Below are 57,671 nucleotides of genomic sequence, written 5' to 3' on the forward strand. Positions count from 1 at the left end.
GTAACGTGCTTTTGGCGGTGACCAGACGCAGAATATAAAACATTACGATGGCTGCATACAGGAAGAGCCAGACGTTCAGGATGCCATGGATAATTGCCATACCAAGGAATCCGGCTGCCAGTACGTAATAGGACATCGGCAATATCGCTTTCCGGATGAGCGACCCTTCCCTTCCCGCCAATCCTACAGTGGCAGAAGCGGCAACGATGTTGTGGACGCAAATCATATTGCCGGCAGCCCCGCCCACTGCCTGCAGGGCGACAACTGTTCCTGCCTGGTGGATATCCAGACCGATATTGCCTGCGGCTCCGAATTGGAACAGGGAAAACATCATATTGCTGAATGTGTTGCTGCCTGCAATGAAGGCTCCCAATGCCCCCACAGTCGGTGCAGCGATCGGCCATAGACTTCCGGTGAGCATAGCAACGGATTCTGCAAGTATGAGCGGCATATTTTGTCCGGCAAGTGATTCCGTGGCAGCGTTCACTTTGTCAGCGCCTAATGAGGTATGAAGGAAAATCTTTATCATCGGTACGGCGAACAGCAGTGCGATCCCGGCGCTGGCGGCTGTTTTAAACGAATCCTTCCAGGCATTCCTGTATGCATCCAACTTCATTCGATGCAAGAAGAACGTCATGACAGAGACAACGATGAATAAGAACCCAGGTAAATATAGCGGAGTGGAGGTGGTTGTTATTCCCGATCCGAAAGTGTCCGTGAAAACGATCTTCCACGATTCCAGTAACTGCTTGAACGGATCGAAAGAACGGGATAATACAAGTATACCAGCGACCAAAACATACGGAAGCCAGGACATCCACATAGGGATGGTGCGTACAGGTCTTTCCTCTGTCCGGACTAGATTGAGTTTGCCGATCCATTCGTCTTCCCATTGATTTTGCTCCGGGAAATCGAAGGTTTGATCCTTTGGCATAAACCAGCCTTGGCGTGCTGCAGGTATAACGATCAGTAAGGCGATGAGCGCACCAAGCAAGGAAGGAAATTCTGGTCCGAGCAGTATACCGATCAAATAATACGGGATGGTAAAAGCAAAACCGGCAAACAAAGCGAACTTCCACGCTCGCAGTCCTTCCAAAAAGGACTTGTTGGGACCGAAGAAACGCGTAAGGCAGGCGGAGACGAAAAGCGGAATGATCGATCCGACTATAGCATGGACCAGCACCACATTTGATGTTATGTAAAGCAAATATTCAAAGTAGCTCATATCGGTTTGCTGCAAGCCGGACAGGACTGTTTGCTGATCAGTCAGTCCTGTATTGACTCCGATAAGAATCGGTGTTCCGACAGCGCCGAATGATACTGGTGTGCTTTGTATGATCAAGGAAACAAGAACGGCTGCCATGGCAGGAAATCCTACAGCGACAAGCAGCGGCGCGGCAATGGCAGCAGCTGTCCCATAGCCAGCTGCCCCTTCGATGAAGCATCCGAACAGCCATGCAATAAGGATGGCCTGGATACGCCGGTCAGGCGAAATGGTCATGAAGCCGCGGCGGATTGTGTGGATGGCACCGGATTCCTTCACCGTATTCAGCAGCAGAACAGCACCGAATACGATAAAGATGACTTCAAGAGCAGTGATCAGGCCATTGAAAGCGGCACCTGCCACCACGTTGGTTTTGGTCCCCCAAACGAAAACGGCAATCATTGCTGTTACGGCAAGTGCAACCGGCATAGCCCGGCTGGCAGGCCAGTTTAAGATAACGAGAAATAATAAGATCGTCATGATTGGCACTAAAGCGATCAATGATAATGTTAATAAACTCATCGTCCTTTCCATCCCCTTTTAGTAAGCGTTTTCAAAATAATGCAAAAGCATGGTCATCTGATGACCTGTTTACATTATAAAGCGGAATTTTTTGAAAATGCAATGAAAATTTGGGAAATTTCCGTTTATAATGAGGGGGAGGTGGGAACCCAATGAAATACAAACAAATCAAACCCAAAAAAATATATGAACAAGTAGCCGATGAGCTGCTTTCGATGATACGGAATGGCAATCTTAAGCCGGGGGAGAAATTGGCAAGCGTCACGCAGCTTGCTGAGAACTTTCAAGTCGGCCGCTCCGCAATCAGGGAAGCACTGGCAACCCTGCGGGCAATGGGCTTGGTCGAAATGAAGCAGGGCGAAGGCACTTACGTGAAAGCATTCGAACCAGAGGGAATCGTTTACCCGCTTCAGCATGCACTGCTTATGAGCGGAGAAGACCGGGCAGAACTTATGGAAGTGCGGCATATACTGGAAACAGGTATTGCCGCTTCAGCAGCACTGACCCGTTCAGATGAAGATTTGGCACAGATGGAACAAGCGCTCGCAGAGATGAAGGAATTCGCAGGTGATCCGGAAAAAGGAGAGAAAGCAGACCTTGCTTTCCATATGACGATTGCCCATGCGGCCAAAAATAAACTGCTTCTGCGTCTCATGCACCATGTATCGGATTTGACAGGGGAATCCATGCGGGAAACGAGACAGATTTGCCTGTTTGGTGAAAAAGCAGCTCCCGAGGAATTGAACAAGCAGCATGAAGCGATACTGCACGCTATCCGTTTGCAGCAGCCTGAACAAGCAAGACTGGAAATGATGAGACATTTGGAATATGTAGAAGGAGTGATCCGTGCCTATATGGATTAGGATAAGCCGCCGACCGAGGCGGCTTTTTCCTTATATGCAGGTATTGGAAAATGAAAGCGGTTGTAGTATGATGGAATCAGATATCATTCAGGTCATCTGATGACCTTACTTGTGAGGTGGCAGCATGAAGGTTACATTATTTGCGACATGTATTGTGGATATGTTCCAATCCGATGTCGGGAAGGCGACGGTGGAGCTTTTGGAAAGGCTGGGCTGTGAGATTGTATTTCCGACAGGACAGGTGTGCTGCGGGCAGCCGGCATACAACTCCGGTTATGTGGAAGATGCCAAGAAAGCGATGAAAAAGATGATTGCGACATTTGAGGATGCCGAGGTCATTGTCACACCATCAGGCTCCTGTGCCACGATGTTCAAGGATTACCAGCATGTTTTCCGGGATGATCCCAAATGGCGCCCCCGGGCAGAACGGCTGGCCGAAAAGACATACGAACTGACAGAATTCATCGTGGATGTCCTGAAAATAGAGGATGTCGGGGCGAAGCTTGAAGGGGTGGCTACTTACCATCCATCCTGTCATATGACAAGGCTGCTTGGAGTGAAGGATGCACCGATGAAGCTTCTTTCGCATGTAGAGGGCTTGGAAATGCAACCGCTTCCCAATGCGCAGAATTGCTGCGGATTCGGCGGGACGTTTTCCGTTAAGATGGGGAATATTTCTGAACAAATGGTCGATGAGAAAGTGGATTCCGTGACGGAGACGAAGGCAAGCTATCTGATTGGGGCGGATGGCGGCTGTCTGCTGAATATTGGAGGCAGGATGCAGCGCCGCGGCAAGCCTGTCAAGGTGATGCATATCGCTGAAGTGCTAAACAGTCGGTGAGGGGGAACAACCATGGCGATGAAGATTGGGAATGAAAAATTCAAGGAAAATGTGAACAAGCAAATGGAAGATACATTCATGCGCGGAGCAGTCGCCGGAGCGCAGGAACGTCTTCGGACGAGAAGGCTGGATGCAGCAGAGGAGCTGGGGAACTGGGAAGAATGGCGTTCCCACGGGGAAGAGATACGTCAGCATACCCTCGATCATCTGGACTACTACTTGCAGGAGCTTGCTGAAAATCTGCAGAAGCGCGGCGGGCATGTTTTTTTTGCCGCTACTGCGGAAGAAGCGAATGACTATGTGAAAGGTATCGTGAAAGAAAAAAGGGCCCAAAAGATCTTGAAGGCGAAGTCGATGGTCACGGAGGAGATCGGATTGAATGCTGTCTTGGAACAGGAAGGCTGCGATGTCATCGAAACAGATCTGGGCGAATACATCCTGCAGCTGGACGACCATGATCCGCCTTCGCATATCGTCACACCGGCACTCCATAAAAACAAAGAGCAGATCAAGGATGTCTTTACCGAGAAGCTGGAGTACAAACTGACTTCCAAGCCGGAGGAGCTGGCTCTGCATGCCAGGGAAAAATTGCGTCAGGAATTCCTGCAGGCAGACATCGGCATTACAGGATGCAATTTTGCCATAGCCGAATCTGGTTCGGTTGGTTTGGTCACGAATGAAGGGAACGCTGGCATGGTTTCCGACTTACCGGATACGCAAATCTGTGTCATGGGGATGGAGCGCATCGTACCGACCTTTGAAGAATTTGAAGTGCTCGTGGGACTGCTTACAAGGAGTGCCGTCGGGCAAAAGCTGACCAGTTATATCACCGCTTTGACAGGTCCGCGGACAGCGGGGGAAGCCGATGGCCCATCCGAGTTCCACCTGGTCATCGTTGATAATGGGCGTTCCGGTATCCTAGGGACCGAATTCCAGTCTGTCCTGCAATGTATCCGATGTGCAGCATGTATCAATGTCTGTCCGGTGTACCGCCACATCGGCGGACACTCCTATAACTCGATATACCCTGGTCCGATCGGGGCAGTGCTGACACCGCTGCTGGGCGGATATGATGATTTCAAGGAACTGCCGTATGCATCGACACTCTGTGCAGCCTGTACGGATGCTTGTCCGGTCAAGATCCCATTGCATCAGCTGCTCCATCGCCATCGGCAAGTGATTGTCGAAAGGGAAGGGCGTGCACCGATTTCCGAGAAGATGGCCATGAAGGCATTTGGTATAGGAGCTTCCTCCAATCCGCTTTATGCAGCTGGATCAAAAATGGCAAGCTCGGTCATGAAGCCTTTTACAAAGGATGAGACCATTTCGAAAGGGCCGGGACCGCTGAAGGCTTGGACCGAAATTCGTGATTTGCCGGCTCCGAACAAAGAGCGTTTCCGTGATTGGTTCAAGGAGCACGAAAAGGAGCGTGACAAAGCATGATACAGAATCAGGACAGCTTTCTTGCGAATGTGGCCAGCCGTCTGGGCCGAACAAAGGTGCTGATGGAAAAGCCGGCGCGGAATTGGAATTATCGCCCGCAGGATAAGACATTGACTGATAAAACCCCGGATGAGCTAGTGGAGATACTTCGCGATCAATGCCGGCTTATCCATACCGAATTTATCGAGACTGATTCGGCTGCCTTGCCGAATGTGCTGGCAGATACTATAGCAGCCTATGGCGGGGGCCCGTTGGCCATTTGGCAAGACCCACGCTATGAAGCATTTGGTTTGCGTGAACAGCTCCGATCGTGGCCCGAACAAGGAATCGATGTGCATGAATGGGATCCTGCCATTGGATATGACAACATCGGTATTGTGGAGAAAGCCAATATCGGTATTACATTCAGTGATATCACGCTGGCTGAGTCCGGAACGGTCGTGCTGTTTTCGGGGGAAGGCAAAGGCCGCACGGTGAGCTTGCTGCCGCATAAATATATCGCCCTCGTACCGAAAAGCACCATCGTTCCCCGGATGACCCAGGCAGCGCAGCAAATATCCAAGCAAGTACAAAAAGGAGAGACCATTGCATCCTGTATTAACTTCATCACCGGACCAAGCAACTCGGCTGATATCGAAATGAATCTGGTTGTCGGGGTGCATGGCCCTGTGAAGGCTGCTTATATCGTGATAGAAGATAAATAGATGGCTCGGGGAAAAACACCAGGATCAATGTATATCTTAACTGTTGCTTCAAACCGCCAGTTGTAAAAATGTTTCGTTTAAAGAAATTCCAAAAGAGAATGATTATTTAAAAAAATGGATTGACATTCAATTGGAAAACCCATAACATGGTAATCAAATCTAACAACTACATACTTGATTTATTCTTATCCAGAGAGATCGAGGGATCAGGCCCTATGACGTCTCGGCAACGGGTTTATCGTAAATACCGTGCCAATTCCTGCAAACACAGCTGTGTTTGGAAGATGAGAATGAGGAAGTTTCATAATGAAGCCCTCTTTTTCTGGATAAGAAAAAGAGGGCTTTTTGTGTAGCGAGGGGGAATAGAGTTGATTACGTTCAAGAATGTATCAAAGACCTTCACAATCGGAAAACGGGAAGTGCACGCCGTACGCAATGTGAACCTGACGATAGAGCAAGGGGAGATTTTCGGCATCATCGGCTTCAGCGGAGCCGGTAAGAGCACATTGCTGAGATTGGTCAATGTGCTGGAAAATCCTACTGCTGGTGCTGTAGAGGTGCAGGGGGTAGATTTAGCCAAATTGCCCCCTAGGGAAGTCCGGAAGGTGCGCAGGAGAATCGGGATGATCTTTCAGAATTTCAATCTGCTAACCTCGCGTACTGTTGCTGGTAATATTGCATATCCTCTGAAACTGGCCAAAATGCCGCGAGCAAAAATAAAAGAACGGGTGGATGAACTGTTGCGCTTCGTCGGCCTTTCGGATAAAGCGAAGAATTATCCAGAGCAGCTCTCTGGAGGGCAGAAGCAGCGGGTTGGAATTGCCAGGGCGCTGGCTACTTCCCCGGATATCCTGATATGTGATGAAGCGACTTCGGCTCTGGATCCGGATACGACAGGAGAGATTCTGCGTCTGTTGAAGAAAGTGAACAAGGAATTGGGCATTACGATTCTGCTGATAACACACGAAATGCACGTGATTCAGGCAATCTGTGACAAGGTTGCTGTCATGGAGGAAGGGGAGGTCATCGAAACGGGCGGAGTATTCGATACATTCACAGATCCTATTCACCAGACAACGAAACGTTTTATCCGTTCCATACAGCAGGATCTCCCGTCTCCTTCCCTATTGGATGAATGGCGTCAAAAAGGCGGGAAGAAGCTGTATCGGATCATTTTCAAGGGAGAGGTGGCGAGTGACCCGGTATTATCCAGGGTAACGAGGAAGCATGATATCGATGTGAATATTGTGTATGGTTCCGTACAGGAGATACAAGAGAAATTCTATGGGAATCTGCTTGTGAGCTTCCAAGGAGACGAAGAAAGAACGGTCAGCGCAGTAAAGGAACTGGATGATATCGTTCAGATCGAGGAGGTAGAAGTGGCATGGGGGTAGATTGGCAGACATTCTGGCCGCGCATTGTCGAAGCGACCGGCCAGACAATCTTGATGGTGGCTGTCACGTTGGTGATAGGTTCTGTATTCGGCATCATTATCGGACTTTTACTTTTTGTCACACGAAAAGGGAATATACTGGAAAATGCGATTTTGTTTCAAATCATCAATTTCTTAATCAATATCATTCGGCCGATTCCATTCATCATCTTTTTAGTGGCTATCAGTCCGCTGACCAGAGAAGTGGTAGGGACGACAATCGGCACATGGGCAGCAATCTTCCCGATGAGTATAGCAGCAGCCTTCAGCATCGCACGAGTTGTTGAAAATAACTTCATCAGCATCGATCCGGGTGTCATTGAGGCCGCAAAAGCGATGGGCGCCAGTCCGCTCCAGATTATTTATACCATCTTGATCCCGGAAGCGCTTGGTCCGCTGGTTCTTGGATTGACGTTCATTACCATCAGCTTGATTGATTTCTCTGCGATGGCAGGAACAGTTGGAGGGGGCGGTCTCGGGCATGTGGCAATGACCTATGGATATCAGCGGTTCGATACAAGCGTCATGGTTGTTACCGTCGTTATATTGATTGTACTTGTCCAGCTGGCCCAGTGGATCGGCAATACACTTTCAAGAAGGATATTAAGGAGATGAAGAAAATGAAAAAAACATTACTTGGCATTATTTCCTTCGCTTTTGTGTTTGTTCTAGCGGCTTGCGGCAGCAGTTCAGCTGACGGCAGCCAGACCGTTAAAATTGGTGTTACAGGATCGGATGGAGATCAATGGCCAATCCTGAAGGAGAAGGCAAAGGAAGAGGGAATCAATATCGAGCTAGTCGAATTCTCGGACTATACGTTGCCGAACCAAGCATTGGCCAATGGCGAGATAGACATGAACTCCTTCCAGCACATTGCTTTCCTGAGTCAATATGCCAAAGAACATGGCGATACGATTGTCCCGATAGGCTCAACAGTAATAGCCCCGATCGGAGCTTACTCAGAGAAAATCGATAGCCTGGATGAGTTAAAGGAAGGCGATAAAGTAGCCATTCCGGATGACCCATCCAATCAGGCTAGATCGCTTCGGGCTTTGGAAGCTGCGGGTGTCATCAAACTGGCAGACGATTTCGGCCAGTTCGGTGATCCTTCCAAGATTGCAGAGAATCCGAAAAACATTGAAATTGTACCTGTTGTTGCACAGCAGACCCCCCGTGTATTGCCGGATGTAGCTGCATCCTTCATCAATAATGGTGTTGCAGGCCAAGCAGGCTTGAATCCAAAAGAAGATCCGATTTATCTGGAAAATGCCAACGATGACAGCATTACACCATTTGTGAATGTATTTGCGGTAAGGAAAGAAGACGAGAACAATGAGATATATCAGAAAATCGCTGCATTGTATCAGGATGAAGAAGTGAAAAAAGCTGTAGAGAATGATACGAATGGCGGTTCCATAGTTGTGGATGTACCAAAAGAAGAACTGCAGGAGCATTTGAAACGTCTTCAGGAGGAGGAATGAGCGATGGGAAAAGCTGTGACGGCTATGAGCCGAATTTCATGGCATCTTGAGGAGAATGGAGAAAAGTATATCCAAACAAGCCAGGCAATCCATGCAAAGCCGGAGCTTGGCAATCAGGAATTTTTCGCCAGTGAAACGCTCGCTTGTTTGCTGGAAGAGGCGGGATTTCAAGTGGATAAGGGGGTGGCAGGGCACGAAACTGCATTTTATGCGCTGAAAGATAGCGGGAAACCAGGACCACGGATCGCTTTTCTTGCCGAGTATGATGCGCTGCCTGGGATCGGGCATGCTTGCGGTCATAATATCATTGGTACTGCCAGTACAGCAGCTGGTATTGCCCTGGCGGAAACATTGGATCAAATAGGCGGAAGTGTAGCCGTCCTCGGTACCCCGGCTGAGGAAGGCGGTCCCAATGGAAGTGCCAAAGGCAGCTTTGTCAAGCATGGTCTGCTGAAGGGAATCGATGCTGCCTTGATCATACATCCTTCTGTACGAACAAGTGTCACTGGGGAGTTCCTTGCCGTAGATCCGCTTGATTTCCATTTCTACGGAAAATCAGCTCATGCCTCCGGTTCCCCTGAAAAAGGAGTCAATGCTTTGGATGCTGTCATTCAGCTTTTTAATGGTATCAATGCATTGCGGCAGCATCTCCCGCAGGATGTACGCGTGCATGGAATCATCCCGAACGGCGGGGATGCGCCGAATATCGTTCCGGAATATGCGTCGGCACGCTTTTTCATCCGGGCAGAAACATGGAGTAAAGCACAAGCAGTTTCACAAAAAGTGAAAAATATTGCCCAGGGGGCTGCATTAGCCACCGGAGCCACTGTCAAGAGAGAAAGATTTCAAAATGAAGTGAAGGATTTTGTTTTGAATCCAGTGTTGGATCAATTGCTGAAGGAAGAGCTGGAAAATGCCGGCGAATATGTACATGTGAAAAAAGGTAAGGGACGCGGCTCAACGGATACAGGTAATATTAGCTATGAGGTCCCGGCGGCGCATCCTTATATCCAAATCGGACCGGAAGATCTAATTGGTCATACGGAAGAATTCCGTGAAGCAGCTCGCTCAGCGCGCGGTGATGCAGCAGTATTGAAAGGGGCCAAAGTCTTGGCGCATGCAGGTTACCGATTATTGACAGACAAGGAGCTGCTGCAGCAAGCCAAGACAGTATTCGAAAAGAGTAAGGCTGAAAAAGTGATGGGGTAAGTGGTCTATGACGCAAAAGTGTTTCAGTTAGATGAAAAACCCGAACTGTTACGTGAATCTTCAGCCGCAGATTTGCGTGAGTTCGGGTTTTTGACGATACGATTCCATTTCCAATCGATTTCATTCATTTCATCAACTCCTGCTTTTCGTTATATGATTGGTTGGGTGAATTACCAACCAATTGGATGAGGACATGCGATTCAATGTCCTATATGCTAAGTTAGGGAGGAGAGAGATGATGGAGCCGATCATACATGGAATCATTCTTGCTTTCGGGCTTATTTTGCCCCTTGGAGCTCAAAATGTGTTCTTATTCAATCAAGGTATCATTCAAAAAAGGATGATTCATACGCTTCCGGCAGTAATTACAGCTGGAATGGCCGATACAATCATGATTTCCATGGCAGTCGCTGGTGTTTCGGTGCTTGTGTGGACAATACCTTGGATCCAGACAGTGCTTTATGGAATTGGGTTCTGCTTTTTGACTTATATAGGATGGGGACTTTGGAAATCAGTTCCGGATACCGTACAAGCGGGTGAAGAAAGCTTCCCCCCACGAAAGCAAATCATTTTCGCTGCATCTGTATCCTTGCTGAATCCTCATGCCATATTGGATATTGTCGGAGTTATCGGGACAAGCTCCCTGGCGTATTCGGGTCCGGAGAAATGGAGCTTTTCGATGGCATGCATAGCCGTTTCCTGGATTTGGTTCTTCGGCTTGGCAGCTGCGGGGAGACTTATCGGAAGTTTGGTTGCACAAGGGAAACTGCTGCTGATTCTGAATCGTATCTCAGCACTGTTGATATGGTCCATGGCGGTGTTTATGCTAATCCGTCTGAGCAGATTGTTATAGCAATACCTCTGCCGCTAGGCAGGGGATTTTTTTATGTGAAATCCTGCTTTTCCTTTCGATATGCTTTCCATGCCGTCTTTGCGGCAGCATAGCCATAAAAGTACCTCCCTGAAAAAACAGCAATCAAATCATGCATGAGGATGACTGTGAAAACCAAGAGATTGCAGGATACTGCCTTGGTAGGCAGGAGCGGTTTAAGGATAAGTGTTGCGGGAATGCCATCATTGAATCCCAGAATTTTGATTGGATAGTAGATTCTTTTCTCCTTAGTTAATTGAAATGACATTGGTGAATTATGGCTGAGTGGTTGCGGTGTGCAAGCACTGAATAATTTTGTCATACATATATTTACAGAACATTCCTAATAAAAACTTCTTGAATGTTGCACAATTCAGTATTATACTAACCAGTATTGTGTCAGAAAATCTGACGGAAATGTATATTAAACTCAATATTTTGCTATTTATCAGACTATTCCAATAGTTAGTGGAGGTTTTTTTGTGTCAAAGAAAGTACCAGGTTCATTTACGATCATCCTTGGTTTGATGCTCTTTGCTTTGTTTTTCGGAGCGGGGAATTTGATCTTCCCGCCGATGCTTGGGCAGCAAGCTGGTGAAAATATATGGATTGCCAATGCAGGGTTCCTTGTGACAGGCGTCGGCTTCCCGCTGATTGCAATCATCGCCTTCGTTTTTTCAGGCGAGAAGGATCTTATGTCCTTATCCAGCAGGGTGCACCCGGTATTCGGAATGGTTTATACGGTTATTCTGTATCTTGCAATCGGACCGTTTTTCGCGATACCGCGAGCAGGGAATGTATCATATGAAATAGGTTTGAAACCATTCTTGCCTTCTGAACCGGGACCGCTGCCACTCATCTTGTTCTCGCTCCTGTTCTTTGTGATCACTTGTCTATTGTCGCTGAATCCTTCCAAAATCATCGATGTCATCGGTAAGTTCCTGACACCGATCAAGCTGGCTTTTATCGGCTTGCTGGTGATCGTGGCGATTGCGTTCCCGATCGGGAAATTCCAGGCACCTCAAAGTGACTATACGGCACATGCTTTCTTTAAGGGTTTCCAGGAGGGCTATTTGACATTGGACGCGCTGGTTGCCTGTGTATTCGGGATCATCATCGTCAATGCCTTAAAGGATAAAGGAATCACAAACAAAGGCTCTGTCATGAAAGTTTGTTTGATGGCAACAGCGATTGCCGCAGTGGTACTGGCAGTGATTTATACAGCACTGTCCTTCATGGGAGCTTCAAGTGTGAGTGAGCTAGGCTATTTAAGCAATGGCGCCGAGATACTTGCCGAGGTTTCCGATCATTATTTTGGCTCATGGGGTATGATATTCCTGGGTTTGATGATTACAGTTGCCTGTCTTACTACAAGTGTCGGTCTGATTACATCTTGTTCGACATTCTTCCATGGACTGATGCCGCGTATTTCTTATAAAACCTTCGCGATTATATTGTCCATCTTCAGCGCTGTAGTTACCAACATAGGGCTTACTGAATTGATTTCCATTTCGGTTCCGGTTTTAATGGCTATTTATCCTATTACAATCAGTCTCATTTTCCTTACCTTCCTGCATCCGTTATTTGGCGGAAAACGGGAAGTGTATATCGGCAGTCTTGTACTGACTTTTTGTGTGAGTATCTTCGATGGCTTCAATGAGGCAGGTTTGGAAATAACGGCTGTAAACGATTTGTTCCATACAATCCTGCCTTTCTATGAAGTCGGTCTGGGTTGGATAGTTCCGTCAGTAGTTGGCGGTTTGCTTGGATTGCTTTTAGCCAAATCAAGAAGTAAAGAAATACCCTCCTGATTTAGGAGGGTATTTCTTTATGCAGCGCGTTTTCTCATCATGCTGCCTGCAATGAATAGGAGCACTGGGACAATAATAGTTGCAAGCGATAGAATCGCTGCGCTGTATAATGTCAGTGCTGCACTTCCTGGTCTTTTCGGAATGATCAGCAGGCTGATGAAAACGATGATGGCGATGATCCCGATATATGCAGTGGGAATGACAAAGAGTACTTGCAGGGAGGACATCGTTCCGGCAGCCATTTCTTCCAGGGATGAGGAAGGAGTTTCGCCGTCAGCAAGTGTTTTTTGATATTTGGGGTCATCTTCAAGAAATGCAGTCACAGCCTGTATCATGGATTGATTTTGCGGCAATGTGAGAGTGAACAGCAAACTGCCGAAAAACATGATGATCAATAAAAATAAGGACAGTATTGTTAAGATTTTAGGTGTTTTCATGGAATATCACCTCCTTTTTCCAGTGTAGGTTTAATGAACATGTCAGGGAATAGGACCGAAGGCGTATCTGTCATGTTATTGTCAAAAATAAGGAAGAAGAAGCCGGGGATATGTGGTATCATTAGCACGATTTAATTCGAATCGAGGCGAAAAGATTTGTCATGGGTATTCATAGTCTTATTGATAGTTGCCAGCCTGATTAAAATCATAGCTGCATCTGCACCAAGCGCAGTTGTTGAAAAAATTGGGAAAAGATTTCAGCTTCATCCGACATTATCTTATGATGTCACAGTGAAGCAGAATGGAAAAGTATTGTCTGAGGAAAAGCAGAGGGATATTGTGGACGAATTCAATCAAGCGAACTTCCTCGAAAAATATTACTATCCGCCAGCAGCTGAGGGGATACCTTTTGAGATTGACGTGAAAAACGAAAAATATCTCATCTATCCATACCCAGATCGGGTAGACGTTTTCAAACATACCAAAAAGAAGGTCTTCTCCTATAGTTTGCGCTCGCAGCCATTGCAAGACCAGGCTGTACACTGATGCGGTTTCCTTTATAATGGATAGAAACAGCAGACGGGAGAGTGAGCAGGATGAAGATCCGGGAATTGGCAGGGGATGCGGCGCTGATTGAAGCAGCGGCAATCTTTTATCAAGAAGCTTGGCAAGTAAGTGATGGCGATATTGCTCCCAGATTCGTTCGTCATAGTACATATCCTGGCTATCAGGGTCTTGTACAGCTGGACGAAAAAGGTCAATTGGTTGGTCTGGTATATGGTTATATTTCACGACCGGGACAATATTATCATGATCTGCTGCGGCCGGCACTGCAAGATATCAACAAGTTGAAATGGCTGGATGATTGCTTTGAAATCGTGGAGTTAGTCATCTCACCCTCCATGCGCGGAGTGGGGATCGGTGCGGCTCTGCTAGATCGGCTGCTGGATGGCGTCCCAAACCAAACAGCGGTCTTGACTGCCCGTGAAAATAATGGCGGAGCCATTCGCTTTTATGAACGAAACGGATGGGTATTGCTGGGAGATTCTTTTTATCCAAATGAAAAAGCATACCGTATATATGGGAAGAAGCTGAAATGAGTACGATTCACCACTGGTGGATCTATTTTTCTTTTTATCCTTCTAAACAATGCTGTAAAATTAACCGATGATTCTCATAAGAAGAGAAAGAGGGTGAGCCGATGTACCAGACAGATCAGAAGGACACAGTCATGTTTACCGAGCAGCTGGAGAAGTTATACGATAACATCAAAGCGGAGCAAATACGTGCTGCTGGAAAAATCCGCAATGAAATAGCTGAATTGGAAGCTTTTATCCGGGATGAAAAGCTGCTGGCAAGAAGTATGCTGTATGATGCACGTTTGGAGATGCTGAAGGGTGATCTGGATAAGGGCGAGAAGCTGCTTGAAGGGGCGGCGGAAGCATTTGTGCTCACCGACGGAAATCTATACTATTACCATTTCTTTAAGGGGCTGCTCCTGTACAGGCAGGGCAATCTTCAGGAAGCGATCGTCGAATATGAACGTGCAGAACCGTTTTTGACGGTACAAATCGATCAGCGGGAAGTGTCCGACTTCTATTATAAACTGGCCAATACGTATTATTATATGGGAATGACTGTTTTTTCCGTCTTGAATGCGGATAAAGCAATCGAAGCAGCTATGCGCCATAATCAGGAATTGCAGCTTGCAAAGTGCCGCCAGCTCCAAGGGCTGAATTATTTGGAAATGACAGATTTTCGCAAAGCGGAGGAATTATTCCTTTCTGCCCTGGAACACGGTGCCCCGGATTCTGAGTTGCGGCTTCCTTTGTATATCCATCATAATCTTGGTGTGCTGTATTTTAAGCAAAATCGGCTTGAAAAAGCGCTGGGGCATTTCGACCGCTCCATGCAGTATAAACATCCGGAATATTATTTGAAAAGCCTGTATCATGTTACGGAATGCCACTTCCTGTTAGGGAACAGGGAACAGGCGATGGAATATTTTGCGGAAGGCTTTGCACGAAGTAAAGAGCGTGATGAGGATACCTATAAGTGGATGTTTGCGATGCTGCATAAGCAATATATCGATAGATACAGCTTTGAAGGAGTCTGGCAGGAAGGAATCAAATACTTTCAATCCATTGAGGATGATTCCAATGTACGTTATTTTTCAGAGCAGCTTGCGAAGTATTATAAGGAAAACCAAGACTTCGAAAATGCATCAAAGTATTATCTTCTGACTTTAAAATAATGGATGCGGCCCTCAGGGTGCAGACAAAGGAGGTTGCTTCCAGCAAGCTCCTTTGGTTTTTCAGGATAGCTTCCAGGCTGGAATCAAACTATGAAACTGGAAGAAATAACTCATTGGTATGTGCAACAAGACGTAAAACGCCAATGTTGTGACATAAGTGAGGAACCATGTCGGAATGGGCACTTGCAGGAACAAATACAAAAGAAGCATCCCGACTGGAAATGGAACGAGCACAATCAGCCAAATCGGTGCACCAAGTGCCTCTGTCAATGCGCCGAGGGCAACGACGGAGACTCCGATGATCAATGCTTGCCAGATCGGCAGGCCATGCCGGAATAATAGGCCGCCGACGTAATAGGAAAGACCGGTTAATAGGACTGCTAAAATGAAATCCAGTAGATATTTCACGATGGATACCCCCTATCCATTACAATTATACGATTATATGACGGGAGCAGTATGAATATTTCGTAAAAAAAGACTGCCTGATAGGCAGTCTTGATCAGCTTGCATATTCTTCGATTCCTTCAGCGATCGAATTGGCAACTTTATTCTGATAGTCAGAGTCGTTCAGCAGTACAGCATCCTCTGGGTTGGAGATAAACCCTGTTTCTACCAGGACAGCTGGCATGGAGGTGTGACGCAGCACATAGAAATCCGCGCTGTGTGTGCCCCTGTTTTCATTATTTGTATTGGATACGAGTGCAGTCTGGATGCTGGAAGCCAGTTCTTTCCCGCTGCTGCTTGCACCATAGTAATAAGATTCCAAGCCCTTCGCCGAAGACGTTGCTGCGCTGTTGGCATGGACGCTTACAAATAAATCCGCCTTCCAACTATTTGATATGGTCGTGCGCTCCGATAAAGGAATAAAAATATCATCGCTGCGCGTCATCTTTACTTCGTATCCATGCTGGAGCAATCTTTGCTGCAGCTTCTCTGAAATGGACAGGGAAACCAATTTTTCCGTTGTATCATTGGCAGCTGCACCGGGATCCTTGCCGCCATGTCCGGGATCGATGACGATCCTGTGCACTTGCTGACTGCCGGCTGATTTGGATGGAGCGGCTTTTTCTTCATTTGCTGGTGTTACATAATCCAAGCTCAAGTATCCTGTCTGGCCTTGAATGGTAATCTGTCCCCAACCATCCCCCCTGTCGATGTACTCGAACTGGGTGCCCGCTTGGAATTTTCCGAGAATGGCAGCATCCGTCGATGGGGCAGCCCTGATATTCAGATTTGCAGTAGTCTGTCCTGTTTTCGAAACGCTTGCGTCTGCTTGGGTGGGAACAATCAATAGAATTGCAACGAGTATGAATAATAGAGGCAGTGCAACTTTAAGGCCGGTACGCATTGTGATTCTCCTTTGCGATATAATAGGATCAGTATGGTCAGCAATCAAGAGTTTTATAACAATAGATACAGAATGTAATAGATTCCCAGGAAGGATTGGAGGGAAGATGATGAAGTCGGAAAGGGAAAAGATGGTGGCAGGGAAGCTTTATCGCCCAGCAGATAAGGAATTGACGGATAGGCGGATGGAGATTCGGGAGTTGATCAGACAGTACAACGATACGACAAGCTATGAGCATGCGAAGCGCTCTGATTTATTACAGCTAATAGTAGGCTCTGCTGAAGGCAATGTCTACATCGAGCCGACTTTCCGTTGTGATTATGGCTACAATATTCATCTAGGGGAAAACTTTTATGCAAATTTTGATTGTGTCATGCTGGATATATGTGAAATTCGTATCGGAGATAATTGCATGCTTGCTCCAGGTGTACATATTTACACTGCGACACATCCGCTTCATCCGGCAGAGCGTAATTCGGGGTATGAATTTGGCAAACCGGTGACGATCGGGGATAATGTCTGGATTGGCGGACGGGCAGTCATCAATCCTGGTGTTACGATCGGCGATAACGCGGTCATTGGCTCGGGTGCAGTGGTCACAAAAGATGTCCCGGCAAATACAGTTGTCGGCGGCAACCCGGCAAAGGTCATCAAACAAATCGAGATATAGGGAGACCGGCTGGCTTGTCCGTGGTTATCGACTTTTATTGAATCATGATATAGTGAAAAAATTATTGATAGTGGAGCGGTTCTTATGCAGCGTGGTACATTTCAATTGATGAAAACGGTGAACAGGTCATTGATCCTTAATAAAATTCGCGTATCGGCACCGATATCGCGTGCTGATATCGCAAAAGAGACCGGTTTGACACCTCCGACCGTCAGTGTCATCGTCAAGGAATTGATCGAGCAGGGTCTGGTGGAGGAAAGGAAGCTCGGAACCTCCAGCGGCGGCCGGAAACCTACGATGCTTCATATCCGTACCGACGGATTATTCGTCATTGGCGTCGATGCGGGCCCCGGTACAGTCGACTGTATTTTGACAACTCTTACTGGAGAGATATTAGGGTATATATCTCATCCGCTTCATGTCCGGAAGAATAAGGATTTTTTGTATCAAGTGGAACAAACTATTCAACAATTGCTCGATGATCATGCCATGCAAAGAGAGCGAATCATCGGTATCGGGGTAGCGATGCATGGGGTTGTCGATGCAGGGAATGGCATTTCGCAAATTGCGCCTCTCCTGGGGCTGCGCCATATTCCGATCAAGCAGGAGCTCGAAGATAGATTCGGTATTCCGGTAAAGGTGGATAATGATGCACGGGCAATGGCACTTGGTGAAGCGTGGTTCGGCGGCTGCAATATGGAGGATAGCATCGTTGCTGTCAATGTGGGACGAGGGATCGGTGCAGGAATCATCATTCAAGGGAAGCTTTTCCATGGGGCTGCCGGATTGGCTGGGGAGCTGGGACATATGTCCATCGACCCAAACGGAGAGAAGTGTGCGTGCGGAAATCGCGGCTGCCTGCAGACCCTTGCGAGTGGACCATCGATTGCACGGATTGCAGGGCTGCCGGATGGAGAAGCGGTCTACAAGGCTGCACAGGCAGGTGAAGAAGCGGCCCGGATCGTTTTGGAGCAAGCGGGCCGGATGCTCGGAATCGGTCTGGTCAACCTTATACACCTATTGAATCCCGACCGGATCATTCTTGGGGGAGGAGTGATGGGAAGCGAGGCTTTTTTACTCCCGCCGCTTAAGGAGGAAATCATCAGTCGTGCCTTGACGGAAGAAGCGGCCCAGACTGAGATAATGGTAAGTAAACACGGAGTGTATGCGACGGCTTTAGGTGCAGCAGCATTACAATTGGCAGATCTTTTTATTCCAGTTTAAAAGGCACAGCTTGGGCTGTGCCTTTTACTTAGGCTTTGCATAAATGAGGTAGCGCTCAGTAGGAGAGCCCCAACCTGTGAAAGGATAACAGGTCATCAGGACCAGTGTTTCACTATCGCCGGGTGTGATGACATCCGTTTCGGATTCGTGGACGATATCATGTTTGTACATGTAATAAGTGAAAGTCCCCTGTCTGGTTTCGATGACTAATGCATCACCTTTTTTCAGCTCTCCTGCACGCCGGAAGGTGGAATCATTATGTCCGGCCAGAAATACTTGTCTGCCTTCTCCAGGTAAGCTGGAGCCTGGCTCATGACCGACTCCTGATTTTAGTTCTTGGGGATTTGTCCCCTCTGCAATAGAGACTTCGAGATCGATTGCCGGTATCCGGAGAACGCCGATGAGTTTACCTTCCGTAATTGGTTCCTCGTGGATTGCATCACCATTGGTATTTGCTTCCTCGGAAGAATCGGTAATCTCTGCAGGGTTCCCGCCCTCGCCATAATCGTTTTTCGCCTCGGCGAGCATAGTCTTGACCTCTTCCAGAAGTTCGTCGCTCTGTATGTTCATCCGATAGAATTGGAAGCCAGTCAAAATAAGTGCAATAGCCCCGGTCAATATAAAGGTATAGCCGATAAACTTCAGCAACCAACACACCTCCTAAGAGGGAATAAGCGACTGCTCTTGCCAATCAGTCAGATAGTATTGAGCATAAAGGCAATAAGCACTGATATTATGCTGCAGGTCATCGATGCGTACACGATAGCCATGTTGGCGATTGAAGAAACTGCCGACCACCGATCCGGGTTTTTCCATATACATGGCTATCTCGGGATAGAAGAAGCCAGCCCGATGCTGATCAGCGCGAGAGTGGATTGTATCCTCTAAATTCTTCAGATCAAACCCGCGTAAAAGATGATCCATATGTAATTGCTGCATGCGATCGATTAGCTGTCTCGCGCATATCAGGTCTTGCAAGTAGGTTGGTGATGGGAATGATTTCCCTTTCATGGCATCCAGCCGTTTCTGGATGCCATCCAGCTCGATATCGAAATATCGTCGATCAGGAATGATACCGGTCATTTCATAAACAGCATAGCTGAGCCAATGATTCAGGGCTGGCTGCGCTTTGCGATTGATGAAATGCTCAAATGCAAGCTTGCTCCCATCCAGCCATTTGGGCATATGATCTAATTGGAATAGGCGCAGCAAGGCGTAGGCAGCCTTGGCATCGTATCCAGCTGGGTGCTGCTTGGCAGTGATGTTCAGAAAGCTGCCGCTTTTGTTTTGTAACATCAGCAGGCCATTAGCCATCCTTTCTGCGAGTTCAAGATACTGCTCATCTCCAGTCAATGATTGGTAGTCGGCGATGGCTGTAATAGCTGCAGCTGTTGCACCGAGGGAAAACAGTTGATTTTGCGGATTCTTTTCGATAAGGACCGTTTCATGATCCTTCTCTGCTTTGAATGTCAACAGATAGTGCAAAGCAGCCTTCATCTTTAACAGCAGCTGGTAATCATATTGATGCAATGTACTTTTCCACCGATATCCCTCGGCAAGGGAGTGGATAGCATCGGCATGCCTAATGAGATTGTAAGATGTAATCGGCTTGGAGCCGACAGCATACATTCCATAGTCAAACTTCCCGTCGGGCTGTACCCGATTCTTAAGATGATTGGTGCTGCATTGAATCAGTGTATCGATATGACGATCAAGATGGCGGATGGGGCGTATGCTGCTTTTATGATGATTTTTCTGTAAACGGATGATTGTATTTGGTTCTATAAAAGCCGACACTGTGTCAAACAGGTAGACTGTTCTACCTTTATATTCTTTTAACTGAAAGGGACTGAGCGGACGGTTCCAGACTCGTTTAAAAAGATAAGTGTTCACCGCTATTTCATCCCAAAAATTGGAATTACTTTCTTCTTGTATGAATGAATTTCCGTTTATTTCCTGTTCAAGGAAGGCGAAAAGCTGATCCAGGTTCGGCAGTTCCGGAGACAGTTGTATCATCGCTGTCCACGGGGTTGATCACCGGTGCAGCAGGAGACTCGGTATCTGCGTTAGTAACTGTGATGGTTCCAGCTGCACTTCTGTTACCGGCAGCATCCGTAGCTGTAGCCGAAATGGTGCCGCCGGGCCGCTGCGGGGAAATGGCGGCAGACCAATTACCGTTGGCATCAGCTGTGGCAGTGACAGTGGAGCCATCTGGCAGTGTGATATTGATGCGGCTATTTGCTTCGGCAGTTCCGGAGACAGTTCTATCTTCACTATTGACAGCGTGGATAACTGGTGCTGCCGGCGGCTGTGTGTCGGATATTCCTGTTGTAATGGAGGCAAGGGCACCTCGGCTATTAAGCAAATCGATGGTTGTGATAAGGGAGTCTGTAGCCACAGCCCGAAAGTCCAAAGTACCATCTGGGGCATTCGGTAATTTTGTGATCCCTAAGTTTGCTAGATTGATACGGGCTGTGAAGGTAGTGGGGCTGGAGACAGAAAGCCCAAGTGTATGCCGAATACTTGTACCAATGGAATTGGTTGTCGTATTGACACTTATACGATCGCCCGTAACAGATCCGGTATTGTTCAAGGCGATGCCTCCTATACCGGCATAGGGTATGCTATAGCTGATGGTCGTTTGGTTTCGTATATTCGGGTTTTGCAGAATGCTCGCAAGTTCTTCGGGTAATTGGAAATTTGGAGAGTAGGTGCTTAATGCACCTATATTAGCCAGCTGATTTCCGCGAATCCTGAGGGTCAGAATACCGCCTTCATAACTTGCGCTTAGTGTCTGGTTGCCTAGTACAGCGATATTCGCTGCTTCAGCCGTATATTTACTGAGAGTCTTTTGCTCGGAATCATAGACATAGGGGGTCACCATAATCGCCGTTGCAGCAAGCAGGGCGGAGGAGCGCTTTGCCATTCGCAGCTTGTTTTTTCGCTGCATATTCTTTTTGTGATCATAGTTTCTTCTTTTTCTCATCCTTTGAAAACCTCTTTTCACAGGGAATTGGCTAAAGCAGAAAGGCTGACAACAAATTCTGAGTTTATATTTGGTCTCAAAACACGTCTTGCTATGTACGGAAGCAGCAGAATTTGTTATAAAATGTAACTTTTCTGTAATATTAAACGATACAATAAGCCTCCCTGGCTAAAATTTCAAAGGATACAACCTTGTTTTCCATAATTTGATAGATTAGTACTTAATGTGAAATACTTTATCTAGGATTTTTTTACTTTTATGGGATGGAGGCCAATGATTTTATGCTTATAAAGTTACGGGTATATTCACATAAAAAAACAGCCGGTCATATGACTGGCTGTCAGTTAGCTGATCAATCGGCGGAAAAGGAAAAGGAGGTTTCTTTCCTATATGTTTCGCCGGGCTTTAATTTGATACTTGGAAATCCGGTATGCTGCAAAGCAGCAGGGAAAGCTTGTGTTTCAAAACAAATCCCCAGATACTTTTCCGACTTGCGTTCCTTTAATTCAAGCTTATCGTCCAGGCCGTTTCCCGTATATAGAACAAGACCCGGCTGGTTCGAGTCGATGGTCATAAGTCTTCCGCTTTCCGGATCGTAAAGACCTGCCTTTGGCTTTTCCCCATCGGAGAATAAGAAATAATGATCGATACCTTCCCCGGCAATGCGAATCTGTTCATGTGGTGCGCTGAATACATCCTCCAATGGCTTGAAAGATTGTAAGTCGAAAGGCGTACCAGCAGTTTCAAGCCATCTGCCGGTAGCGATCAGTTCACTGTCCAACTCCGTAAACTTGTCGCTGTCGAGCCTTACTTGCTGCTTGGCAATGTTTCTTTTCAAGTTGCCGCTCAGATTGAAATACGTATGATTAGTCAGCGTGACTGGTGTTGTTTCATCACTTGTTGCTTCATAAAGGATCATCAGCCTGTCATCATCTGTAAGGGTATAAGTGACTGTCACCTGCAAATTCCCGGGATAGCCGCCTTCACCATCCGCACTCGTGTAAGAGAGCTGCAGACCGCTCGCTTGATTTTTTTCGAAGGGCTCCACCTTCCAAAGGACTTGATGAAAGCCGCTGGGCCCGCCATGAAGATGATGCTTGCCTTCGTTTGCGTCCAGCTGATATGTCTTGCCGTTCCATTCAAATCGGGAATTCTGTATCCGTCCTGCCACCCGGCCGATGATAGCCCCGAAGTAATTGGGATTATCTTCATAATTCCCCAGATCACGATATCCGAGCACGATATTTTCCAGCTTCCCATCCTTGTCGGGGACTTCCAAGGAAGTGATGATGCCCCCGAAATTCAGCACTTCCATTTTCATGCCATTTTTGTTGGTCACCGAAAATAATTCCCATCCATTCTGCAGCGAATTCTTTTTTATCATGAAGGCACCACTTTCTGATTTAGTTTTGTAATAAAGCGCTGGAAGGCGGCATCATCCTTGAAGACACCGGCATCTTCCAATACACGGACAAATTTTCTGCCGAGCTCTTTTTGGACGACTTCTTCCGCATATTGTTTATTATGCAAAATTCCGTGTGTCTTACGCAGCTCTTGGGCCCATTGCTCGTGTGCGGGATCTACCTCATCTGCTTCTCCCGCAAGGTATTTGCCGATCGCCTCCAGCTCCGCTTTAAGGCGCGGCGGAAGCACTGCCAGCCCCATTACTTCGATCAGTCCGATGTTCTCTTTCTTGATATGATGCACATCTGCATGCGGGTGGAAAATACCTAATGGATGAGTGGCTGATGTCCGGTTATTGCGGAGGACCAAATCCATCTCATATTGTTGATCTCGCATCCTGGCAATCGGAGTGATTGTATTATGGGGCGTATCCTCTGTATGCGATAAAATAAGCGCATCCTCATCATCGTAATCACGCCAAAATGCCAGGATACTGTCCGCAGCGTCGATCAATTTCTGTTTGTCGCTTGACTGGAGCCGAATGACTGCCATCGGCCATTTGAGTACGGCAGCTCTCACATCAGGGTGTGCTTGAATAGGGAAAGTGTACCGTTCCTTGGCATTCGTCATGGCAAAGGTATAACGCCCTGCTTGATAATGATCGTGGGAGAGGATGGAGCCGCCTACAATCGGTAAATCGGCATTCGATCCGATAAAGTAGTGGGGGAACTTATCCACGAATTCAAGCAGCCGGCAGAAAGTATCCGTATTTATTTTCATTTCCCTATGTTCTTCCGAGAGAACGATGCTGTGTTCATCGTAATAAACATAAGGCGAGTATTGGAACAGCCATTTTTCATCTCCCAGCGACATCTCGATGACGCGGTGATTCGATCGAGCTGGGTAGCCGATCCTGCCGGCATAGCCCTCATTTTCTTTGCAGAGTACACATGCGGGATAGGAAGCATCCTGCTTGGATAAACGCTCCCGCTTGATTTGTTCCGGATCCTTCTCGGGTTTGGACAAGTTGATGGTGATGTCCATCTCGCCATATTCCGTATGTGTCTTGTATGATATGTTCTTTTTGATCCGATTCAATTGAATATAGTTGCTGTTCTTGCTCAGGCTGTAGAAGTAGTCCGTCGCCTGCTCAGGTGATTGCCTATAGTAGCTGTCGAATAAGGTTTGGACAGTGGAAGGGCGCGGCATGAAGCAATCCATGATGGAAGCTGCAAGCATCTCCTTCTCATCCAGGATATGGTCGATGATCCCTTCCTTCACTGCATAATCGATGATCCTCTCCAACAGATCCGGTACCGAACCGGAGCTCGTCAAAATCTTATGTTGCGGATACGTTGTCATCTTCAGCAAATGCATCACTTGATTGCGCACATAGATGATGTCGCGCTCTTTGATTAAACCTTCCTTGCATGTCAATTCCAATAAAGCTTCGATATCCGAATAAATCATATGAACACTTCCTTTATGCTAATTCCTTTGCGCCATCGCCGATGGTTGCGGTATAGAAGGTTGCCTCATATCCGATTTCATTTTTATAATGCTCCTGGATGCTTTTCTTCACATCATCCACTCTATCCTTTTCCACAAGGGCAATGGCACATCCGCCGAATCCTGCTCCTGTCATCCGCGCCCCGAGGACTGCCTCATGCGCCCAGGCCGACTCCACGATAGTATCGAGTTCCTTTCCGGTTACTTCATAATCATCCCGCAATGATCGATGCGAATCATTCATCAATTCCCCGAATGCAGCCAAGTCATGCTTTTGAAGACTTTTCAAGGCTTCCATCGTCCGGCTGTTCTCGTACACAGCATGACGTGCGCGTTTGAGATGGATGGGATCCTTGATTAATCTGCAGTACTGTTCGAAGGCATGCGGTGTGAGTTCCCCAAGGCTGTCAATCTGCAATTCTTGCTGCAGATCCCTCAGGGCTGCTTCACATTCCGAACGGCGTTCATTATATTTGGAGCCGGCCAATGTACGCTGCTTATTCGTATTGGCAATCAAGATGACATGCTCGGACAGATCGATGGGAGCATGCTCATAATGCAATGTGCTGCAGTCCAGCAGGATGGCGTGTCCTTGCTTGCTCATCCCCACGGAAAATTGATCCATGATACCGCTGTTGACGCCGATATATTCGTTTTCCACACGTTGCCCCAGGTGAACGAGCCGAACCCTATCCATCCCAAGATCATACATTCGATCTGCTAATACACCGGTGACCAGCTCGATGGAAGCGGAAGAGGAAAGACCGGCGCCGTTCGGTATATCACCATAGAAAAGGATATCCATTCCGGAAGTTATTTTCCCGGCGGCCTGCTGCAGATAAAGCAGTACACCTTTCGGATAATTCGCCCAATCATCTTCCGCCCGGTAGATGAGATCATCTAAAGATCGTTCTATGATACCGCTTTCAGAGAAGTTCATGCTATAAAATCTAAGTAAGTTATCCGTACGTTTTGCCGCTAAAGCATAGGTGCCGTAGGAGATGGCTGCTGGAAATACATGGCCGCCGTTATAATCGGTGTGCTCGCCTATCAGATTGATCCTGCCAGGTGCAAAGAATTGCCGCGGTGTTTTGGTGGTTTGAAAGATTTCTTGGAATGAAGCCGTCAAATTCGGGACAGTCGTCATCATGAAGCCTCCTCGTCATACTTTATTAATTTAATTAACTAAGTTACGGATAGTTTACTATATGCGTGCAAGAGGTGCAAGGAATACTTGTTTCGGGGCAGGAGAATGTATCGAGATGGCGTACTAATAGATTGGAAGCGCTTACCTTAATTTGGAAGGGGTACAGACATGACGCAAATAAAACCAGTACTGAGAGCACCATTCTTATTGCATGGCGGTGACTATAACCCAGATCAGTGGCTGAAATATCCCGATGTCCTGAAAGAGGATATGGAGCTGATGCAATTGGCACACACAAATACTTTCTCGGTTGGTATCTTTGCTTGGAGTGCATTGGAACCGGAGGAAGGTGTGTACGAGTTCAAATGGCTGGATAAGATCTTCGATGATATCCACTCTTTCGGAGGGAAAGTGATTTTAGCTACACCAAGCGGTGCACGTCCTGCCTGGATGTCCAAAAAATATCCGGATGTCCTGCGGGTGAATGCCGCGAGGATCAAGCAGCTGCACGGGGGCAGGCATAACCATTGTTTCAGTTCGCCGACATACTTGGAGAAGACCCGGAACATCAATCGCAAACTGGCGGAAAGATATGGGGAGCATCCAGCTTTGCTGCTGTGGCATATATCCAATGAATACAGCGGCGATTGTCATTGCGAACGCTGCCAGACTGCTTTTCGGAAATGGCTTGAAGAGCGCTATGACGGAGATCTGGAAGCCTTGAATGATGCGTGGTGGGGACCATTTTGGAGTCATACGCTCACGGACTGGGAGCAGGTGGAATCCCCTTCTCCATATGGGGAGGATGGCGTCCATGGGCTGCGCTTGGATTGGCGGCGGTTCGTGACGGATCAGACTGTCAGGTTCTTGGAAAATGAATTGCTCCCCATCCGGGAAATCACGCCGGATATTCCTGTAACAACGAATTTCATGGCTGATACACCAGATTTGATACCATTCCGGGGATTGAATTACAATCGACTAGCCAAAAAAATCGATATCATCAGCTGGGATGCTTATCCAACTTGGCATAATGACTGGGAAACAACAGCGGAGCTGGCTATGAAGGTGGGCTTCATAGATGATCTATATCGGACGATGAAGGATCAGCCATTCCTCCTGATGGAAAATACGCCCAGTATGGTCAATTGGCATTCTGTGAATAAAGCGAAGCGTCCTGGCATGCATATACTGGCATCCATGCAAATGCTGGCCCATGGATCGGATAGTATCCTCTATTTCCAATGGCGTAAATCCCGAGGTTCCACAGAAAAGTTTCATGGGGCTGTCGTCGATCATGACCGATCACCGGAGAATCGCGTATTCAAAGAAGTGGCTGCATTGGGAAGGAAAATGGAAAAATTAGCTGCCCTGAAGGGAGCGCATCGAAAAGCGGAAACAGCATTGCTTTATGATTGGGAAAATGATTGGGCGTTAGAGGATGCTCAAGGATACGGCCTGGATACCAAGCAGTACATTCAGACAATGCATGCTCATTATCGGCCGTTTTGGAAGCGTGATATACCAGTGGATGTCATCATGAAAGATCATGACTTCTCCCGATATAAGCTGCTGGTCGTCCCGATGCTTTATATGATGGATGATCAGACAGCAGAAAAGCTTGAAGTATTTGTGAAAAATGGCGGTAAGCTCGTCATGACGTATATCAGCGGTGTTGTAAATGAGCACGATTTGGTGCATAAGGGAGCCTGGCATGAAAAACTTGCAGATGTTTTTGGCATACATCCATTGGAAACGGACACCCTTTATCCACGTGACCGCAATGAAGTGACGTATGAAGGGAAGCATTATGAATTGAAGGATTACGCCACGATCCTCGAACTTTCCGGAGCCGCAGCAATCGGTACCTATGCAGAAGATTTCTATGCAGGAACCCCGGCTGTCACGGAGCATGCATATGGAAAAGGCGTCGCTTATTACATCGGCGGAAGATTGGAGGATGCTTTCCAAGAGGACTTTTATGGACGATTGCTGAGTGAGGGACGCATCTTTCCGCCAGTCGGTATTGCAAAGCAGGACGGGGTTTCCATCCAGGTGCGGTCCAATGCGGAATCCTTGTTTGTGTTTGTTTTGAATTTCAATGAAGGAGAAAAAGACATAGAGCTGGATCAGGTGTATGAGGATGTATTGGATGGAGGACACCTTTCAGGGGGAATCCGGTTGAATCCTTATGAGGTGAAGGTGCTTCGTCTCCATAAGCGATAGCGTTTGCGGAGGGAGCGCGGCTTTCGGTTCACGTTTCATCACATTGCCGATGTGGAAAGGTACTGTATCAATCATAATGCAAAGGAGACATTTTCATGGAACCGAAAGATATGATGAACGGAAAGACCAGTAAACACCAGCAGGATCGCCAGCCGGGTATGGAAGCCGAGATGGAGCCGCTGCCGCATCAGCCGCTTGACTATAAAGGTGTTGGCAGGCTGGAAGGGAAAGCTGCGCTTATTACAGGCGGGGACTCTGGTATCGGCCGTGCTGTCGCGATCCTTTATGCCAAGGAAGGCGCAGATGTCGCGATTTCCTATCTGGATGAAACGGAGGATGCCGAAGAAACCAAACGCCTTGTGGAAGCGGAAGGCAAACGCTGCTTGCTGCTTCCAGGCGATATCAAGGATGAGGAGCATTGCATCAGCTTGGTCGAGAAAACAGTGGAGGAGTTCGGCAAAATCAACATCCTTGTCAATAACGCAGCCATCCAATATGTACGGGAAGATGTTCTGGAGATTTCGTCCGAACAGTTCGAGGAAGTATTCCGTGTCAACTTCTTCTCCCAATTCTATCTGACGAAAGCAGCTGTGCGTCACATGAAAGCCGGAGATTCGATCATCAGCACGTCTTCCATCAATGCTTACCGAGGCAACCCGATGTTCATGGATTATTCCGCGACAAAAGGCGCCATCACGGCTTGGACGCGCAGTATCGCCCAAAGTCTTATCAAAAAAGGAATCCGTGCCAATTCCGTCGCTCCAGGCCCGGTCTGGACGCCGCTCATCCCGGCCACCATCGGCGAGGATAAAATTGAACAGTTCGGTCAGGACAGCCTGATGGGACGCCCGGGGCAGCCTTCCGAGCATGCTTGGCCATATGTGATGCTTGCATCGGATGAAGCCTCTTATATGACCGGTCAAGCCATCCATATCAATGGAGGATCCTATACTTCCTCCTGATGGATGAAGCCCCGTCCGCTGGATGGGGTCTTCGTTTTGTCTTCCAAGGGGCATATCCATGACCAATTCGATAAAAGGATTACGGGATCGATTGCCAGCTTTCATCCGGAATGAAGAGATATATTGCAGCAAACAGGCTAGCCATGCTTCAGCTTGAGGGCTGTCCTGTAAGGTTATGGCCTGAAAAAATCTTGGCGTGAAATTTCATATAAGCGGTATGCTTTGTTTAAAAAGAGCCCAGGGCTCTTTTTTTATTCTGACAATTAAATTGGATGTTGGAGAAGGGAAGATCACTAGGGATAAGGTCCCTTTTTTTATGCTGTATTTTATTGTAAGACTGACAGCGTTCAGTTTGGTTCATTACTTGTCTTTTATCACTATTTTTTCGGTCATTTCCGATACATAAAAAGATATTTGAACTTTTGTCTATTTGTAATACAATTAAACAAACGGAATTGATAACGCTTACTTGAGGAGGTACGCAATGGGACAATCAAAAGGAATAGCTAAAGGCATTCTCGGTTTTCCAGTAGCACCATTCACCGACAATGGAAGACTCGATGAGCAAGCATTATTCGAGAATGTACATTTTCTCGTGGAGGAAGGTCTGGATGCCATTTATATTGCTTGCGGATCAGGTGAGTTCCAATCCTTGGAGAAAGCCGAGTACGAACTGATGCTGGATACGGCTATGGAAGCGGCAGCAGGCAAAGTGCCGATTTATACAGGAGTTGGCGGGAATCTGCGGACGGCTATCGATCTTGCTTCTGTATCTGCCGAGAAAGGTGCAGCGGGTTATTTGCTGCTGCCGCCTTATCTGATTCATGGAGAGCAGGAAGGGCTTTATGAATATGCGAAAGAAATATTTGACAGTGCCCCGACATTGGATGCGATTCTTTATCAAAGGGATAATGCAGTTTATTCCATCGACACTGTAAGGCGGCTGACGGGCTACCCTCAATTGAAGGGCATAAAGGATGGAGTAGGGGATATGGACTTGAATATTTGCCTGACGCAGGAATTCAAAGGGAGATTGGATTTCCTGAATGGTATGCCGATGGCGGAAGTGACAATGCCTGCGTATCTGCCGCTCGGAATCAAGACATATTCCTCGGCCATCTCGAATTACATCCCGCATATCTCCCGTATGTATTATGAGGCGCTGCTGGCTGGGGACCAGGATACGTTGGATGATTTATATGCCGATGTCATCTTGCCGATCAACAGCATACGCAAACAGCGCAAAGGCTATGCAGTTTCTTTGATCAAGGCAGGCATGGAGATCATCGGCTTGCAGACAAGAGGATATGTGCGCCCTCCAGTCGTACCTGTTACAAAGGAACATTACAACGAAATGGAAAAGATTCTGATGAAAGCGTTGGAAAAATATCCGCGCAAGGAGAAAATCACAGAGATGAAGGAGAGCTAATACATGGCGACAAATATAACAACGAATGTATATCGTAACTTTATCAATGGTGAATGGCAGGAATCGGCATCAGCAGAACAGATCACCGTCATCAATCCCGCAGATACAAGCAATCCTGTCGGCCGTATTCAGAGCTCCGCAAAAGCTGATTTGGAAGCAGCGGTGGAAGCGGCGGATGCAGCAAGGAAGGAATGGAGAAGCCTGTCAGGCGCAGCAAGAGGCGATTTTCTTTATCGGGCGGCGGCAGTATTGGAAGAACGAGCTGAAGAAATTGCAGAAACGGCAACAAAAGAGATGGGAAAGACATTGCCGGAAGCTCGCGGTGAAACGCAGCGGGGAATTGCCATCCTGAAATATTATGCAGGGGAAGGGATGCGGAAGACTGGTGATGTCATTCCATCGACAGATTCGAGTGCCTTCATGTATACGACTCGAGTTCCTTTGGGGGTCGTCGGTGTCATTGCGCCTTGGAACTTCCCGGTTGCAATTCCGATTTGGAAGATGGCTCCTGCGCTTGTTTATGGTAATACGGTTGTATTCAAGCCGGCATCCGAGACAGCGATCACGGCCATCAAAATAATCGAATGCTTTGAAGCAGCCGGTTTCCCGAAAGGCGTCATCAATCTGGTTACCGGTGCGGGATCTGTCATCGGGAAAGGATTGGCTGAGCATCCGAAGGTACATGGCATTACATTTACTGGTTCAAATCATGTCGGTAAAGGTATCGGGTTGACAGCGTTGGGGCGAGGTGCCAAGTATCAGCTCGAGATGGGCGGGAAAAACCCAGTCATCATTGCTGCCGATGCAGATATCGAGCAGGCGGTGGATGCCACGATCAGCGGTGCTTTCCGTTCCACAGGGCAAAAATGTACGGCAACAAGCAGGGTCATCGTTGAAGCGCCGATATATGATGCATTCCGGGATAGGCTGCTTGAGAAGACAAAGGAAATCACCATCGGGAACAGCCTCGAGCAGGATGTGTGGCTCGGACCGATCGCAAGCGAAGCCCAGCTGCAAAACTGCCTTCATTATATTCAAAAAGGGATGGACGAAGGTGCGAAGCTTATCCTTGGCGGAGAACGGCTGACAGATGGGGATTACGCAAAAGGCTATTACGTCCAGCCGACCATTTTTGAAGACGTAACCAATGATATGGTGATTGCCCAGGAGGAAATTTTCGGCCCTGTCATCGCCTTGATCAAAGTGGATTCCGAGGAACAGGCGATAGCTATAGCGAATGATGTCAAGTTTGGGCTGAGTGCCTCCATTTTCACAAAGAATATCGGGCGTTTCCTGCAGTTTGCAGAGGATATCGAAGCGGGTCTTGTCCGTGTGAATGCCGAAAGTGCGGGCGTGGAGCTGCAAGCTCCATTTGGCGGGATGAAGCAGTCCAGCTCTCATTCCAGGGAACAGGGAGAGGCAGCAAAGGAATTCTTTACGAGCATCAAGACTGTTTTTGTCAAAGGCTAAAGGGCTGCATGCTGCCCTTTTCCTGTACCCACTATTGACAACGCTTACAATAAAGCGGCGGAGGAATGAACGATATGGATAAAATCAGAGATAACCTGCACGATGTTCAGATGAAAAGAACGAAGGTTCGTTGGTTTGTCGTTTTAATGTTGTTCCTGGTCACGTCTGTCAACTACGCTGACCGAGCTACGATAAGCATTGCAGGCGATGCCCTGCAGTCGGATCTTGGCCTGGATGCAGTCAGTATGGGATATGTATTCTCCGCATTCGGCTGGGCTTATGTAATCGGGCAGATACCTGGAGGGATATTGCTCGATAAGTTCGGATCCAAGCTTATTATCGGAATGAGTATATTGTTCTGGTCGATATTCACATTGCTGCAGGGTACAATCGGATTCTTTGCGGGCGGAACGGCAATCATCATCCTGTTTGCACTCCGTTTCCTGGTCGGGTTCTCCGAAGCGCCATCTTTTCCGGGAAACAGCCGGGTAGTGGCAGCATGGTTCCCGAGCAAGGAGCGCGGGACGGCATCGGCCATCTTCAACTCCGCGCAGTATTTTGCCTTGGTCATCTTCTCCCCATTGATGGGCTGGCTGACATATAGATTCGGCTGGGAATCCGTCTTTTACGTAATGGGAGCCATCGGGATTGCCTTGGCAATTGTCTGGCTGAAGGTCATCCGAAATCCACGCGAGCACCCAAGGGCCAATCAGGCGGAAATAGACTATATCGAAGCTGGCGGCGGCGTAATCGATATGGATCAAAAGAAGGAAGATACAGATTCGAAGGAGAAACAATCCCAGTGGCCATTCATTAAACAATTGCTGCAGAAACGGATGCTGATCGGCATTTACATTGCGCAATATTGTATAACGACACTGACTTATTTCTTTTTGACTTGGTTCCCTGTCTATCTGGTCCAAGGGCGCGGCATGTCCATACTGGAGGCTGGGTTCATTGCATCCCTGCCGGCGATATGCGGTTTTCTGGGAGGTATCCTTGGCGGGATGTTCTCGGATTTCCTTCTCCGTAAGAAGTTTTCCCTGACCATCGCACGCAAAACACCGATCATCATTGGAATGCTGCTTTCCTGCAGCATGATCATCTGTAACTATGTGGATGCTGAATGGCTTGTCGTCGTCATCATGTCGCTTGCTTTCTTCGGCAAAGGCTTTGGGGCATTGGGCTGGGCAGTCGTATCCGATACATCCCCGAAGCAGACTGCAGGTGTCAGTGGCGGGTTATTCAATACATTTGGAAACATCGCTTCGATCACGACGCCGATCATCATCGGCTACATCGTCAATGCGACAGGTTCTTTCAACGGTGCACTTGTCTTTGTCGGTGCCAATGCGCTTATTGCCATACTGAGTTATTTATTCATCGTTGGAAAGATCGAACGCGTGGAGTTGAAAGCGCCAACAAAATAAATCGGAAGGGGATTGCAAGATGAATCAAATGACAGCGAATATAAGTGCTGAAAGGTCCCATAATGTACCATCCGTTACGGAGATGCAAGTGATTCCGGTTGCCGGCCGTGACAGCATGCTGCTCAATCTGAGCGGTGCGCATGGTCCGTACTTTACACGTAATATCGTCATCCTTAAGGATACAATGGGTGCTGTCGGGGCCGGGGAGGTACCAGGAGGGGAAAAGATCCGACAGACGCTTGAACAAGCGAAATCATTGGTTATAGGCGAGTCGATTGCCTCTTATCAAGCCATCCTTAATCAAGTGAGACAGCAATTCGGCCATCAGGATGCAGGCGGCCGGGGTGAGCAGACCTTCGATTTGCGTACAACGATCCATGCTGTGACAGCACTGGAGGCGGCACTTCTTGACTTGCTCGGCAAGTTCCTGCAAGTTCCGGTGGCTGCGCTGTTAGGGGAAGGACAGCAGCGAAGTGAAGTGGATGTGCTCGGCTATTTGTTCTACATCGGCGATCGCAAGCAGACGGACTTGGCTTACAAGGAAGAGCCGGATGCCAAATGGGATTGGTTCCGTTTGCGGAATGAAGAAGCGCTGACGCCGGAAGCGGTTGTGCGTCTGGCTGAGGCAGCATATGAGAAGTATGGATTCCGGGACTTCAAGCTAAAGGGCGGCGTCTTGGCTGGTGAAGAAGAAATCCAGGCAATCGAGGCGCTGGCAAAAAGATTCCCGGAAGCCCGGATCACGCTCGATCCCAATGGTGCGTGGTCCCTGGATGAAGCCATTGGTCTTTGCAAAGGTAAGCATGGCATCCTGGCATATGCAGAGGATCCGTGCGGAGCAGAGAATGGTTATTCCTCCAGGGAAATCATGGCGGAGTTCCGGAGAGCCACCGGGCTCCCGACGGCGACGAATATGATTGCGACGGACTGGCGCCAGATGGGGCATGCCATCCAGGCGCAGGCAATTGATATTCCGCTTGCCGATCCGCACTTCTGGACGATGCAGGGCTCTGTGCGAGTTGCGCAAATATGTCATGAATGGGGACTCACTTGGGGATCGCATTCCAATAACCATTTTGACATTTCGCTGGCTATGTTCACCCATGTTGCAGCAGCAGCCCCAGGAAATATCACCGCTATCGATACGCATTGGATTTGGCAGGATGGACAGAGACTGACGAAGGAACCATACGAGATAGCCGAAGGGAAGCTGGGCGTGCCGGATAAGCCTGGACTTGGTATCGAGATCGATATGCCAGAAGTGGAAAAGGCGCATGAGCTCTATAAATCGATGGGGCTTGGTGCTCGGGACGATGCTATCGCAATGCAATATTTGATCCGGAATTGGAAATTCGATAATAAGAAGCCTTGCCTTGTACGATGAAGGAGCATGGAGCCGTCTTTTTAGCTGGGCGGCTCTTTTGCATGCGTTTGTAATTTCGTTCCATTCCCAGTATCATAGGTTTATAACATATTAAAGGTGTTGGACATGATGGAGAGAGACCCATTGCAAATGAATCTGGAGCACGTTAACAGAAAAACATTATCCAAGCAAGTGGTGGAACGGATTCTGCATCTGCTATCAAGCGGTCAGCTGAAGCCAGGGGATAAGCTGCCTACAGAAGCGGAATTCATCACGATCCTCGGGGTCAGCAGGACTGTTTTGCGTGAAGCCTTGAGTGCATTGGAAACACTCGGCATCATTACGCGCAAGACACGGGAAGGCACCTACTTCAACCTGAAAGTCGGTGCGGCACCTTTTTCTGATATGCTTAACCTGGCAAGCGACAATATCCAGGCGATCATCGAAGCGAGAATCGTCTTGGAACTTGGACTGGTCACAATCGCAACGGAAAAGATCACGGATGAACAGCTGGAAGAACTGTATGAAACGATTGTGGAAATCGAAGAATCAGAGGACGATAATTATGGTCAAGCTGATAAACGATTCCACCGGATCATAGCCTTGAGTGCCAATAATTTGATACTTGATGGCATGATTCATTCCTTGCTTCTTTATCATGCGAAAATCAATAACCATATCATTGTCAGGGAAAAAGATAAGACGGTAGCATATCATAAACGCATTTATGAGGCACTGAAGGAAAGGGATGCCTATAAAGCGTACACAGCAATGTATGATCATCTGCGCTTTGTCCAGAAGAAGATCCTGGAGGGACAGCAGGAAAAACAAGGTGAATGAAGAAGCAGCGGTTCCGCAGCCGCTGCTTCTTTATTTATTCGTCATCGGATTCTTCCTCATTCAATTCAAACAGGTGATCTAAGTATGGCTCCAGCTCGAAGGAATCTTCCTCGGCATATGTGGTGAAAATGTCTCTTGTGAGTGAACTCATGATTGGGATCCTCCTTGTGATTGAGTTGGTAGTTATAAGATACCCAGCCTGACAATCTGTCAATCATGCAAATTTTGGAGTGGCGGAATTTTGACGCTGAGGAACTAGACAGCATATCGCTCCAAGAATGACCGGACTGAATGAATTTTTGCCATGCACGGGAGAGGAACATTTTGCTGATTCAGCTGCCGGATAGAGGACTTTGATGCATGAAACAGCGGGTTTGCACTGGCCGCATTCATATCAAATCAGATTGAATGATCTCAATCAGTGCAGGGAAGTTTAAATTGCAGTAAAATAGTGGAACAATGAATGGGAATGGAAAAGGGGGATGGAAAATGGGGTTGAATCCCAAAATACAAGCATTTTTAAAAGAAGTGAATGCGAATCCGATACCAATTGAATCGGTTTCGCCGGAACAGTTTCGAAGCCAAGCCAGGATGCAGGAGGATGGGCCTAAACAGGAAGTGGCTGAAGTGGAAGATAGCAAAATCGAGTTGAGCGATCGGACATTGCCGATCCGTATCTATCGTTCTGATGATAAGAAGCAGCCTGCACTTGTCTTTTATCATGGCGGCGGCTGGGTTGTCGGAAGCATCGAGTCGCATGATGCCACTTGTCGTGAGATTGCCAATCTGGCAGATTGTACGGTCATCTCGGTAGATTACCGGCTGGCACCTGAATATAAATTCCCGGCTGCGGTAGAGGATGCCTATGATGCCTTTCAATGGGTCAGGGCCAATGCAGAGGATTTAAGAATCGAACAGGATAAAATTGCTGTGGGAGGAGATAGTGCCGGAGGAAATCTTGCTACGGTCGTATGTCTGCTGGCAGAAGAACGAAGCGGCCATAAACCTATATTCCAATTGCTCTTATATCCATCTACGGGTTATATCGGGGAGGAGCCGGCTTCTTTGCGAGAAAACGCGGAAGGCTATTTATTGACCAAACGTTTGATGAATTGGTTCCGCAGCCATTATTACCGGACAGAAGAAGATCGTCTAAACCCGCATGCATCGCCGATTCGTTCCGGGCTGCTAAAAACATTGCCGCCTGCAGCGATTTTGACAGCGGAATATGATCCGCTGCGGGATGAAGCGCAGCATTATGCTGCCAAACTGCAGCAGGAAGGTGTCGATGTGTTTGCAAAGAATTATGATGGATTGATCCATGGCTTTGCTGGCTTTACCGCTTATGTGGAGGAAGCGCATCAAGCCCTGGCTGAGGGGGCAGCTCAGCTGAAGCAAGCTTTGTATAAATGATTGCCCACTTCGATGCAGGGAGTGTTCTTGAGTTATCACCGTCAGCTTGATTGCTGACGGTTTATCTTTTAAGTGAGTCTGGCTATACCGACATTCACAAGTTGCAGTCAGGAAAAAGAGGATAGGGGATGGAATATGAAAAAGACCATATTGATTGTAATCGCCATCCTGGTGCTCATACCTTCTGGAATTTGGAGTTACATAACAATCAGGAAACAAAGTGCCAAAGAGGCAGTCCATGAATATCTGCTGGAAAAGGGGACGGAAGAAAGCGACATTGTCAGTCTGGAACCTTTCATCGCGAATTTGAGAGGTAACGGGAATTATATGGTTGCCGTCAGATTGAAAGATGATAGGAAAGTCTATTACTATTACAAAAACGGGGATGAGGTGAAATTTGAATCATCAACCATCAGTCAACTGAATTAAAACAGCAGGTTTAAGAAGTGCCGATTCAAACGGCTGCGCATTCCATCTGCTACATAAGCCAGCAGTAAGCATATCCATCACATTTTGATGAATATGCATTGAAAGCGTTGACAATAATCCGCTTACATGATAAATTGAGTTTGTAAGATAACAAAACAGCATACAACTATCCTTTAGGATTGTTACTGATAAGCAGGCAAAACCTAAATTATATTCCGTGAGCAGAGACGACTCTGTGTCCGGGGTGTAGTTTGGGTTTTTTTGTGTATCAAAAACCCGCAGCTTATCAAAAAAAGGATAAAGGCGGCACCCTTTATCCTCATCATAATATCCCCGAATGGAGGGTCTATCATGAACCATCGTAAAACAGCAGAAGAGATTTTGCAATTGGTAGGCGGAGAATCAAATGTACAAAGTGTCATCCATTGCATGACACGGCTTCGCTTCAACCTGTATGACAACAGCAAAGCCGATCGGAAAAGCTTGGAGCAGGTGGATGGTGTACTTGGTTCCAACATAAGCGGCAGCCAGTTCCAGCTGATCATCGGCAATGAGGTCCCGAAGGTTTATAAGGAGATCATCGCCAATAGCAGTTTAAGTGAAGCGAAGAGTGGAGAAGGCGAATCGAAGCAAAAGAAAAATGTGATCAGCTCGATTTTTGATGTCATTTCCGGCGTGTTCACACCGATCCTGCCAGCCATCGCTGGTGCGGGTATGATCAAGGGTATCACGGCCCTGCTGCTGACCATGGGTGTACTGCAGGAGTCTTCCCAAACGTATCAAATCCTGACGGTCATCGGAGACGGTGCATTCTACTTCCTGCCGATCTTGCTTGCTATCAGTGCAGCACGTAAGTTTGGGTCCAATCCTTATGTGGCTGCTGCCATAGGAGCGGCAATCCTGCACCCGACGCTGACTGCCATGTTCGCAGAGGGTGGGGGCATCTCCTTTGTCGGATTGCCTGTAACGATAGCAACCTATTCATCTACGGTTATCCCGATCCTGCTGGCTATCTGGATTGCGTCTTATGTAGAGAAATGGGTTGACCGTATCACACATGCTTCCTTGAAGCTGATCGTTGTTCCGACAGTAACCTTATTGGTTGTCGTTCCGGTCACTTTGATTACGGTAGGACCTCTTGGTGCAATCATTGGTAACTATTTATCCTCAGGTATGAATTTCATGTTTGAGAATGCAGGCATCGTTGCTACCATTCTGCTTGCAGGTACGTTCTCACTTATTATCATTACCGGGATGCATTATGCTTTTACACCAGTCGTCATCAATAGTATTGCAGTGAATGGTTTTGACTACATCATCCCTGCGATGTTCCTTGCCAATTTCGGTCAAGCTGGTGCGGCTTTTGCGGTTGCCCTGAAATCGAAAAATAAGAAATTTAAATCATTGTCTTTTACAACGGCATTGACTGCAGTGATGGGTGTTACCGAACCAGCCATGTATGGGGTCAATATGAAGCTGAAGAAACCATTCGTCGCTGCACTGATAGGGGCTGCAATAGGCGGAGTCCTTTATGGTATTGCGGATGTCAAAGCTTATATAGTAGCGGGAATCGTTGGAATTCCGGGTATTCCAGTTTTGATTGGTCCTGAAATCGTGTTTGCCTTGCTTGGGCTCTTGCTGGCATTCGTTGCAGCTGCTGCGGTTACATGGATCATGGGATTTGAAGATGTGCTGGAAGCAACGGAAGAAAACACAATAGAAAAAGCATCCGAAGATACTGCTGAAGAAACAGAATCAGAGAAAGCATCGGAAGTCATTTCCAGCCCTCTGACAGGAGAGGTTCGACCGCTTGCAGAAGTAAGTGATCCGACATTTGCGCAGGAGATCATGGGTAAAGGGGCGGCCATCTTCCCGACGAAAGGCGAGGTTGTATCTCCGGTAGATGGTGAAGTAGTTACACTCTTTGCAACAAAACATGCCATTGGTTTGAAAAGTGCAAGTGGTGCCGAAGTACTGATCCATGTCGGGGTCGATACAGTGAAATTGAATGGGGAACATTTCACAGCTCATATTGCTTCAGGTGAACAGGTCAAAAAAGGCCAGAAGCTTGTTTCCTTTGATATGGAGGCCATCCAGGCTGCAGGCTTCGACTTGATCACGCCCGTCATTATCACGAACACTGCTGAGTATGAGGATATTTCTTCCCTGGCAGACGGCCCCGTCGGAGCAGGACAAGCACTGCTGGATTTGGCAGCGCCTGCGGCCACTTCAAAAGAAGCATCTTAAATTATAAAAGGAGAGATAAACATGACAAAGCAAACAGCATTTCCACAAGGATTCCTATGGGGCGGCGCAACAGCTGCCAACCAGATGGAGGGCGGATTCCATGAAGGCAATAAAGGACTGAATATTGCGGATGTACTTCCAGGCGGAAAAGAGCGTCTGCGCATCTTGGCAGAGCCAGGATTTGATTTCGAAATCGATACGGAGAAATACACCTATCCGAACCACGAAGCAATCGACTTCTATCATCGTTATAAAGAAGATATTGCACTATTTGCAGAGATGGGCTTCAAAGTATTCCGGATGTCCATAGCCTGGACTCGTATTTTCCCAAATGGCGATGAACTGGAGCCGAATGAAGAAGGGCTTGCGTTCTATGATCGCGTATTCGATGAGCTGCATAAGCACGGTATTGAGCCGGTCGTAACGATTTCCCACTATGAGATGCCGGTCAATTTGGTGAAAGAATACGGCGGCTGGAAGAACCGGGAAGTGATCACTTTCTTTGAGCGTTACGCCAAGACTGTGCTTGATCGCTATAAAGATAAAGTGAAATATTGGATGACATTCAACGAGATCAATAGCGGCCTTATCATGCCGATCATGAGCCTTGGTTTCTCCATCCAGCCTGGGGAGCACAAGTATCAATCCGTTGTGCAAGGGCTTCACCATCAGTTTGTGGCCAGTGCGAAAGCAGTCCAGTACTGCCATGAAGTGAATCCGGATGCGCAGATCGGCTGTATGATCATTTATGCACCGGTATATGCATATGACAGCAATCCGGAAAACGTCTTCTATGCCGATCAGGAAGCGCGTCTGTTCAACAACTATTGTGGGGACGTGATGGTCCGGGGTGCTTATCCAGCCTTTGCAAAACGATTCTTCAAGGAACAAGGGGTCCAGCTGCAAATAGAGGAAGGCGATTTGGAAACGATCCAAGCAGGAACGGTGGACTATATCGGCTTCAGCTACTATATGTCCCGGACGGAAAAAGCTCAAAAGAGTGAAGAGGAACTGGCGCAGGGGAATATCATGTCCGGCGTGAAGAATCCATTCCTCAAAGCAAGCGACTGGGGCTGGGAAATCGATCCCCTCGGGCTGCGCATTGCATTGAATGACATGTATGATCGCTACCAGGTGCCGTTGTTCATTGTGGAAAACGGACTCGGTGCGTATGATGAAGTAGAAGCAGACGGCAGCATCAACGATGATTACCGCATCGATTATCTGCGCGATCATATCAAAGCGATGGAAGAAGCCATCGAGGATGGCGTGGACTTAATGGGATATACCAGCTGGGGCTGCATCGACTTGGTAAGTGCTTCTACAGGGGAGTATTCCAAGCGATATGGTTTCATCTATGTCGATAAGCATGATGATGGAAGCGGGACATTGGAGCGGAGCCGGAAGAAATCGTTCCATTGGTATAAAAATGTAATTGAGACGAATGGGGCAGAGCTGTAAAAAATAAAAAAGACCTTATCCAATCGACTTGGATAAGGTCTTTTCCTATTCCATCTTGAATTTGAGGAATAATTCGTTATAACGAGACAGGTTTTCCTGTCCGAGGTTTTCATAAACTTCCAGACGATCTGTCAATTCAGGGGATGGATAGAAGCGTTCATCATTCACCATCTCCTGGGGCATATATTGCAAGGCTTCCTTATTCGGTGTGGAGTAGCTGACATATTCGGTATTTTGCGCTGCAATCTTTGGATCGAGCATAAAATTGATGAATTTATGTGCAGCGTCGACATTCTTGGCAGTTTTCGGGATGACCATATTATCGAACCATAGATTGGAGCCTTCCTCTGGGACGACATAGTCAAGATCCTCGTTTTCTGCCATGATCTCCGAAGCATCCCCGGACCACGTTATCCCGATCGACACTTCCCCGGATGCCATCAGCATTTTATTTTCATCCCCAAGCAGAGCCCGGACATTCGGCTTCAGGCTCACTAGTTTGTCATAGGCTTCCTGCAAGTGGGCGGGGTCTGTATCGTTAAGGGAATAATGAAGGCTGTTCAGCCCCATCCCGATGATCTCGCGTGCACCATCGATGAGCACGATCTGATTCTTGAGGGCAGGATCCCATAGGTCCTCCCAGCTGTCGAATGTCATACCGCCCAATTGCTTGCTGTTATAAACGATGCCGACAGTTCCCCAGAAATAAGGTACGGAATATTCGTTTCCGGGATCGAAAGGCAGATCCATGAACCGGGAATCGATATTTTTCAGGTTCGGGATCTTGCTGTGATCAATCGGAAGCAGCAAATCCTCTTCCTTCATCTTTTCGATCGTATACTCGGAAGGAACAGCGATATCATAGCTTGTTCCGCCTTGCTGTATCTTTGTCATCATCGCCTCATTCGAATCGAACGTTTCATAGACGACCGTGATGCCTGTTTCTTTTTCGAATTCGTCAATAACAGCCGGATCGATATAGTCGCCCCAGTTATACACGGTAAGTGTATTGCCGCCTGAGTAGCCTTGGGAGGCATTGAGGCGGGAGATGGTGACGAGCAGTATAGCGCTCACAGCAATGATCACAACGGCTAGACGCATCAGCTGCTTCATTTGAGCACCTCCAGATCAGGTGATTTCCTGCCGCGGCGGGTGATCAGATGATAGATGACGACAATCAGCATCGTAACGAGGAAGATGATCGTCGAAAGGGCATTGATGGATAATGATATTCCTTGTCTGGCAAGGGAATAAATCTCGACAGACAATGTGGTGAACCCATTTCCTGTCACAAAGAATGTTACAGCGAAGTCATCCAGTGAGTAGGTAAGCGCCATGAAAAAGCCGGCGAATATACCGGGAGTTATATAAGGAATCACCACTTTCGTGATCACCTTCCAGCGTGAGGCGCCAAGATCTCTTGCTGCATCAAGAAGGGAAGGACTCATCTCGGATAGCTTCGGCAATACCATCAAGACGACAATCGGGATACTGAAGGCGATGTGCGACAGCAGCACCGAATAGAACCCAAGCTGGATACCGGCGATGGTAAATAGGATCAGGAAGGATGCACCGATGATGACATCCGGACTCACGATCAAGATGTTGTTCAATGACAATAAGGCATTCTTTGTCCTGCCGGATCGAATCTTATAGATCATCATCGCACCAAGCACACCGATGATCGTTGAAATCAAAGCGGAGAGCAGGGCGATCACGATTGTGTTCAAAACAATGATCAAAAGCCGGGTATCTTGAAACAGCTCCTTATACCAATCGAATGTAAAGCTCTCGAAATCATACATATTGCCACCGCTGTTGAAAGAATAAAATATCAAGTAAAAGATAGGTAAATACAGCAGCGCAAACATGACGATCAAAAAAATCCGTGATAGGGGAGAAAGTCTCTTATCCACGTGCTTTCCTCCTTTTCGTTCCTGTTGCGAACATGATGATGAACATGAAAATGATCAGGAAGACAGCAATCGTCGATCCCATCCCCCAATTCTGTGTGACCAGGAATTGCTGCTCGATTGCCGTGCCGAGTGTGATGACTTGGCTGCCGGCGATAAGCCGTGTCAGCATGAATAAGGATAGGGCTGGAATGAACGTGATCTGACAGCCTGCTTTCACACCGTCGATCGTCAATGGGAATACGATTCGGCGGAAGGTCGTCCATCGTGATGCTCCCAGATCATTCGCTGCATCCAGATAAGTTGGATTCAGCTTATCCAGGGCATTGAAAATCGGCAGGATCATGAACGGAATGAAAATATAGACAGATACGAAGACAAAGCTGAAATCAGTAAAAAGGATATCCTTGGATCCGATTCCGATCGCTTCCAGTACTTTATTGGCCATACCATACGTACCAAAGATGCCGAGGAAAGCATAAGCCTTCAGCAATAGGTTGATCCAGCTTGGCACGATGATCAATAATAGCCATAATTGCTTATGCTTCAGCTTTGTCAGCAAGTAAGCTGTAGGATAAGCAAATAGCAAGGTGATCAGTGTAATCAGGAATGCATACCAAAAAGAGCTCAATGTCATCTCCAAATAGATGGGTGTAAAGAAATTACGGTAATTGGTCAATGAAAAGCTGCCGTCGATGTCCTGGAAAGAATAATACAGCACCAACAGGATCGGGGCGATGACAAAAAAGGCAATCCAAATGACATAGGGAATCGTATACAGATTGCGAGTCGTCTTATTCTCCATCGTCGTACGCCTCTAGTCGTTTATCGAATTCTTCTTCCGTCTCATTCAGACGCATGACGTGGATGGCCTCCGGCTCAAAGGCTAATCCGATTTCCTCTCCGACGACAGCTTTCTTCGTGGAATGCACAAGCCATTCGTTACCAGCTTCATCATAGCTGGAGATTTCATAATGGACCCCGCGAAATAGCTGGGAATCGACTGTGACGCGCAGGTTTCCTTCTTCTGCGCTTGTTATATGCAAATCTTCCGGGCGGATGACAATTTCGACGGGTTCATTCGGCTGCAGACCCTGGTCTACACAGGCAAAGCGTTTGCCGGTGAACTCCACCTCATAATCCCGGATCATCCGTCCATCAACAATGTTTGATTCTCCGATAAAGTCGGCCACGAAACGGTTGATCGGTTCATCGTATATATCCGTTGGTGTGCCGCTTTGTTCTATTTTCCCGCTGTTCAGGACGAAAATCTCATCCGAGAGAGCAAGCGCTTCTTCCTGGTCATGCGTCACGAAGATGAATGTGATGCCGAGACGCTGCTGCATCTCGCGTAATTCATACTGCATCTCCGTACGCAGCTTCAAGTCCAGTGCGGATAGGGGCTCATCCAGCAAAATCACTTCCGGTTCGTTCACGACAGCACGTGCGATGGCGACACGCTGACGCTGTCCGCCGGACATTTCGCTGATTTCCCGCTTTTCATAGCCAGCCAGGTTGACGAAACGCAATGCTTCCTTCACTTTCTCATCGATCTGCTTCTGAGGCATCTTTTTGATGCGCAGGCCAAAAGCCACGTTTTCATATACATTCAGATGAGGAAACAGGGCATAATCCTGGAATACAGTGTTTACAGATCTTTTGTTGGCCGGAATTTTATTCAATGGTTTCCCGTCGAACAGCATCTCTCCGGAAGTGGGTTCTGTAAACCCTGCAATCAGACGTAAGATGGTCGTTTTCCCGCACCCGGAAGGACCCAGGAGGGTATAGAACTTGCCGCGCTCGATTTCGAAGCTGACATTGTCCAAAACAGTGGTATCTTTATCGTACTGCTTCATTACATTGTGGAATTGAATGATCGGTTTCTTTGTCATTGTCATCTCCCTTGTTTCTTTTCCGTATTTTTGATCCTAAAAATCTTGACGTACCATTATACGACATAAGAAGGCATATTGAATAGAACTTTTTCATATGGAACTTTTTAGAGTATGATGCGTATATGTATGAAACCAAGTATGGATAGAGAGGACGGACACTATGTCTGCAACAAGAACCATGAAACTTATTACAGGAATCATGGAAGCCATTTTGGCTGTTCCTGTACTCGGAGGACTTATCATTTTATCGAATGGCTGGATGCCGCTGGTCATCATGCTGATTCTGCATATCATCACCCTTGTGCTTGCTGTGCAGGTCAAAGGACCGCTTGCCGGCAGCATCATGGGGATTGTAGCCTCCTGCCTGGGCTGGATACCTTTCGTTGGCTGGATGCTGCACGCAGCAGCAGCGGTCGTTTTGCTGATAGAGTCCTTCTCCGGAAGGCTGCAGCGCCAATAGTGGCATACCCAAAGGGAAAAGACTGCCATTCGTCTTTTGGCAGTCTTTTATTATGCGGCCATGGATCGGCAAGCGTCGGCACAGGCAAAGCACGCATCTGCACAATCCTGGCAATGCTGTACATCATGCTGTCTGCATATTTCGCCGCAGGCTTGGCATATTTCTGCACATAATGTACAAATTTGCTCGGCAAACGGACTGCTGCGCTGCATCGACTGGATTGCAAATGCGCACATATCCGCACATTCACGATCCATCCGGATGCAATTGGCCATCGTCTTCACATCATCTTCCAGCAGACAGGCATCATAGCATGCATTGCAGGCTTTCATGCATGTCAGGCAAGCTTGGATGCAATTCTCATAATCTGTATTCATGATTGAAATCTCCTCCTTATCTGGAATATTTCCCTGAGGGGTCCGATCAATAACATTTCATAAGAAAAAGCGACATTTGAGCATGTCGCTTTTTTTCTGGACTAATATGGAAATGGAGGGGATGGAGGTGTCAGGAAGGAAGCACCCCAGCGTGTTCCGCCTTTGCAGGAATCCTCGCACTCGCATTTCTCATGTTTTTTTTCGTCTTTTTTGCAAGGATCGTGATCTTTGCATTTATACTTGCGCTTGGTTTTCTTTTCAGGTTCGTAATAACCCATCAAATCCATCATACTCACCACCTTTCCAATCATAGCATATGAGGAAACAGTGAAACGGGCACGGCGGATATAAAGAGAGGATAAGCGGGAACGAACTGCCTATCCTCTGATTTTAATCGGCAAAGGCAAGGCCATTGAAGCTTTCTGGCCCGACTCGGACAGTCCCGATTAGGTTTGCTGATATGAATGCTGTATATGTCAGCTGTCCGCTTGTTGGTGGAGGGACGTTGATGTCCGAACCGATAAAAGTGAAGGCCTGAGGTCCCAGAATTTCCAAATCCAAGTTGGAAGAGGCTGAGAAAACGACTGGATCTGTCGGCTGTGTACCTCGCACGATTGTGACGGTGATGGTGGTCAGTACAGGCAATAGGGGGAGCTGGACTGTAATGATGCCGTTTAACTGTACTCTGATAGGTGATGTGGCTTCTGTGGTTATCAGACCGATTTGTCCAAACACTTGGGGTGTCCCGATCAATATTGGAGCAGAGAAGGAGTTGGAAGTACTGGCGTTCTGGGATGTTCTTGCATCGAGCAGTATTGTCATGAAATGTCCTCCTTTCGCATCGAGATACTATATTATATGAGTCCTTCTCCGTTATGAAAGGGACAGCCATCTTGAAAAAGAAATTTGCTGCCTCTACTATAATGCCAGTGCCTTTTTATATAACTCGACAGTGTTCATGCCCATATTGACCAGCGACCATTGCTGTTCGGCCCAGAGCTTTGCTTGGCTGCCCAACTGCCGGCGAAGCGAATCATCCTGGAGCAAGCGGTGAAGCTGCTGGGCCAGGCTGTTTGGATTGCCTGCCTCGGAAAGCAGGCCCGTCACTCCTTCCTGCACCATTTCAGGAAGTCCGCCGGCATCGCTGACGACTGTCGGGATGCCGCATAGCTGGGCTTCTATGACAGAATACGGCTGTGTATCCTGTAAGCTTGGCAGAACAAAGATATCAGATGATTCAAGAAAGTCTTTTACATTAGGTACAGAACCCAGCAGCTTTATTTCAGAGGAGAGGCCGGCTTCTTTTATTTGATTTTTGAGTTGTTTTGCGGCGTCGCCTTTGCCGAGTATCCAGCATTCCCAATCCGAGGTGGAAGCTTTTAGCTGTTTTAAGGCTTCTATTAAAATATGCACGCCTTTTAATTGCACCAGTCTCCCGGCAAATAAGATGGTCGGCTTTGTCTTGGCGGGGATATTGTCCAGCTGTTTCGGACTTTTATGAAAGGCGTCTATATCTATGCCGTAAGGAAACTGTACAAATCTTGCGTCCGGGATAGTATGCTGCTGTATGAGCTTGGTTTTCGTTATAGCTGCAGGTATGTGGATGAACTCACTCACATGACAACCGATATGCTCCAAATGAACGTTGTATTGGTATTCGAAGCTTTCGTGAAGTTCATCGGTTGATAGATCGGGATGACGCCCCAGGATGGCCAATGCTATCTCCTTCGACAAATAGCCATGGATACTTGTCACCACTGGGATGTGGGAAGGCTTCACACGATCCATTGCCAATGCTGAAATGACGTCTTGGGCATGGACGATGTCATACTTGGAGAGATCGAGTGTCAGAGCTGTCAATTCCATACAATATCTCAGGACTTCTGTGAGGTAAATCGAGGTATAGGATTCCAGCTTCGGATAGGCGGTTCCCAATTTTTCTTCGATGATGGGTTTGACATCGGCCACTTTAAAGGGCGCTTGCTGTCCGATGATGCGGTATTCCGATAGCGTTTCATCCTGGGCCAGTATATCGACTTCATGTCCCAATCTTGTCAATTCATTCTGGAGATTTTGAACAACCGTCCACAATCCCCCGACATACGGAAGCGGATAATAGGAAACGAGCAGTATTTTCATATTCATCAGCCTCCTAGTTTGTTTTGCCGTAGCGCATCATCAGGGGGAGAAGCCGGGCATCTGGAATGCGATAACCTGGCGGGGCAAGTTTTATTAATCCGGCAAGTTGTTTTTCATTCATGATCATTGCTCCTTTTTACTAAAATGTAGCGTATTTTTCCAAGTATTCATCTAAAATCGGACGGTAATGTCCTTCGATGGTTTTCATTTCATGCAGTATTTGGGGCTGGAATCTTGATGTTCCGGATTCTTCATGCGAACGGAATTGGATGAGTGCCTGATCGATATAATGCATATGGAAGCCATTTAGCAGGATCCGGAACCACATATCATAATCGTGCGTGTACAAGAATCCCGGATTGAATTTGCCAACTTTATCGAATATTTCTTTTTGAATCAGGGTGGTGCAGCCATTGACTGGGTTTTCCATACGGAAAGATTCATAAACTTCCTTTGCGTTGTTCAAAGGACTAAAGCGTTTGCCGCACCAAGGAATGAATACCTGATTATCTTTATCAATCAGATGGTAGTTGGAAAAGCTGACCAATGAATGGTTGGCAGTCATATAGTCCATTTGCATTTGAATCTTATGCGGAAGGAATATATCATCAGAGCTTAGCCATGCCACATATTCCCCGGCGGCATGCTCAATCCCATGGTTGAGCGCAGTTGCTGTTCCTCCATTTTCTTTCCGCAGGTAAGTTATATAATTCAGATAAGGTCTGATTTTATCGACTTCCTGTGTGGAGCCATCGTCAACCACGATTACCTCTATATTGGGATAAGTCTGATCCAAGGCGCTCTGGATGGCGAAAGGGACATATTTATCATTGAAAAAAGGAATGATGATCGTTACTTTCGGAAGCATTGCTGCTCCTCCTATTTAACATATTTTTTCAACCTGCGTGCATATACATGAAATGGATATTGCACGCCTACTAAAGGAGGCAGGATATGAAAGTATTATTTGTATTTTATGTGCCAAGCGGCGGGGTGGAAACACTCAATCGACAGAGAAGAGCTGCCTTGGAATTGGAGGGCATCTCTTCACATTTCCTGTATTATGAAAAACGCCGTGAATTAGTGAATGATCACGGAGCTCCGTTATATATAACCAATGAAGATACAGATATAAAGCAAATATTCGATAGTAATGATTTTGATGCAGCTATCATAACTTCCGATTTTTTAAGCTTCCCTCGTTTCCGGCGGCTGGGCTTCAAGGGGAAGCTTATCTTGGAAGCTCAAGGATTCGGTCCTAAGGAAAATGCATATTTACAGTTGCAGATGGCAGTTCCGATCGTGAGGAATTATGCTAATGCATTGCTGCATCCGATGACGGAGCACATTGCTGAAATTTACCAGCAGCTGTATCCGGCAACCCCGACCTTTGGTTTTGATATTTGCTTTGATTCGGATGAATTTGCGTATATGCCTGGCATCACCTCGGAAAAGCCGATCATTGCTTGGGTGGGCAGGCTGGAGGATAACAAGAACTGGCGTGAATTCCTTCTGATATGTCATAAACTCATTTCTGAATATCGGACTGATTTGCAATTTTATATGTTCCATGATCCATCTTTGGCTGCACCAAGCGAACTTTTCGCATTTGAACAGATGTTGGACAGCCTGCAGCTGAGGAATCATCTGTCCATATTCCCGGATGTTCCACATGAGGATATGCCCTATTATTTCTCCATGATCGGTGATTCTGGAGGATTTTTATTGGCAACTTCCAAAGTGGAAAGTGCAGGGTATGCAGTCATCGAAGCCATGAGCTGCAGCTGTCCTGTACTGACAACAGACTCGGATGGTGTCCGCCGGGCCATCATTCATAACCAGACAGGTAAATATTATGAGCTGGGCAATCTGGATTCGGCGCTGGCAGAGACGAAGGAATTGATGGCGAACATGGATCAGCGGACCTTTATCCGGGAAAATGCACTCCGGCATATCAAAGAAAGATTCAGTTATGAAAATTATGCAGCTTCTTTTAAACAAATGCTGTTAAAACTAGGTGTTCAGGATAGGAGTAATGGATAAATTTGCTTCTGTTCCTCCAGCATGTCTCGAAAGCCGGGTACAGCATAAGCAGGCGACTGTCTTGTATTCACAATCGACCGATCCAGCACGTGTGCGGCATCCGGAACAATTCGGATGTCGTCTTTTTGGTAGATTTCCTTGATCAGCTGCAGCAGGTCGTGTTTATTGATCTTTTCGTCCGGACATAGATGGTAAAGGCCGCTCGTCTGCTTTTGGATGAAGAAATCCACTGCCTTTGCCAATTCGAGTGTTGTCACTCCATTCCAGTAGACCCTTTCAAATCCTTTGATCTCACCGCTTTGACTCATGAACCAATGGAAAAGCCCTATGCCATTCCTTCTTAGTTCCGGTCCGATGATGGAGGTGCGAATGGTCAGATGCGGGTGTGATGTTATTTCTCCAAGCTGCTTGGATTGTGAATATACGGAAGTTCCATCGCGAAAGTCCGTCTCTTTGTATTGACCGGTTTTACCCGAGAAAACGCAATCGGTACTGAGTTGGATCAAGCGTCCATTTTTTCTTTCCATGAATGCCGCCAGCTGGTGAGGGAGCAGGCTGTTGACGCGGAAGGCCAGAAGCGGATTCTGCTCGGCTGCATCGTTAAGGATCCCGATGCAATTGATGACAATAGCTGGTTCAAGCGTATTTATCAGTTTCTCCAATGCTGGAGTATCTACGGCATCGAGGTAGATGCTGCTTTTATCCGTACGATCGCGGGAAGTGTAATGAACATCGTAATCCGGCTGTTTGCGCAGGTACTTATATATGACATGCCCCGCCATACCATTCCCGCCGAGGACGAGTATCTTCATTAAATAAAACCACCCTTGACCAGCATGCTTTTGATTTCCTCATGTGACAGCAGGTTCTGGCTGGAATTGTAATCGGTGATCTCGACTTTTTTATAGTCCTTGTAGTAATCCGTTATTTCTTTTGTCTTCACATCGGGCAGGATGACAAAGTAGCGGTCGTCATAAACAATTGCGGAATGGCTCTCGTTGACGGTCAAGAGCAGCTCGTGGATTTTTTCCCCGGGGCGGATCCCCGATATTTCGAATTCGACATCCGATGCACCTGATGCCTCTGACAGGACTTTTGCGAGATCGGTAATTTTGATCGCCGGCATTTTCATGATGAATATTTCCCCGCCGACAGCTTCGAAGGTCGCTTTGAACACCAGTTTGATGGCATCCTCCACTGTAAGGAAAAATCGCGTCATCTCTGGATCGGTGATACCGATTTTGTTTTTTTGCCGGATGGCTTTTTTGAAGACATGGATGACGCTGCCATTTGTGCCGAGAACATTACCGCCGCGGATGCAAACAAAGGTCGTATTCGCATGGAGTTTGTTGGCATGGGTGATCAATCGTTCTCCCATAGCTTTGGACAGGCCATAGAAGTTGGCGGGATCGGATGCCTTATCGGTCGAAATATAGATTACTTTATCGATATTATGATGAATGGCAGCATCAATGACATGCTGTGTTCCTATGACATTCGTTTTAAGAGCTTCCAATGGCTGGTCTTCACAAACAGGCACATGCTTAAGTGCTGCTAGATGGAATAAGTAATCCACGCCTTCCGTTGCTTCGATCAAGGCCTCGCGATCACGGATATCCCCGATTTTGAAATGCAGTTTCGGGTTATTGTCAAATTCCTGCTTCATGGTGAATTGATGTGATTCATTACGGGAGAAGATGCGGATTTCCTTCGGACGATGCAGAAGGAGCTGCTTGACAAGTTCATACCCCCAAGAACCTGTACCCCCCGTAATGAAAATCGTTTTATCCTTAAACAATTTCCAAACCTCCTAAAATAATTTTGATCACTTTGTCAGAAACGTATCGGTCTGCATATCCTTCAGGAAACTCCCAATCTTTCGAGGCTGATGCCATGATGACAGCAGAACGCTCGATTGCTTTTGCATCGATGCCCGATATGATATTGCTTCCGCAAGCAACCGTTTCTGGCCGTTCTGTCGTCCTGCGCACGGTCACTGTCGGAACATGGAACAGACAGCATTCCTCCTGGACGGTGCCGCTATCCGTAAGTGCCAGCAGAGCCTGCTGTTCAAGTGCGACAAAATCGAAGAAGCCAAAGGGCTCATGAAATTCCACAAGCGGACTCCATGTCATATCCTTTAATTGTTCGATTTTCGATCGTGTACGAGGATGGATGCTGCAAATCATACGTTTATTCAGTTTTTCTGCCGCGGTACTCAGTCCATTCATAATGGTCCGCAGCCTGTCAGGGTGATCGACATTCTCTGCCCGATGTATCGTCGTCAGCAAGTATTGCTGCTTCTTCAGCTTAAGCTCTTTTAAGATGCGGCTTTTTTGGATGCTGGGTCTGTAATGGTGCAATACCTCAAATATGGGATTTCCCGAGACGACAATGCGATTAGCCGGCAGTCCCTCCCGCAGCAGATTTTCCCTGCTTCCAGGTGTATAAGGAAGGTTAAGGCTGGAAATTGCATCGATGACGCGCCTGTTTTTCTCCTCTGGAACCTCCAAGTCAAAGCATCGATTGCCTGCTTCCATGTGCACGACAGGGATATGCATCCGTTCTGCAAGCAAGGCACTCAACGCGCTGTTCGTATCCCCGAGTACAAGGACTTTTTCCGGTTTCTCCGTCTCCAGTATGGTTTCCAATTCCTTATACATCGTGGCTAATTGTTCCCCTAAACTCTGCTGACTTTGGGAGAGGATGTAATCGGGTTTCCTGATCTGCATTTCTTGAAAAAAAACATCGCTCAAGTTGGAGGTGTAATTCTGCCCGGTGTGAACCAGGACGTGATCTGCCAGCAAATCCAGCTTCTTGATGATGATGGATAGCCGGATTATTTCAGGTCGTGTTCCTAAGACAGTTAAAATCTTCACAAATAACCTCCTTTAAAACCGCCATATTCCTTCCAAGCGTATTTTCGTTGATTAGTATATGGCTGCTTAAGAAAAGGGATTGGATATAAGCACAGGATGACATTTTTTACTTTGAGCAATAACAAAGAAGCATGCTCCTCATATACTGGCTTTGGAAAGGATGATGAAAGTGCCGAATAAAATACCGACGCGATTATATGGCAGAGCAGCAGTGAACTCCCGGGGAGGCGGTACAATCTGGGGAGGGGCATTCTCGGCAAGCAGGGGCTTCCCTGTCCCGTTTCCATCTTCGGTCAAGAAAAAGCCAGAGTTGGAGGAGAAAGTGCATGAGTCTGCAGAAAATATGGTATCTCCAGTCCAAGAAGCGGTTCCCGGAGCCGGGCAGCCGGCCGTGGATCCGGTGTCCGCTTTCAGCCCGCTTATCAGCGCCCCTGTAAGTGATGCAGCATCCGTAATCAGCCCGGCTGTAAGTGAACCGGCAAGTGACGCAGCGCCAAGCCATTCAGCAGCCGGAAGCATACCTGCACCATTCGTGGACAGTGCGAATCCTCCAGCTGCCGGAAGTACAGACATACATGCCGAAGGATCGTTGCCAGAAGTCCGGGAAGCAGTTGCACCACCGCCGCTTGTTCCGGCAACGCCAGCTCCTTTTCAGCCTGATCATGTGCATGGCTATAGAACAGAAGTCAATGCGGATGGTACAAGGTCCATTCAGATAAACAGCAGCAGGATCACCATACCGGACCTGGATATCCTGGCTGCTATACCGGGTTGATCCGAGGCTTCCTGTCAAGCAGGAAGCTTTTTTATGGCAAGCACATGATCCGTTATCTGCCATATACTGTTTAAAGCTTATGGCAGGACGTTTTTTATAAGGTATTGGAGGTTATTGAAATGAAAATTTTATTGGCGACCTATTGGTCTATTCCGCATCTTGGCGGCGTTTGGAATTATGTTTCCCAGCTGAAGCGCAGATTGGAGGAGTTGGGCCATAGTGTCGATATCATGGGGTATGGCGGAGAGAATACCTATGTCCAGCTCTCCGGAAACGATCAGGTCATCCCGAAGGATCGCTGGTCTTCTTATATATACAGCATCTTGAAGAAAGACAGCTTTCCGAAGGTGTATCAGAATCACCTGGTAGAGTACACAGAAATACAGCGTTACACGTATGAGCTGGCTGCAGCGGAATTCGGACTTGATAAATATGACATCATCCATACACATGATGTCATTTCCACGGTGGCATTGGATAGGGCGCGGCCTAAAGATATCCCGCTTATTGCCACGCTGCATGGATTGGTTTCCCATGAGATACGTCATCAGCTTGAGACGATCCATAAGTCCCCGACATCTGAACTTGCACGGGCATATTTCGATCAGATCGAAAGCTTGGGTGCATCCAGTGCGGATGTGACGATCGTTGCGAATGATTGGCTCCAGCAGATTTTATCCGAAGAATTCGGAGTACCTGAAGACCAATTTGAAAAGCAGCATTATGGATTCTCCATAGAATCTTTCCTGGAAAAGCAAGCCAAACCAACTACGATACAGACACCTCCGGATAAGAAGATAATAGTTTATGCTGGCAGGCTCATTGAATTAAAGGGTGTGGATTACCTTATTGAGTCACTGGCTTCCATGAAAGATCGTGATGACTGGGTATGCTGGATTTTAGGGGAAGGTAATCGGAAGCAGCATCTTCAAGCCCTTGTGACTTCTGCAGGCTTGCATGATAAGGTGCTTTTTCTAGGTAAACGGGAAGATGTCCCTGTCCTTTTGAAACTGGCGGATATTTGTGTACTCCCAAGCCTCATGGATAATCAGCCGCTCAGTGTGATTGAAGCACAGATTAGCGGAAAAGCTGTCATCGTATCCGATGCAGGCGGGTTGCCGGAGATGGTTGATCATGGCGTTACTGGTTTGATTGTGCCGAAGGCTGATTCTGCAGCTTTACAGAGTGCAATGGAAACCTTGCTGGATGATGAGGCATATCGAAAGGTCCTGGGCGAGCAGGCGAGCGAATGGGGGAAGCAGCACTGGTCGATGGAAGCTGGCGTGGACCGGCTTTTGGAAATCTATAAAAGATTTGCGCCGGACAGCTGATGGGGGAGGTCAAAGATGAAGGTGATGGTGACAGGAGGAGCAGGATTCATTGGCTCTCACCTTGTAAAAAAATTACTGCATGAACGGCATGAAATACTTGTTTTGGATGATCTTTCTGCAGGCGATGAATCGAATTTGCCGCAGGAAGTGAAGCTTTTTCAATTTGATGTGAAAAGCGCAGATGCATATCGCGTAGTCTTGGAAGAGCAGCCTGATATCATGTTTCATCTTGCTGCTCAGGCAGATGTGACAAAAAGCATCCTTGCACCAGTACAGGATGCAGATGTAAATATCGGCGGTACCATTAATATGCTGGAAGCAAGCCGGACATCCGGCGTTAAGAAATTCATCTTTGCCTCTACTTCCGCCGTCTACGGCAATATCCAAAAGCACATCGTCAAAGAAGAGGATGTTCCTGAACCCATCTCCTATTATGGATTGTCCAAACTTTCAGCTGAGAAATACATTCAGCTATTCCATCGATTCTATCAGCTCCCCTATACCATCCTGCGTTATGGAAATGTTTACGGCCCTGGTCAGAAGCCGAAGGGCGAGGGTGGTGTTGTGGCAGTTTTCCTGGAAAAATTGATGCGCAAAGAACCTATCATGATCCACGGGGATGGCACTCAATCCAGAGATTTCATTTTTGTGGAAGATATCGTGTCTGCCAATATAGCCGCCATGCAGCAAAAGGAGAGCGGCATGTATCATGCAAGTACAGGAATGAGCCATTCCATCTTGGATCTAGTGGAATGCTTCAGACGGATAGATCCCTCCTTGGTTCATGAATTCACACGGAGCCGGAATGGGGATATCACGCATAGCTGTCTTTGCAATGATAAAGCAATCAGTCATTTAAAATGGAAGCCGATCATCGATCTTGCAAGCGGTATCCATGAAACATGGTATCGATCGTAATTTTCCGGCAATTGGACAGTTTGCTCTTTCGAAATGATCGGCAGATGAATCTATATATTAGGAGGGAAGATTGCGAAAGGGGTTAAATGCTGTGGGAAACGAATTAATAAAGGGCGGCTATGATGCAGTATTCAGTCTGGGAGATTTATGCCTTGGGGCGATCCAAATGAAAAAGAATAATCTCCGGCCATTTTCCGGTCCGCTTGATTGGATGGGCACGCCCCTGCTTACAAGCGTAATACAACTGTTTGAAAAGCGATTCAGCGATTTCATGCTGCTGGAGAATCTGCGCATTGTTGGATATGCGACGGATAAAATGCTTCTGGTATCGGATGACAGGAACCTCGTCATGTCAAATCACGACTTCGATACGGCTAATAATAGCTTGAACCAGCTTACGGCATATCCCAGCGTAAAAGAAAAGCTGGATCGCAGGGTGAATCGGCTGTTGGATAGACTGATGACAGCCCAGCGAATATTGTTCGTCAGGACGAATGCAACCCTTGAAGATACAGCGGAGCTTCAGCGGGTCCTGCGTTCCATCATTGCAAATGATTTTCGGATTCTGGTCGTAAATCATGGTCCTGTTTCCGGGATTGTGGAAAAACACTGGCCTATCGATGATGTGTATAGTGTGGAGCTTCCGGACGGGGAGATATGGGAAGGGAATAATGCTTTGTGGGCACAGTTATTTCAGGATGTCCACCTTATCTGACAGGAGGTACGTATGAGTAAGCGTATTTTGATTACGGGAGCCAGCGGCTTCACTGGTCAGCATGCAGTACGGCACTTTCTGAAGAAAGGCTGCATCGTCCATGCAGTGATTCGGCGTACAAAGCTGGATATCGTTCAAGAGGCACTGCATATTCACCCGCTTGACCTGAGTGATAAGGAAGCCGTCCATCGGCTGCTGGAAGCTGCAAAACCAGACTATATCCTGCATCTGGCAGGAGAGAATAGTGTACCGGAATCCTGGGAAACACCATACAAAAGCTGGCAAGCAAATGTGGGATCGACCCTTCATCTTGTCGAAGCAGTTCGGGCGCTTGGGCTACCGGCGCGCTTGGTGATTGCTGGAAGTGTACTGCAGGATGAGCTGGACAGGGCAGCATCGCCGACTCATCCATACAGTCTCACCAAGACAATGCAGACGACGGTCGGGCTGGCCTGGCATAATTTATTTCAAATCGATGTGATGATTGCCAAGCCATCCAATATAATAGGTCCGGGCGTTTCGAATGGCGTCTGTACGCAATTTGCGAAGCAACTGAGACAGCATCAAGAAACGGGGAAAACGCTATTTCGGATTGGCAATGCGGCTGTGACGCGGGACTTTATCGATGTACGGGATTTGGTGGAGGCTTATGAGACATTATTTCTTGATGGAGAATCCGGGGAAACGTATGAAATTACGTCCGGACGCTGGGTATCGTTGGGAGAGGTGCTGTCTGTTTTCCGTACAGTGAGCAAATTTGACTTTACCATTCACACGGAAACGGAAGAGGCAATGGAAATAAAGCTGCCGATGAAGGCGGAAAAAATAAGGGCTCTTCGCTGGCAGCCGAATCATTCCTTGGAATCATCTTTGGCGGATGTATGGGAATATACTGCACAGCTGTAGAATGTTCACAGATTCTTTACGTGGGAATCTTTACGTCTGAGTTGTGTGTGCTGCCCATATGCCATATAGTGAACCCATAGGAGGTGTTAATATGGGTATTTTTGATTCCTTAAAAGAGCTTATCGGCAATAAGATAAGTGATATAGCACCAGAAGAGCTTGTCAATAAAGCGGGTGAGCTGCTGAACGGCGACCAAGTGACCGAGCAGGCGCAGCAAGCTGCCGATCAAGTGACGGAAGCGGCAGGCGTTGATGATTTAGCGGATCAAGCTGCGGAGCTTACTGAACAAGGAACAGCATTAGGTCAAGATGCGGCTGAACAAGGAACGGAAGCTGCGCAGGGCTTGGCGGACCAGGCAGACGATGTCGTTGGAAACCTCACTGAGAAAGCACAGGATTTGCTTTCGAATTTTACAGATAAACTGAAATGAACAAAGGCCCTTCCGTTTTCGGAAGGGTCTTTACCTGTTTTCCTTTTCCAATACGGCATCCAATGGAATATCGCCTCCGAATAAATCCAAGGCGCTGCCGATTGTGTAGCACATCCGATCATCTGTCAGCTTTCGGAAAAGGTCGATATCGTCAAGGGATCGAATACCTCCTGCATATGTTGCCGTAATGGGCATAT

56 protein-coding genes and 1 riboswitch (2 of these 57 running past the window's edge) are annotated in these 57,671 nt (G+C 47.3%); of the genes, 34 read left to right on the forward strand and 22 right to left on the reverse strand.

Going from position 1 to position 57,671, the window contains the following annotated elements:
- Positions 1-1,786, reverse strand: the 5' portion of a protein-coding gene (locus MHI54_RS10455) for an L-lactate permease (RefSeq protein ID WP_340081436.1). The gene continues 14 nt to the left of window position 1, outside the view; 1,786 of the gene's 1,800 nt are visible here — the first part of the coding sequence; its start codon is at positions 1,784-1,786; the stop codon falls past the left edge of the window.
- Between the two features lie 152 nt (positions 1,787-1,938).
- Between MHI54_RS10455 and MHI54_RS10460 the strand changes: the two genes are divergently transcribed.
- From MHI54_RS10460 to brnQ, 10 genes are all read left to right on the forward strand, one after another.
- Positions 1,939-2,649, forward strand: a complete 711-nt coding sequence (locus MHI54_RS10460; RefSeq protein WP_095216235.1) for a FadR/GntR family transcriptional regulator — start codon at positions 1,939-1,941, stop codon at positions 2,647-2,649.
- A gap of 124 nt (positions 2,650-2,773) precedes the next feature.
- A complete protein-coding gene (locus tag MHI54_RS10465; protein WP_095216236.1) occupies positions 2,774-3,490 on the forward strand; it encodes a (Fe-S)-binding protein in 717 nt (238 codons plus the stop codon).
- Between the two features lie 12 nt (positions 3,491-3,502).
- Positions 3,503-4,933, forward strand: a complete 1,431-nt coding sequence (locus MHI54_RS10470) for a LutB/LldF family L-lactate oxidation iron-sulfur protein (protein ID WP_095216237.1) — start codon at positions 3,503-3,505, stop codon at positions 4,931-4,933.
- Positions 4,930-5,637: a lactate utilization protein C gene (locus MHI54_RS10475; protein ID WP_340081437.1), complete on the forward strand. Its 708-nt coding sequence runs from the start codon at positions 4,930-4,932 to the stop codon at positions 5,635-5,637. The genes MHI54_RS10470 and MHI54_RS10475 overlap by 4 nt, the downstream gene beginning before the upstream one ends.
- A gap of 182 nt (positions 5,638-5,819) precedes the next feature.
- A riboswitch (SAM riboswitch) is annotated at positions 5,820-5,928 on the forward strand.
- Positions 5,929-6,005: 77 nt separating this feature from the next.
- Complete coding sequence (locus tag MHI54_RS10480) at positions 6,006-7,031, forward strand: ATP-binding cassette domain-containing protein (protein WP_095216239.1); 1,026 nt, start codon at positions 6,006-6,008, stop codon at positions 7,029-7,031.
- Complete coding sequence (locus MHI54_RS10485) at positions 7,022-7,684, forward strand: methionine ABC transporter permease (RefSeq protein ID WP_095216240.1); 663 nt, start codon at positions 7,022-7,024, stop codon at positions 7,682-7,684. Before MHI54_RS10480 ends, MHI54_RS10485 begins: the two co-directional genes overlap by 10 nt.
- Positions 7,685-7,689: 5 nt before the next feature.
- The gene (locus tag MHI54_RS10490) at positions 7,690-8,550 is read left to right on the forward strand and encodes a MetQ/NlpA family ABC transporter substrate-binding protein (protein WP_340081439.1); all 861 of its coding nucleotides are present in this window, start codon (positions 7,690-7,692) and stop codon (positions 8,548-8,550) included.
- 3 nt (positions 8,551-8,553) lie between these two features.
- A complete protein-coding gene (locus MHI54_RS10495) occupies positions 8,554-9,759 on the forward strand; it encodes a M20 family metallopeptidase (protein WP_340081440.1) in 1,206 nt (401 codons plus the stop codon).
- A 235-nt stretch (positions 9,760-9,994) separates the two neighbouring features.
- Entirely contained in the window at positions 9,995-10,612 is a 618-nt protein-coding gene (locus MHI54_RS10500) for a LysE/ArgO family amino acid transporter (protein WP_198946044.1), read from the forward strand.
- A gap of 500 nt (positions 10,613-11,112) precedes the next feature.
- The gene (gene brnQ, locus MHI54_RS10505) at positions 11,113-12,441 is read left to right on the forward strand and encodes a branched-chain amino acid transport system II carrier protein (protein ID WP_340081441.1); all 1,329 of its coding nucleotides are present in this window, start codon (positions 11,113-11,115) and stop codon (positions 12,439-12,441) included.
- A gap of 17 nt (positions 12,442-12,458) precedes the next feature.
- Here brnQ and MHI54_RS10510 read toward each other — a convergent pair whose 3' ends face one another.
- On the reverse strand, positions 12,459-12,878 hold the full coding sequence (locus MHI54_RS10510) for a DUF4064 domain-containing protein (protein WP_095214459.1): 420 nt from the start codon (positions 12,876-12,878) through the stop codon (positions 12,459-12,461).
- Between the two features lie 156 nt (positions 12,879-13,034).
- Between MHI54_RS10510 and MHI54_RS10515 the strand changes: the two genes are divergently transcribed.
- From MHI54_RS10515 to MHI54_RS10525, 3 genes are all read left to right on the forward strand, one after another.
- Positions 13,035-13,424: a YfmQ family protein gene (locus tag MHI54_RS10515; protein ID WP_095214458.1), complete on the forward strand. Its 390-nt coding sequence runs from the start codon at positions 13,035-13,037 to the stop codon at positions 13,422-13,424.
- Between the two features lie 50 nt (positions 13,425-13,474).
- The gene (locus tag MHI54_RS10520) at positions 13,475-13,978 is read left to right on the forward strand and encodes a GNAT family N-acetyltransferase (RefSeq protein ID WP_340081442.1); all 504 of its coding nucleotides are present in this window, start codon (positions 13,475-13,477) and stop codon (positions 13,976-13,978) included.
- A 101-nt stretch (positions 13,979-14,079) separates the two neighbouring features.
- Positions 14,080-15,132 carry a tetratricopeptide repeat protein gene (locus MHI54_RS10525; RefSeq protein ID WP_340081443.1) on the forward strand — a complete coding sequence of 351 codons (1,053 nt, stop codon included), beginning with the start codon at positions 14,080-14,082 and terminating at the stop codon, positions 15,130-15,132.
- Between the two features lie 60 nt (positions 15,133-15,192).
- Here the strand turns inward: MHI54_RS10525 and MHI54_RS10530 are convergent, their stop codons facing one another.
- The gene (locus MHI54_RS10530; RefSeq protein ID WP_095214455.1) at positions 15,193-15,540 is read right to left on the reverse strand and encodes a hypothetical protein; all 348 of its coding nucleotides are present in this window, start codon (positions 15,538-15,540) and stop codon (positions 15,193-15,195) included.
- Between the two features lie 94 nt (positions 15,541-15,634).
- The gene (locus tag MHI54_RS10535) at positions 15,635-16,483 is read right to left on the reverse strand and encodes an N-acetylmuramoyl-L-alanine amidase (protein WP_340081444.1); all 849 of its coding nucleotides are present in this window, start codon (positions 16,481-16,483) and stop codon (positions 15,635-15,637) included.
- Positions 16,484-16,592: 109 nt separating this feature from the next.
- On the opposite strand from MHI54_RS10535, the gene maa reads away from it, so the two are divergent.
- Positions 16,593-17,153 (forward strand): maltose O-acetyltransferase, encoded by a 561-nt coding sequence (maa, locus tag MHI54_RS10540; protein ID WP_340082944.1) that lies wholly within the window; start codon positions 16,593-16,595, stop codon positions 17,151-17,153.
- A gap of 84 nt (positions 17,154-17,237) precedes the next feature.
- The gene (locus MHI54_RS10545; RefSeq protein ID WP_095214452.1) at positions 17,238-18,377 is read left to right on the forward strand and encodes an ROK family transcriptional regulator; all 1,140 of its coding nucleotides are present in this window, start codon (positions 17,238-17,240) and stop codon (positions 18,375-18,377) included.
- A 24-nt stretch (positions 18,378-18,401) separates the two neighbouring features.
- Here MHI54_RS10545 and MHI54_RS10550 read toward each other — a convergent pair whose 3' ends face one another.
- From MHI54_RS10550 to MHI54_RS10575, 6 genes are all read right to left on the reverse strand, one after another.
- Complete coding sequence (locus MHI54_RS10550; protein WP_095214451.1) at positions 18,402-19,025, reverse strand: class D sortase; 624 nt, start codon at positions 19,023-19,025, stop codon at positions 18,402-18,404.
- 12 nt (positions 19,026-19,037) lie between these two features.
- The gene (locus MHI54_RS10555) at positions 19,038-20,393 is read right to left on the reverse strand and encodes a hypothetical protein (RefSeq protein WP_095214450.1); all 1,356 of its coding nucleotides are present in this window, start codon (positions 20,391-20,393) and stop codon (positions 19,038-19,040) included.
- Entirely contained in the window at positions 20,338-21,363 is a 1,026-nt protein-coding gene (locus MHI54_RS10560) for an Ig-like domain-containing protein (protein WP_095214449.1), read from the reverse strand. Before MHI54_RS10560 ends, MHI54_RS10555 begins: the two co-directional genes overlap by 56 nt.
- A 352-nt stretch (positions 21,364-21,715) precedes the next feature.
- Positions 21,716-22,747, reverse strand: a complete 1,032-nt coding sequence (locus tag MHI54_RS10565; RefSeq protein WP_095214448.1) for an aldose epimerase family protein — start codon at positions 22,745-22,747, stop codon at positions 21,716-21,718.
- Entirely contained in the window at positions 22,744-24,237 is a 1,494-nt protein-coding gene (gene galT, locus MHI54_RS10570; protein ID WP_340081445.1) for a UDP-glucose--hexose-1-phosphate uridylyltransferase, read from the reverse strand. The genes MHI54_RS10565 and galT overlap by 4 nt, the downstream gene beginning before the upstream one ends.
- A gap of 13 nt (positions 24,238-24,250) precedes the next feature.
- Entirely contained in the window at positions 24,251-25,423 is a 1,173-nt protein-coding gene (locus tag MHI54_RS10575; RefSeq protein WP_095214446.1) for a galactokinase, read from the reverse strand.
- Between the two features lie 168 nt (positions 25,424-25,591).
- Here MHI54_RS10575 and MHI54_RS10580 point away from each other — a divergent pair, with 168 nt between their 5' ends.
- From MHI54_RS10580 to MHI54_RS10630, 11 genes are all read left to right on the forward strand, one after another.
- Complete coding sequence (locus tag MHI54_RS10580) at positions 25,592-27,649, forward strand: beta-galactosidase (protein ID WP_095214445.1); 2,058 nt, start codon at positions 25,592-25,594, stop codon at positions 27,647-27,649.
- Positions 27,650-27,744: 95 nt separating this feature from the next.
- Positions 27,745-28,611, forward strand: coding sequence for an SDR family oxidoreductase (locus MHI54_RS10585; protein WP_340081446.1), 867 nt, complete (start codon positions 27,745-27,747; stop codon positions 28,609-28,611).
- A gap of 484 nt (positions 28,612-29,095) precedes the next feature.
- A complete protein-coding gene (kdgD, locus tag MHI54_RS10590) occupies positions 29,096-30,040 on the forward strand; it encodes a 5-dehydro-4-deoxyglucarate dehydratase (protein WP_095214443.1) in 945 nt (314 codons plus the stop codon).
- Between the two features lie 3 nt (positions 30,041-30,043).
- A complete protein-coding gene (gucD, locus tag MHI54_RS10595; RefSeq protein ID WP_095214442.1) occupies positions 30,044-31,510 on the forward strand; it encodes an alpha-ketoglutaric semialdehyde dehydrogenase GucD in 1,467 nt (488 codons plus the stop codon).
- 110 nt (positions 31,511-31,620) lie between these two features.
- Positions 31,621-32,940: an MFS transporter gene (locus MHI54_RS10600; protein ID WP_095214462.1), complete on the forward strand. Its 1,320-nt coding sequence runs from the start codon at positions 31,621-31,623 to the stop codon at positions 32,938-32,940.
- A 19-nt stretch (positions 32,941-32,959) separates the two neighbouring features.
- Positions 32,960-34,324 (forward strand): glucarate dehydratase, encoded by a 1,365-nt coding sequence (gene gudD, locus MHI54_RS10605; RefSeq protein WP_340081447.1) that lies wholly within the window; start codon positions 32,960-32,962, stop codon positions 34,322-34,324.
- Between the two features lie 108 nt (positions 34,325-34,432).
- Positions 34,433-35,143, forward strand: coding sequence for a FadR/GntR family transcriptional regulator (locus MHI54_RS10610; protein WP_233134763.1), 711 nt, complete (start codon positions 34,433-34,435; stop codon positions 35,141-35,143).
- Positions 35,144-35,632: 489 nt separating this feature from the next.
- On the forward strand, positions 35,633-36,556 hold the full coding sequence (locus tag MHI54_RS10615; RefSeq protein WP_095214439.1) for an alpha/beta hydrolase: 924 nt from the start codon (positions 35,633-35,635) through the stop codon (positions 36,554-36,556).
- A 135-nt stretch (positions 36,557-36,691) separates the two neighbouring features.
- Positions 36,692-36,985: a DUF3139 domain-containing protein gene (locus tag MHI54_RS10620; RefSeq protein ID WP_095214438.1), complete on the forward strand. Its 294-nt coding sequence runs from the start codon at positions 36,692-36,694 to the stop codon at positions 36,983-36,985.
- 351 nt (positions 36,986-37,336) lie between these two features.
- Positions 37,337-39,232 carry a beta-glucoside-specific PTS transporter subunit IIABC gene (locus MHI54_RS10625; RefSeq protein ID WP_095214437.1) on the forward strand — a complete coding sequence of 632 codons (1,896 nt, stop codon included), beginning with the start codon at positions 37,337-37,339 and terminating at the stop codon, positions 39,230-39,232.
- A 21-nt stretch (positions 39,233-39,253) separates the two neighbouring features.
- Positions 39,254-40,693 (forward strand): glycoside hydrolase family 1 protein, encoded by a 1,440-nt coding sequence (locus MHI54_RS10630; RefSeq protein WP_340081449.1) that lies wholly within the window; start codon positions 39,254-39,256, stop codon positions 40,691-40,693.
- Between the two features lie 45 nt (positions 40,694-40,738).
- Here the strand turns inward: MHI54_RS10630 and MHI54_RS10635 are convergent, their stop codons facing one another.
- From MHI54_RS10635 to MHI54_RS10650, 4 genes are read right to left on the reverse strand one after another with little or no spacing between them, the layout of a single operon-like run.
- Entirely contained in the window at positions 40,739-41,806 is a 1,068-nt protein-coding gene (locus tag MHI54_RS10635; protein WP_340081451.1) for an ABC transporter substrate-binding protein, read from the reverse strand.
- The gene (locus MHI54_RS10640; protein WP_095214434.1) at positions 41,803-42,609 is read right to left on the reverse strand and encodes an ABC transporter permease; all 807 of its coding nucleotides are present in this window, start codon (positions 42,607-42,609) and stop codon (positions 41,803-41,805) included. The genes MHI54_RS10635 and MHI54_RS10640 overlap by 4 nt, the downstream gene beginning before the upstream one ends.
- On the reverse strand, positions 42,602-43,411 hold the full coding sequence (locus MHI54_RS10645; RefSeq protein WP_340081452.1) for an ABC transporter permease: 810 nt from the start codon (positions 43,409-43,411) through the stop codon (positions 42,602-42,604). Before MHI54_RS10645 ends, MHI54_RS10640 begins: the two co-directional genes overlap by 8 nt.
- Positions 43,401-44,498 carry an ABC transporter ATP-binding protein gene (locus MHI54_RS10650; protein ID WP_095214432.1) on the reverse strand — a complete coding sequence of 366 codons (1,098 nt, stop codon included), beginning with the start codon at positions 44,496-44,498 and terminating at the stop codon, positions 43,401-43,403. The genes MHI54_RS10645 and MHI54_RS10650 overlap by 11 nt, the downstream gene beginning before the upstream one ends.
- A gap of 163 nt (positions 44,499-44,661) precedes the next feature.
- On the opposite strand from MHI54_RS10650, the gene MHI54_RS10655 reads away from it, so the two are divergent.
- Positions 44,662-44,961 (forward strand): hypothetical protein, encoded by a 300-nt coding sequence (locus tag MHI54_RS10655; RefSeq protein ID WP_340081453.1) that lies wholly within the window; start codon positions 44,662-44,664, stop codon positions 44,959-44,961.
- A 50-nt stretch (positions 44,962-45,011) separates the two neighbouring features.
- Here MHI54_RS10655 and MHI54_RS10660 read toward each other — a convergent pair whose 3' ends face one another.
- The 4 genes from MHI54_RS10660 to MHI54_RS10675 all read right to left on the reverse strand — a co-directional run bounded on the left by MHI54_RS10660 (position 45,012) and on the right by MHI54_RS10675 (position 48,345).
- Entirely contained in the window at positions 45,012-45,338 is a 327-nt protein-coding gene (locus MHI54_RS10660; protein WP_095214430.1) for a four-helix bundle copper-binding protein, read from the reverse strand.
- A gap of 390 nt (positions 45,339-45,728) precedes the next feature.
- Complete coding sequence (locus MHI54_RS10665; RefSeq protein WP_095214428.1) at positions 45,729-46,160, reverse strand: hypothetical protein; 432 nt, start codon at positions 46,158-46,160, stop codon at positions 45,729-45,731.
- A 96-nt stretch (positions 46,161-46,256) separates the two neighbouring features.
- Entirely contained in the window at positions 46,257-47,483 is a 1,227-nt protein-coding gene (locus MHI54_RS10670; RefSeq protein ID WP_095214427.1) for a glycosyltransferase family 4 protein, read from the reverse strand.
- Between the two features lie 133 nt (positions 47,484-47,616).
- Positions 47,617-48,345, reverse strand: coding sequence for a glycosyltransferase (locus tag MHI54_RS10675; RefSeq protein ID WP_095214426.1), 729 nt, complete (start codon positions 48,343-48,345; stop codon positions 47,617-47,619).
- Positions 48,346-48,431: 86 nt separating this feature from the next.
- Here MHI54_RS10675 and MHI54_RS10680 point away from each other — a divergent pair, with 86 nt between their 5' ends.
- Positions 48,432-49,520, forward strand: a complete 1,089-nt coding sequence (locus MHI54_RS10680) for a glycosyltransferase family 4 protein (RefSeq protein WP_095214425.1) — start codon at positions 48,432-48,434, stop codon at positions 49,518-49,520.
- On the opposite strand, the gene MHI54_RS10685 is transcribed toward MHI54_RS10680, so the two are convergent.
- From MHI54_RS10685 to wecB, 3 genes are read right to left on the reverse strand one after another with little or no spacing between them, the layout of a single operon-like run.
- Positions 49,499-50,332: an SDR family oxidoreductase gene (locus tag MHI54_RS10685; RefSeq protein WP_095214424.1), complete on the reverse strand. Its 834-nt coding sequence runs from the start codon at positions 50,330-50,332 to the stop codon at positions 49,499-49,501. The genes MHI54_RS10680 and MHI54_RS10685 overlap by 22 nt on opposite strands.
- On the reverse strand, positions 50,332-51,318 hold the full coding sequence (locus tag MHI54_RS10690; protein WP_095214423.1) for a polysaccharide biosynthesis protein: 987 nt from the start codon (positions 51,316-51,318) through the stop codon (positions 50,332-50,334). The genes MHI54_RS10685 and MHI54_RS10690 overlap by 1 nt, the downstream gene beginning before the upstream one ends.
- On the reverse strand, positions 51,311-52,399 hold the full coding sequence (gene wecB, locus MHI54_RS10695; protein ID WP_095214422.1) for a UDP-N-acetylglucosamine 2-epimerase (non-hydrolyzing): 1,089 nt from the start codon (positions 52,397-52,399) through the stop codon (positions 51,311-51,313). The genes MHI54_RS10690 and wecB overlap by 8 nt, the downstream gene beginning before the upstream one ends.
- A gap of 169 nt (positions 52,400-52,568) precedes the next feature.
- Here wecB and MHI54_RS10700 point away from each other — a divergent pair, with 169 nt between their 5' ends.
- From MHI54_RS10700 to MHI54_RS10725, 6 genes are all read left to right on the forward strand, one after another.
- Positions 52,569-53,174, forward strand: coding sequence for a hypothetical protein (locus MHI54_RS10700; RefSeq protein ID WP_340081454.1), 606 nt, complete (start codon positions 52,569-52,571; stop codon positions 53,172-53,174).
- A 119-nt stretch (positions 53,175-53,293) separates the two neighbouring features.
- Entirely contained in the window at positions 53,294-54,505 is a 1,212-nt protein-coding gene (locus MHI54_RS10705; RefSeq protein ID WP_095214420.1) for a glycosyltransferase family 4 protein, read from the forward strand.
- Positions 54,506-54,520: 15 nt separating this feature from the next.
- Positions 54,521-55,423, forward strand: a complete 903-nt coding sequence (locus MHI54_RS10710; RefSeq protein ID WP_095214419.1) for an NAD-dependent epimerase/dehydratase family protein — start codon at positions 54,521-54,523, stop codon at positions 55,421-55,423.
- A gap of 91 nt (positions 55,424-55,514) precedes the next feature.
- Complete coding sequence (locus MHI54_RS10715) at positions 55,515-56,138, forward strand: DUF1796 family putative cysteine peptidase (protein ID WP_095214461.1); 624 nt, start codon at positions 55,515-55,517, stop codon at positions 56,136-56,138.
- A gap of 12 nt (positions 56,139-56,150) precedes the next feature.
- Positions 56,151-57,044, forward strand: a complete 894-nt coding sequence (locus MHI54_RS10720; protein ID WP_095214418.1) for an NAD-dependent epimerase/dehydratase family protein — start codon at positions 56,151-56,153, stop codon at positions 57,042-57,044.
- A gap of 91 nt (positions 57,045-57,135) precedes the next feature.
- Entirely contained in the window at positions 57,136-57,474 is a 339-nt protein-coding gene (locus MHI54_RS10725) for a hypothetical protein (RefSeq protein ID WP_095214417.1), read from the forward strand.
- 30 nt (positions 57,475-57,504) lie between these two features.
- Here the strand turns inward: MHI54_RS10725 and hisA are convergent, their stop codons facing one another.
- Positions 57,505-57,671: the end of a phosphoribosylformimino-5-aminoimidazole carboxamide ribotide isomerase gene (hisA, locus tag MHI54_RS10730; protein ID WP_095214416.1), read on the reverse strand. 589 nt of this gene lie beyond the right edge of the window; 167 of the gene's 756 nt are visible here — the last part of the coding sequence; its start codon lies off the right edge, out of view — the gene reads right to left on this strand; its stop codon occupies positions 57,505-57,507.

This window comes from Terribacillus sp. FSL K6-0262, assembly GCF_037977385.1.
Taxonomy (GTDB): domain Bacteria; phylum Bacillota; class Bacilli; order Bacillales; family Amphibacillaceae; genus Terribacillus.

Bases quoted from the DNA above. Each gene is read 5' to 3' on its own strand.
- MHI54_RS10460 (WP_095216235.1), top strand. From the start codon at position 1,939: ATGAAATACAAACAAATCAAACCCAAAAAAATATATGAACAAGTAGCC.
- MHI54_RS10465 (WP_095216236.1), top strand. From the start codon at position 2,774: ATGAAGGTTACATTATTTGCGACATGTATTGTGGATATGTTCCAATCC.
- MHI54_RS10470 (WP_095216237.1), top strand. From the start codon at position 3,503: ATGGCGATGAAGATTGGGAATGAAAAATTCAAGGAAAATGTGAACAAG.
- MHI54_RS10475 (WP_340081437.1), top strand. From the start codon at position 4,930: ATGATACAGAATCAGGACAGCTTTCTTGCGAATGTGGCCAGCCGTCTG.
- MHI54_RS10485 (WP_095216240.1), top strand. From the start codon at position 7,022: ATGGGGGTAGATTGGCAGACATTCTGGCCGCGCATTGTCGAAGCGACC.
- MHI54_RS10490 (WP_340081439.1), top strand. From the start codon at position 7,690: ATGAAAAAAACATTACTTGGCATTATTTCCTTCGCTTTTGTGTTTGTT.
- MHI54_RS10495 (WP_340081440.1), top strand. From the start codon at position 8,554: ATGGGAAAAGCTGTGACGGCTATGAGCCGAATTTCATGGCATCTTGAG.
- MHI54_RS10500 (WP_198946044.1), top strand. From the start codon at position 9,995: ATGATGGAGCCGATCATACATGGAATCATTCTTGCTTTCGGGCTTATT.
- MHI54_RS10510 (WP_095214459.1), bottom strand. From the start codon at position 12,878: ATGAAAACACCTAAAATCTTAACAATACTGTCCTTATTTTTATTGATC.
- MHI54_RS10520 (WP_340081442.1), top strand. From the start codon at position 13,475: ATGAAGATCCGGGAATTGGCAGGGGATGCGGCGCTGATTGAAGCAGCG.
- MHI54_RS10525 (WP_340081443.1), top strand. From the start codon at position 14,080: ATGTACCAGACAGATCAGAAGGACACAGTCATGTTTACCGAGCAGCTG.
- MHI54_RS10535 (WP_340081444.1), bottom strand. From the start codon at position 16,483: ATGCGTACCGGCCTTAAAGTTGCACTGCCTCTATTATTCATACTCGTT.
- maa (WP_340082944.1), top strand. From the start codon at position 16,593: ATGAAGTCGGAAAGGGAAAAGATGGTGGCAGGGAAGCTTTATCGCCCA.
- MHI54_RS10545 (WP_095214452.1), top strand. From the start codon at position 17,238: ATGCAGCGTGGTACATTTCAATTGATGAAAACGGTGAACAGGTCATTG.
- MHI54_RS10555 (WP_095214450.1), bottom strand. From the start codon at position 20,393: ATGATACAACTGTCTCCGGAACTGCCGAACCTGGATCAGCTTTTCGCC.
- MHI54_RS10560 (WP_095214449.1), bottom strand. From the start codon at position 21,363: ATGAGAAAAAGAAGAAACTATGATCACAAAAAGAATATGCAGCGAAAA.
- MHI54_RS10565 (WP_095214448.1), bottom strand. From the start codon at position 22,747: ATGATAAAAAAGAATTCGCTGCAGAATGGATGGGAATTATTTTCGGTG.
- galT (WP_340081445.1), bottom strand. From the start codon at position 24,237: ATGATTTATTCGGATATCGAAGCTTTATTGGAATTGACATGCAAGGAA.
- MHI54_RS10575 (WP_095214446.1), bottom strand. From the start codon at position 25,423: ATGACGACTGTCCCGAATTTGACGGCTTCATTCCAAGAAATCTTTCAA.
- MHI54_RS10580 (WP_095214445.1), top strand. From the start codon at position 25,592: ATGACGCAAATAAAACCAGTACTGAGAGCACCATTCTTATTGCATGGC.
- MHI54_RS10585 (WP_340081446.1), top strand. From the start codon at position 27,745: ATGGAACCGAAAGATATGATGAACGGAAAGACCAGTAAACACCAGCAG.
- kdgD (WP_095214443.1), top strand. From the start codon at position 29,096: ATGGGACAATCAAAAGGAATAGCTAAAGGCATTCTCGGTTTTCCAGTA.
- gucD (WP_095214442.1), top strand. From the start codon at position 30,044: ATGGCGACAAATATAACAACGAATGTATATCGTAACTTTATCAATGGT.
- MHI54_RS10600 (WP_095214462.1), top strand. From the start codon at position 31,621: ATGAAAAGAACGAAGGTTCGTTGGTTTGTCGTTTTAATGTTGTTCCTG.
- gudD (WP_340081447.1), top strand. From the start codon at position 32,960: ATGAATCAAATGACAGCGAATATAAGTGCTGAAAGGTCCCATAATGTA.
- MHI54_RS10610 (WP_233134763.1), top strand. From the start codon at position 34,433: ATGGAGAGAGACCCATTGCAAATGAATCTGGAGCACGTTAACAGAAAA.
- MHI54_RS10615 (WP_095214439.1), top strand. From the start codon at position 35,633: ATGGGGTTGAATCCCAAAATACAAGCATTTTTAAAAGAAGTGAATGCG.
- MHI54_RS10620 (WP_095214438.1), top strand. From the start codon at position 36,692: ATGAAAAAGACCATATTGATTGTAATCGCCATCCTGGTGCTCATACCT.
- MHI54_RS10625 (WP_095214437.1), top strand. From the start codon at position 37,337: ATGAACCATCGTAAAACAGCAGAAGAGATTTTGCAATTGGTAGGCGGA.
- MHI54_RS10630 (WP_340081449.1), top strand. From the start codon at position 39,254: ATGACAAAGCAAACAGCATTTCCACAAGGATTCCTATGGGGCGGCGCA.
- MHI54_RS10635 (WP_340081451.1), bottom strand. From the start codon at position 41,806: ATGAAGCAGCTGATGCGTCTAGCCGTTGTGATCATTGCTGTGAGCGCT.
- MHI54_RS10645 (WP_340081452.1), bottom strand. From the start codon at position 43,411: ATGGAGAATAAGACGACTCGCAATCTGTATACGATTCCCTATGTCATT.
- MHI54_RS10650 (WP_095214432.1), bottom strand. From the start codon at position 44,498: ATGACAAAGAAACCGATCATTCAATTCCACAATGTAATGAAGCAGTAC.
- MHI54_RS10655 (WP_340081453.1), top strand. From the start codon at position 44,662: ATGTCTGCAACAAGAACCATGAAACTTATTACAGGAATCATGGAAGCC.
- MHI54_RS10660 (WP_095214430.1), bottom strand. From the start codon at position 45,338: ATGAATACAGATTATGAGAATTGCATCCAAGCTTGCCTGACATGCATG.
- MHI54_RS10665 (WP_095214428.1), bottom strand. From the start codon at position 46,160: ATGACAATACTGCTCGATGCAAGAACATCCCAGAACGCCAGTACTTCC.
- MHI54_RS10670 (WP_095214427.1), bottom strand. From the start codon at position 47,483: ATGAATATGAAAATACTGCTCGTTTCCTATTATCCGCTTCCGTATGTC.
- MHI54_RS10675 (WP_095214426.1), bottom strand. From the start codon at position 48,345: ATGCTTCCGAAAGTAACGATCATCATTCCTTTTTTCAATGATAAATAT.
- MHI54_RS10680 (WP_095214425.1), top strand. From the start codon at position 48,432: ATGAAAGTATTATTTGTATTTTATGTGCCAAGCGGCGGGGTGGAAACA.
- MHI54_RS10685 (WP_095214424.1), bottom strand. From the start codon at position 50,332: ATGAAGATACTCGTCCTCGGCGGGAATGGTATGGCGGGGCATGTCATA.
- MHI54_RS10705 (WP_095214420.1), top strand. From the start codon at position 53,294: ATGAAAATTTTATTGGCGACCTATTGGTCTATTCCGCATCTTGGCGGC.
- MHI54_RS10710 (WP_095214419.1), top strand. From the start codon at position 54,521: ATGAAGGTGATGGTGACAGGAGGAGCAGGATTCATTGGCTCTCACCTT.
- MHI54_RS10720 (WP_095214418.1), top strand. From the start codon at position 56,151: ATGAGTAAGCGTATTTTGATTACGGGAGCCAGCGGCTTCACTGGTCAG.
- MHI54_RS10725 (WP_095214417.1), top strand. From the start codon at position 57,136: ATGGGTATTTTTGATTCCTTAAAAGAGCTTATCGGCAATAAGATAAGT.